Raw genomic sequence first — 49,350 nt, 5'->3', positions numbered from 1 at the left:
CACAACCGGCAGTACATAAACCATAGGGGTTTCAGAGGTTTGCAATGTTCGCAGTTTTTTGGTAGTTTTGGTCACGGTGGATTGGGACGCGGGTTTAAATCCCCTACGGTTCATACCGCCAACCGTTAGTGGCAAGCATACGCAACGACACAACATAAACAGAAAATCAATGGAAATAAAATATAGACTTGGTTCAAATTCTGATAAGGACAAACTTCAAAAATTAGGTTTGATTTCCTACGGACAATTTAAAAAGGTCTTGACAGAAGAAAATTGGAATAAATTTAATTCATTTTTAACAGGACAAAACACTTATATTGATTTACTTAAAATATCTAATTGTTTTGTTTGTGAGACAAAAGAAGAAATTATTGGTATGGCTTATTTAATACCAAAAGGGCATCCAACTGACATTTTCCAAACAGAATGGAGCTATATTAGAATGGTTGGTGTAAATCCAAATTTTGGTGGAAATGGAATTGGCAAAAAACTAACACAGATGTGTATTGATTATGCAAAGGACACAAAAGAGGAAATCATAGCATTGCATACTTCAGAATTTATGGATATAGCGAGTCACATTTATGAAAGTAGAGGTTTCAAACAAATCAAAGAACTTGAGCCAAGATTTGGAAAAAAATATTGGCTTTACCTTCTTGACTTAAGACGATAAGTTATTTTCAAAAACGGATATGATAATATGAGTATGAAATCATAAATGAGCACCATAAATGATTTAAAAGAAATGCCAGTCACTAACAACAGCTCATACGCAATGCGGGTTTCAGAGGTTTTGCAAGTTCAGTTCTCGCAGGCAAGTTTTGTCTCGGTTGATAGGGACGTAGCCACGCAATCCCGCACTGCGCATAGCTGCGACCGTTAGGTGCAAGTTGACCAGACGACCCGTCAGTGCGACACGAAGTGATAAAACTAATAGGATAATAAAAATGAAAGACTTCAATCATTACGTTGACAAATACAAAGAACAACTTGACAAAGGCGATATTCAAGAAGCCTACGTTGGACTTGTTAAATATGTAACAAGACTTGGTACAACTTTGTCAAATAACCTTTCAGAAAGCTACTCATTTGGCAGCCTTTTTCAAGGATATATGGACTATACTTATTTTTATTACTCCAACGACTTTTTGAAAAAGAGAAAACTGAAAATGGGACTTGTGTTGAACCATAGAAAGATGCAGTTTGAAATTTGGCTGTTAGGACAGACAATTCCAATCCAAGAAAAATATTGGGAATACTTTAAATCGACAAAGTGGAATAAAGACAGAACGACCAGACCTCAATATTCAATTCTTGAAACTGTTCTAATAGAAAAACCAAACTTTAACGACTTGGAAAAACTATCAAAACAAATTCAAGACAAATTAGTGCTTGTGACAGATGAAATTATACAAGACATAAAAACAAGTAAATTGAACTAATGAGACAAACAAGACCTGCACCTAACAGCGGTTTTGCGTTATGGGGTCTGACGCACTTCGTAGAAACATTTGTACAAGATTCAACTTTTGTGCTTCGTATGGATATTTGTGCTAAAAATCCCCCACAACGCAAAGCCGCAAACCGTTACCTGCTATGTTGGACGACATCGCAACAGGATAATTTGAAGTTAAGGTCGGGGTTGTCCCTCGGAGACACTTATGGGAAGTCTTTTTATAACTTAAAGGGTCTGTTTTCATAGCAATTTTTTTTCCTGAGACAGAGCAATATTACAGTTTAGGATATTTATTTTTCTTTATAAATGCAGACAAGAAATAGAATCTTAAATGCTTGCTTTACAGCAAGGTGAAACTAGTTCATAGGCAATTAAAATACATAGGAAGGAAGTTGATTATGGCAAACACTTACTATTTGAGCGACAAAGCAGACAGAAGGATTCGTTATATAGCATGGGCGGTGGCACTTATTTGGGCATGTTGGTGGATATTCTTCAGTTTGGCATCTGGTATTCAAAAAGGATTGAGTTTGGTAGGAGTTTTATGTTACCCCAAATACACATGGGGCTTTCTGGTTACCGCAATTATAGCATGGCGATGGTGGACTATCGGAGGAATTGCCTTAGTATTGGAGGGATTGTTCCTATTCATTTGGTATCCTATACAGTACAGCCATTTTTCGTTCTCCATGATAATCTCTGTGCTATCTATTTTTGCTTTGCCTCCATTGGTAGCAGGATTTTTATTCCTTTCAAACAGGTGGAGATCTGGAAAAGAGGGAACTCTATAAAAGTTTATATTGGACACGAGGTATGTAAAGTCATCAGGGGAATGTCCATTCGGTGATAAGTTCGGAACTGAATTTCGTCTCGACAGTTTTTCAACGGACTACTCTTTCGTTTGATAAAATAAAAGAATAACAAACAATAATTAGAACGGATAGCGACAAAAACAAAAAAACACAGCAGGTAACACGTGGCAAAATCTATTGGGGCTGATGCGTAGATAAGCAAGTTTTTAGTGCTTTAGTAAAAGTTTACCATGGGATAGATGTTCGGCTCTTAACTCCCCAACAGCTCTTGCCACGGAAACGTTATGGGCAAGTTTGACAAACCAAGACATGGTCTGCGAAAGCCAAAGGACTGACCACCCAGAGTGACAGAAAAGAAAAATAGTGGAGACCAGAAAACCACTTCAAAAACGGGGTGAAACTACCAAACCAAATAAGTAGGAAAATTAAAAAAGGGGAAAATTATGAAAATGAACTTCGTCAAATGGGTTCGAGACGGGATTGCACATCCTCGGGTAGCCATCTACCTGAAGATCGTGGCGGTGCTGATGCTCCTGAGTGCCCTGTCCCATTTAGGGAGCATTATGGGCATCATCGGCGGCTCCTGGGTGGCTAAACCCTGGCTCTTCCGAGTAGCCGACTTGCTGTTGCTGCCCATCAGTCTAGTCATGGCCTGGGGACTTTGGAGGTCCATGTTCTGGGCGGTGGTTGCCTGGCTGGCAGCGGTGGTACTCTTTCAGGCCGTTCCGTTCCTGCTCTTCGGTGAGTACTTCGCTTCCGATCCAAGCGAACAGACGATGCACTACGGCCAAGTGGGATTCCACGTCATTATGTTGGGTATCCTCATCGTGCTTCTGCCTCGCAAGAAGGGAAGTTGACCTCGGAAGCCGTGAGGAGCTGACAGGGAAGATGAACAGGAACGTGTTGGCGATGGTCCAATATGAACTATTTTTTTTAGCCATAATTATTCCTAGTTTAGCTGTTGGTGTTAGAAGATTACACGATGTTGGAAAAAGCGGTTGTATGAAGTTTATTGCCGTAATTCCATTAATTTGAGCAATTTGGCTATTAGTTCTTTTCTGTACAAAAGGAGTTGCAAATCAAAATGAATATGGGTGAATCTGAAAAAATAACTTCTAACTTGGAGAAAACCAGCCCATAACACGTGGTTGAAAATATTGGGGTTGATGCGCGGATAAGAAGGTTTTTAGTACTTTAGTAAAAGTTCACCGTGGGACGGATGTTCGGTTTTAACTCCCCAACATTTCCAACCACGGAAACGTTACCTGCCATGCTAAAACAAAGAACTACGACAATGGAAACAATAAAAATTAACACAGATTATTTACCAACTTCGAGAGTAATTAACGAGAAAGAAGAAAAAAACGCCAAGGTATTTGATGTTGAAATTAAGCTGCCCGACAGCATAGTGAAAGCATATTATATTTTACCAACAAATAAGATTACCAATGGTAATATTCTATACACTCACTGGCTTTCTACTAAACCAGATGCTAATAGGATCCAATTTCTGAAAGAGGCAAATGAGTTGGGAAAGCAAGGTTTTTCAAGTCTTTTAGTGGATACGCTTTTCGCTAACTGGCCTAAAGCAAAGAAAAAGTGGACTGGAACTGACGCTCAATTTGATAGAGAACTTGTTGTTGAACAGATACAACAATTAAGATATTGTTTAAAATGGCTCATGTCTCAACAAAATTAGGAAAATAAAAATGTTATACTTGTCGGACACGATTTTGGAGCTATGTTCAATACGCTATTATTGAGCCACGAGCAAGACATTACTGCATTTGCCTTTATAGCAGGAATTGGTGATTTTAGCGATTGGTCTACCATGCGAAAAAAATGACAGAAAACGAAAAAACGGACTACTTCAAGCGAATGAGAAAAGTCTCGCCATTAGAGCATATTGCACATGGAATTGATGTTAATTTTCTGTTCCAGTTTGGTAAGAAAGACAAATCATTCGCCCCAAATGAGAAATCTGAAGAGCTGATTTCAAAGGTCAACTCAAAATTACTTCAAGTGAAGTATTACAATGAAGGTCATGCAATACATTTAAATGATGAAGCTACATCTGACAGGATTAATTGGATTAAATCAATTATATAGTAAAAAAGATGGATATTACATGGTTTCCCAACTCATGGATAAGGATACGAAAAGATAATCTTGTCATTTATTTTGACTCTGCATATCTGACAATATACTTCAAAGGTATGCGGACAAGACAGGGTTTTCAAAATGGCCTAATCCGAACGACGGTTTTACAATTTTCTTGAAGCAAAATAATGAACCTAAATGTTAAAAACATGAAAAACAAAAATATAATTAATATGAGTTACATAATCTTTGCTCTTTTTTTTCTCCTATCATGCAATTTGGATTCGTCCGACGATGGAAAACCAATAGTCACCGATGTAAAGTACGTTTTGCCCTATCCTGTCGGGAAAATTTATACCTGTACACAAGGCTTTAACAGTTCACCATCGCACTTTGGTACGTTTTACTATTCAGTTGATTTCGGGATGTCAATTGGAACGCTTATTACTGCAACTCGAAGTGGCCGTGTCGTTTATGTGGTTGAAAGTAATTCGGATAGTGATCAAACACCAGGACATGAGAATGTTGTGATAGTTTTGCACGAGGATACAACTTATGCACGATACGTTCACCTGACGTACAATGGAGCGCTAGTCCATGTAAATCAAACTGTGACACCTGGCGACACCATTGGATTGAGCGGTAGCTCGGGAACAAATGGTGGTCCTCATTTGCACTTTGATGTCACAAGAACCTTTACCGGTAAGAGCGATCAGACAATTCCGTTTTACCTCAAGAATACGAGCCCGCATCCTAATGGACTACAAAGAGGTGTTGCATATGAAGCAATGCCGTATTGATTTCGATACAAAAAGTTTTATAGGTCGTTAAAGTCAGTTAAACAGCTAATTAACAAAGCGAATAATTATTAAACTCAATAGGAAACAATGAAAACAATAAAACAAATTCTATTTATTCTTTTGCTGTTTTTATCTTTTACTGATATCAACGGACAGACAAATCAAGGAAAATTGATCCATACAATTATCCCAGCTCCATCATTATCAAATAATCTACTCTATATACCTACAGAACAATATATAGCTGTTTATCTACCACCATCTTACGATACAACCGAGAAATCCTATCCGGTTGTTTACTATTTACCCGGTTTTGGTGATTATGTAAATTATTATACTCAATTCGGTGTTTTACAGGGATTTTTTCTGAAAAATTCCATGGATGATTTAATAAACAGCCAACAAATAAGTGAAATGATAGTTGTTATAGTAAATGGACAGCATTTTAGTGGTGGTAGTTTTTATGTTAATTCTTCTGTTACAGGAAATTGGGAAGATTTCGTTGTTAAAGATGTGGTAGGATATATTGATAAGAATTACAGGACTATTAAGGAAGCAAAATCAAGAGCTATCGCAGGGCATTCAATGGGAGGCTTCGGAGCATTAAATATTGCCATGCATTCTCCAAATGTATTTAGTTCAGTTTATGCTTTAGCACCAGGATTATTTGATAAGAATGGTCTTAAAAAATCCAGTTTATTTAGCGATGAGGAAAGAATTAACAAATACCTGACTTTAAGAAATCTATTCAAAAAATTGCCCACCGATAAAGCAAGAGCAAAATTTATTAACTATGCATCAAACCACATGATGACAACCAACGACTTTTACACTGTCTTCGATTTAGCATATGGAATGGCATTTGCCCCAAATCCAAAAGTCAAGGTGCCGTATATTGATTATCCTTATACTTACAAGGACAATAAACTGGTTGCAAATGACTTATTGCTTAAAAAATATAAAAATGGTTTTGGCGGATGGGAAGAAAAAGTTAAAACATACAAAACCAACTTGCAAAACCTTCATGGAATAGTTATAGATGTTGGAAATCAGGATGATTATGTTTGGATCAGGGAAGGGTGTGATTATGTCCATAAATTATTAAATGAAAATGGCATTAAAAATGAGTTAATTATCTATGACGGTCAACATCAGGATAAAGTTAAGGAAAGGATTGAAAAACATATGTTGCCGTATATTTCCAAAATGTTTGATAATCCATAATTCAAGGATTAGTGATTAGCACTATCTAAAGTTGAAATTAAAATTGAAAATGTTATTTTGTATTAAACACATAAGACTGAACTTCGTTAATAAGCAACACAAGTAGGTATTGTATTATTCAAAAATAAGACAGCAGATAAAATTTTCAAAGCACAGGCAGGTAACAAAGTGTATATGCCATAAGGGTTTTAGTGGGTATTCAAGCGTTGTAGCCCGCTCAAACTTTCGTGTTGGGGGACAGGATACTGCCCCGCAATCCCTTACGGCACATACACTCGACCGTTAGCACACATTTAATGACGAAGCATGAAAGCTTCTTGGAACAACTTGATAGCGAAATCTAAACATATTGACCAGCCAAAATTGACTGACATTGAAATCCATTTTTCGTTTGCAGGACAAATTCATCAACAAATAAGAAATCTGCCAGACGGAACGAGAGTTAAAGTAGAAATAAAATAAACATGCTGACTATGAAATTAAGAGTAGAACTTTCTCAGCGTGCGGATAGATATGAGAAAAAATATATAGCAACGCTAATTCATGGGAATATTGTACTTGACGATAAAACAGAATTACCTGGGTGCAAAGAAAAATTTATACAATTTATTGCAGGGTATTCACCGATTTATATAGAAGAATCGCAAGGTAAAGTGAATACTCGCCTTCGCTACCCTGTTTTTCGAGGTAAATGTGATAATAATTATTTATACTGTAAACTTAACTGGTTTCAAAGACAAAAACTCAGTATAATAACACGACAATCTTGGTTTCATCAATATCCAATAGCAACATGGGCATTAATAATTAATACAATATTTCTAATTGCTAATTTAGTTTTTGCATATTTAAATTTTAGAAGTAGTTCTCGAAATATTGAATCAAATTATCTTAAAACTATTAACAAATAAATAGAATTTCAGAATATTCAAATGAATTTATATGAGAAACAAATAGAAAAAATGAATGAACAAATCTATAAATTTCAAAATGATTCTTTATCAAGATAAGAAATAAATAAACGTGTGCTAACACGTGGCAAAATCTATTGGGGCTGATGCGTAGATAAGCAAGTTCTTAGTACTTTAGTAAAAGTTTATCGTGGGACAACGATGCTGCTTCGAACTCCCCAACGTATTTTAGCAGCAAACGTTAGGCAACATTATTCTGGACAGTAAATCATCATGCTGATGAGTAAAATAATTAGAATTAAAATAACCTGAAAGGAGGAATGCTATGAATAAAGATAAAAAAATGATATTAGGATATATTACAGGAGGATTACTAGTTATTGGATTAATGCCTTCAATTATTTATATTATTACTTCGCTATTGGATAAAGTATATAGAGTAGAAATTTTCCAGAATTCAGTAATAAAAGGGATTATTATAATATTGCTATTAATAATAGGAATAATATATGGAATTTGGTCAATAATGATTCAAAACATTATTGGGAAAGGAGGGCCTGTAGAAATAGGAAATATAGAAATAAGTCCTAAAACAGAGAATCTCGTTGTATCTGGACCATATAAAAACACAAGAAATCCTATGCTATTTGGAACGTTTTTAATATATCTTGCTTTTGCACTATTTATTAATTCAATAACTTCTGTAATATTAGTTTGTGCAATTTTTGTTTTTATGTTGTCTGTTGTTGTGAAATTGGAAGAAAAGAGATTATTAAAGGATTTTGGAAATCAATATGAAGAATATCGAAAAAAGGTATCAAAGTTCATTCCTTGGTTTCAACGAAAAATCAGATAGGAAAAATTCGCTATTCAATTTATATTTCAATAATAGATTGAACGAACATATGATAATATGGAAGTGAAAGCTCGAAAAATAACGTTGCCTAACAACGGGTCATAAAACATGCCGGTTTCAGTGGGTTTGCAAGCGTTTCGTCCCGCATTAAGTTTTGTATCGTGGGATAGGGACGCATCTCCGCGATCCGGCACGTTTCATACCCGCGACCGTTAGCAGTCATTGTATAAACACTCGGAAGCATAACTAAATTGACAAAATTTAATACTAAGAAATTATGAAAAAAATTCAATCAATTAATGTTATGGAGAAATTTTCATTGTTTGACAAACAATGGACTCCTCATATCATTGGCGAACTCAATGGACAGTATGTAAAACTTTGCAAACTCAAAGATGATTTCGTATGGCATAGTCACGAAAATGAGGATGAACTCTTTATGATATTCAAAGGGACACTATTAATGGATTTTAGAGACGGAAGAACGGTTGAAGTTAAAGAAGGTGAAATTTTGATTGTTCCTAAAGGCATTGAACATAGGCCACGCACTAATGGGGAAATAGTATTTAATCTGCTTTTTGAACCCAAGGCAATATTACATACTGGAAATGTTGAAAGTGATATGACAGTTAAAGAATTAGGTTGGGTTTAAGATTAACAAAAATTAGACTTTTTTACATTAACTCTGTTATTATAAAATATAAATAATTTGTACAGATGAACTTACGGCTACAACTTGATACGACAAATGTTAATTGGGACTTGGTGGTTGACATACTTCAAAAAGTTGGTATGGCGTATCATACGCCCGAAATTCATAAACGAGCATTTAATAATAGTCATACTGTTGTATTTATGTTCGATGAAGAAAACCTAGTAGGTTTTGGGAGAGCTTTATCAGATGGAGAATATCAAGCTGCCATATATGATGTTGCCGTACTACCTAACTACCAAGGAAAAGGGATAGGTAAAATGATAATTCAAACCATTGTTGAAAATATCCCTAATTGCAATTTTATTTTATATGCTTCTCCAGGAAAGGAAATGTTTTATGAAAAAGAAAATTTCAAGCGAATGAAGACAGGAATGGCTTTGTTTATTAATGGTGAAAGAATGCAAAGGAATGGATTTACAGAATAGAAAAAACAACGAACCGCTAACAGCGTATTTATTGGCTTCGCCGAACTCGCAAAAAAACGCTCGGTTGTATTTGGGCTGATAAGGTTTTGGTAAGTTCAACGCTTTTAAGTAGCTTTATATCGAGGGACAAGAAAACAGTTTCAACCGACCGAAGGGAGCTCAGCGCAGCTAGCCTCCCAAACACAACAAATACGCAAAACGTTAGCAGTCATTGTAAAAAAACGATATCCACCAACTATAATTAAACGAAAAAAATGAAAACAAAATTAAAAACACTGGGTGTTATTTTACTTGCAACAGTAGGAGTGGGGATACTTGTTCTTATTTTTAAAGGTAGTGGATCATATGCGCAAAAGCATTTAAATGAATTGGTTGGAAATGCGATTATGCTATTAATGCCAATTTCTATATTCTTTTATGTTCTTATTTTCAATAAAAAATATAATCATTTATCAGGAAATATTATAGGATTTTATCCACATAAGTTTATAAAAAATATTGTTTTGGGAATAACATTGGCATTAGTTATTTTGCTAATAGCATTTATAGTTGCTTCAATACTATTTGGGGTTCAGTTTGAATTTACTGCCATAAAGCCCGATTTGGGCAAATCCCTTTTGGGGCTTATAATGACTAATATAATAATTGGTGTTTGGGAAGAATCTTATTTTAGAGGGTTGGTTTTAAATACGCTATTGAAAAACAATTTCGGATTTCATATCTCACTATTTATTTCATCATTACTGTTTTCGATTTTACATTGGGGTAGTTTCAATATGGCCGAGACGTCATATTTTTCGTACATTGGCATTGTGTTTTTGGGTTATATTTTTGCTATTCTATATATCTATTTCAATTCTATATGGATTGTAGTTTCCTTTCACTTCTTTTGGGATGTTATAGCTCAATTTATCTCAGACCCAAAAGATAATAAAATAGGTCTAGTGGGAATAAAAGATTACGCCATGAATTCTAAAAATATAGATAATGCTGAGGTTTTGGTTTTAGGCATATTTTTAGTATTACTTATGTATTTTATATTAAAAAAAGAATCTAAAAATATTCAATCATATATAACAAACGTAATCAGGTAGAACGTTGAAACATTTAATTAATTTTTTGAAGAGCAACGAACTGCTAACAGCGTATTTATTGGCTTTGCCGAACTCGCAAAAAAACGCTCGGTTGTATTTGGGCGGACAACGCATTTGGAGTTCTTAACGCTTTTTGGTAGCTTTACTACTGTGGGATAAGAAAGCAGTTTCAACCGAGCGTTTTGTGCAAGCTCGCCGAAGGCAACCGAACGTAGTGAGCTCAGCTAAACTCCCAAACACAACAAATACGCGAAACGTTAACACCAATGCTCAAATTACAAAAATCATGATATTTTGCAAATGAGATTTGACATAGATAGACAAACAATTAATGATTTGGAGTTATTTGAAAAAAAAGGTGAAAAATCTGTTTTCTCACTTTTTAATTACACTAAATCGATTGGAGGTAGAGAGTGCCTGAAGAGGATGTTTTCTAATCCATTTACCGAGATTGATTTGATAGAGCAACGAATTGAGATTATTTAAGGCTTTCAAAATATTAATTGTGATTTTGAAATTGATAAGGAAAGCCTCGATTTTATTGAATATTATTTGTCTCAACAGAATAAAACAAATCATTATTCAATAATTGATTCCTATATAAAACAATAAACTATAGAATAAGGCCAAGGAATGAATATTATATTATTCAAAGAGGAATTAGGTTTTTAGTATTTTTGCTCAATGAAATTTACGATTACTCAATAGATTCAGAACAAACAAATACTTCAGAATTTTTAAATAATTGTAAGCAGATAATCCGTGAAAAAATAGGAAGTACATCATTAAAGACGGTATTAGGATTAAAAAATCGATTGAAACTCTATCCACACGAATATGGAGAACTAGATTATCTCTTTAGAAAATCAGAATTACTTAATATTAGAGATTTGCTGGAGATAATATATGAAATTGATGTTTATAAATCAATTTCATTTGCAGCGAATAAGAATGGATTAACTCTACCAACATTTACTAATAAACCTAACTGTTTTTATGCTCAGGAAATATTTCATCCATTTCTTGAAAATCCTATTGTTAATGATTTTGAATTTGTTGTCGATAGAAATATCTGTTTCATAACTGGGCCGAATATGGCTGGTAAATCTACTTTTTTAAAGGCGGTAAGCATCTCAATATATTTGTCGCATTTAGGATTTCCAGTTCCTGCTAAAAGCATGGAAACATCTATGTTTAATGGATTATTAACAACTATAAACCTTTCCGATAATATAAATAAAGGTTATAGCCATTTTTATAATGAGGTTTTGCGAGTTAAATATGTTGCCGAACGGATTAATCAGGTTAGTAATATTTTTGTTGTCTTTGATGAGCTATTTAGAGGAACAAATGTTAAAGATGCTTATGAGGCTTCATTGGCAGTAATTACTGCATTTTCCAAATTAAATAAAGGAGTATTTGCAATATCAACGCATATTATTGAGGTTTCGGATAAATTGAGTGATAATTCATCAGTATTTTTTAAATATTTTGAAGCGAATTTAGTAAACGAAGAACCACAGTATAATTATAAAATTAAGGATGGCGTTACAGACGAGCGGATTGGAATGCACATATTAAAAAAGGAGAAAGTCATTGAAACAATTGAAGGTGCTATATAATAATTGTGCACAAGAACTTATAACTATCATTTAAAACAACCAAAATGCACCCGAAAACCCACAACATACTATTTGACACCGAGTGCCCTCCCGATAAAAAGCGTCAGGGCAGGTTTTGAGAGCTCACCGAAGGTAACCGACCGAAGGGAGCTCGACGAAGTCAACCTTCCAAACGAAACCAATTTGCAAACGTTGGCAACCATAAAAATTTCGCCGAAATGTTTCCCTGTAAGGATACAATGAATATCTTTGTCAAAAACTAAAATATGAATTTCAGATTTGATGTTGAACTATTGGACGGAATTACTGAGTTTTTGGATTCATTGGATGAAAAAACTCGTGAGAAAATCTTTTACAACATTTGGAAATCTCGTATGGTAAATGATTCTGAATTATTTAAGAAATTGTCAGATGACATTTGGGAGTTTAGAACTTTATACAAAGGGAATCATATAAGACTTCTTTCGTTTTGGGATAAGAATTCAAAGATTCCAAAAATTGTAGTTTGTACGCATGGGTTTGTAAAGAAAGATTGGAAAGTACCCAAACAAGAGATTGAAAAGGCAAGGAGTATAATGAAAATTTATTATAGCGCTAAATAGGAGGGATTATGAAAAAACATACACTAGAAGAATTAACAGACAAGTATATTGGTAAAGTTGGTACTGCCAATAGAGAGAGATTTGATTTTGAATTACGTGCTGATGTGATTGGCGAGATAATTAAGAAAGCTAGAATTGAGCAAAACCTGACTCAAGAGCAGCTAGGACGTATTCTTGGAGTTCAAAAGGCTCAGATATCGAAAATTGAGAATAATTCTAAGGATGTAAGATTTTCGACTATTTTGAGAGTATTTGATGCGCTCAAAGCACATGTGAATTTAACTGTTGAATTACAGAGCCATCAACTAATAAAAATAACATAAAACTTGCGGTTGCCAATAGCTTGGCTACACCGAACTCGCACAAAACGCTCGGTTGTATTTGGGATGATGACGCATTTGGGTTCAACGCTTTTTGCTAGCATTACTAACGTGGGATAAGAAAGCAGTTTCAACCGAGCGTCCTCCCGATAAAAAGCATCGGGACAAGTTTTGCGAGTTCACCGAAGGTAAACTCCCAAGCGCAACCAACTAGAAACCTTTTTAAACAACTAAAATGCACCCCAAAATCCAAAACATCCTATTTGACCTTGATGGTACGCTAACCGATCCGAAGGAGGGAATTGTTAATTCAATACTGTATGCGCTTGATAAACTCGGTATTCAAGAAAATAATATCAACGAGCTGGATACATTTATTGGACCACCGCTTCGAGGTTCATTTTTAGTAAGATATAATCTCTCCGATAATCTTGCGGATAAAGCGGTGACTTTTTATCGGGAGTATTTTTCCGATAATGGACTCTACGAAAACCAAATATACCCTGGGGTAGTGGAACTATTGGAGTTTCTTGTCTCTCATAAATATCAATTGTTTTTGGCAACATCAAAGCCAACTATATATGCCGATAAAATCCTTCGACACTTTAATCTTCACAAATATTTCACAGGAATTGTTGGCAGTAATCTCGACAATACCCGAACCGATAAATCAGAAGTAATTGCGCATGTAGTTTCTACTTGTAATTTACAACCAACAAATTCCATAATGGTTGGTGATAGAAAGCATGATATAATTGGTGCTAAAAATAACTCTATGAGGTCTATAGCTGTAACGTATGGGTATGGTTCGCTTGAGGAAATTTCAATACAGAAACCTGATTTTATTGTGAGTAGTTGCAATGAATTGAAATTGTTATTTTCGAATTAACTGCCTATACGATATTGTTAAACTGACAATTATTAAATTGTAAACCAATTCTAAATCCAAAAAAATGAAAGAGGAAATAAATTGGACTCGCATAATTTACATAATGGGCGTTATTGCTCTGATAATTGGCGTTCTAGATCCATTAGAGGGATCAATTATTATTGCAGCAGGCAGTTCACTTATTGCATTATCAACATACATAACCCATGATCGACACTGGAAAATATTTTTGCTAACAACAGTAATGATTGTAATTGGTGTGTTTTTTATGTTCTATTTTTCATCATTCGGAGGATTTGGAGGCAATTCAACATTATCGTGGTGGTGGAGCACACTTATGCTTCCTTACCCCATTGGATGGCTAACGGTAATATCATTGTTGATTGTAAGGGATTTTAAAAAAAGAAAAAGCGAGTAGGTAATCAATTTTTTACGACATCAAGTAAATAACGCTAGTTGCCAAGTATGGTTAAGATTACTAGTTGAATAATAATATAGAGGCAAAATAGTTTTTACTCTATTCTTCTGAGACTGTAAGTAATGTTAGTTCTATAATTAAGAGTCGTTTTATTGCATGTTAATCAATATATCTAAAATTTAATTGATGCAGGAAAATGTAAATAGACAATACGAAATTATAAGAAGTCAACCGAGTTCGTAAGCCAAACGAAGCCAATCCTGAAAAAAAGTTACTATAAAATCAATTATTAACTTCGTAAAGTTAAATTTCACTCTTGTTCCATTGCTGATTTCGCCGAACTAGTTCCGCTGAGCTCACTACGTTCGGTTCGTAAACTCGGTTTTAACTTCTATCACCAAACTTCTATCACCAAACTGAATTATCACGTTTCTTAAGTCAAACTCACGTTAATTGTTCTCGGGTCTTAGCTTACGTACGGCCTCTCCAGTCACCCACATTTCTGATTCTCGAAGCTCTTTTAGCTCCTCGTCAAGTTTTCCACGATAATCGGACTTGCTGTTCGAGTCAATTGAACGTTGAGCCTCATTTCCGCATTCTACCTCATTGTACAGTTCTTCAAAAACAGGCTTTGTAGCATCGCGGAATTTTTTCCACCAATCGAGTGCCCCGCGTTGCGCGGTGGTTGAACAGTTAGCATACATCCAATCCATTCCGTTCTCGGCAACAAGTGGCATTAAACTTTGCGTTAATTCTTCAACGGTTTCGTTAAATGCCTCGGAAGGCGAATGCCCTTTGCTACGCAAAACATCGTATTGTGCTGCAAAAATACCCTGGATAGCCCCCATAAGTGTGCCTCGTTCGCCCGTAAGATCAGAGTAAACCTCCCGCTTGAAATCAGTCTCGAAAAGATACCCTGAACCAACACCAATTCCCAATGAAACCACTCTATCCCACGCTTTCCCTGTTGCATTCTGAAAAATAGCATAGCTGGAATTTAACCCACGTCCTTGCAAGAACATCCTTCGTAAGCTGGTTCCCGACCCTTTTGGTGCAACAAGTATTACATCAACGTCAGGTGGTGGAATAATCCCTGTTCGTTCCTTAAAGGTTATACCAAAACCATGAGAAAAGTAAAGGGCTTTACCGGCAGTAAGATTTTTTTTAATGGTAGGCCAAAGTTCAATCTGACCTGCATCGGATAGCAAAAATTGTATGATTGTTCCACGCTTACAAGCCTCTTCAATATCAAAAAGTGTTTCCCCTGGAACCCAACCATCATTAACAGCTTTATCCCATGATTTGGAGTTATTTCGTTGCCCAATGATTACATTAAAACCATTATCGCGTAGATTTAATGACTGCCCCGGACCTTGAACACCATATCCTATGATTGCAATTGTTTCTTTTTTTAGTGTTTCCAATGCCTTTGACAAAGGAAACTCGTCACGAGTTACAACATTCTCTACTGTAGATCCAAATTTAATTTTTGCCATTGTGTTATTAATTAGTGTAAATGAATGATTTGAGTATAACCTTTAAACAGTTTTTAGCCTAGGACTTGGCTAAAAGAGCATCCCTCTGAATTAGGAATTCTGACAGTTTTTCAATAGGTGATCGAGTTATAGCAACCCTGCCTGAACGAATGAACTGTAAAACACCGTATTCGGTTAAGCCATTAAATAATTCTTGAGTTTCATTCTTGTGTCCTGTTTTTTCAATAACCGTATATTCGGGGGTAATTTCCAGAATTCGAGCATTATGTTGTCGAATCATTTTTTCCAATTGATCGGTTTCCATTAAAGCTTTTGTTGGAACCTTATACAAGGCGATTTCTTGAAATATCATCTCCTCATTAGTGTAGTAAAATGCTTTAAGTATATCAACCTGTTTTTCAATCTGCTTAGTGATGTTGACAACTTTTTCCTTTTCATCGTTTACAACAATTGTAAGTTTAAATATGCCTTTGATTGCAGATTCCGAAGCGGTTATGCTTTCGATATTTACTTTTCTGCGGGTAAATACAATAGTTATTCGGTTTAGTAAACCGATATGATTTTCACTATATGCTGATATAATATACTCTTGCTTCATTTTCTTTAAATTAATTACTTGATTTAATATCATTTATGCATAGTAAAATATCTGAAACCGATGCACCTGCTGGAATCATTGGGAAGATATTATCTTCTTTTTCAACCATCACCTCTATTAGGTAAGGTCCTTTTGATTCAAGCATTGTTTGTAAGGCCTTATTAAGATCTTTGCGTTTGGTTATCAATTGCCCGGGTATTCCGTATGCCGCAGCAACTTTAACAAAATCGGGGCTGAGGATTTCGGTAAATGAGTATCTTTTCTCAAAGAAGAGTTCTTGCCATTGCCTTACCATTCCTAAAAAACGGTTATTTAGTACAACAATTTTAACTGGCACTTTTTCTTGTGCAATGGTTCCGAACTCTTGAATTGTCATTTGTAACCCTCCATCTCCAACAAAAAGTACCACTTCACGATCTGGAATGCCTAATTTAGCACCCATCGCAGCGGGTAACCCAAACCCCATAGTCCCTAAACCTCCCGATGTGATATGACTACGTGAAGTGGTAAATTTTGAATACCGGGCTGCAGCCATTTGATTTTGACCTACATCACTTACAATAACGGCCGAACTATTAGTTAGCTCTGAAACCTTATTTACAACCTCGGCCATTCCAATCCCCAATGTTTCAGGGTTAAGATCGGAACTTATCACTTTCTTCATTTCAATTTCATGGGCATCTTTAAATTCATTAACCCATGATAGATGTTTCTTTTTTTCAGCTAACAGATGTAATAGTTTTAGAATCCTTTTTGCATCCCCAAGCAGTGCAATATCCGATTTTACATTCTTGTTAATTTCAGCAGGATCAATTTCTATATGAATTACTTTAGCCTGTTTTGCGTATGTTTTAAGATTCCCAGTAACACGATCGTCAAATCGCATACCAACGGCAATTAGCACATCGCATTCATTGGTTTTGATATTGGGTCCATAATTTCCATGCATGCCTAGCATCCCCATATTCAATGGATGATTTGTTTTTAGCGCCGAGAGCCCAAGTAGAGTACCCGCCGCAGGTATTCCAGTTTTTTCAATAAATTGTTTCAGTTCCTTTTCGGCTCCCGATAGATGAACTCCCTGACCATAAATCAGGTATGGTTTTTTGGCGCTATTTATTAGATCTGCCGCTTGATTTAGTTTTTCTTTATTAACGGGAAATTCTGGTATATAACTTCTTATTTTATGGCATTTGGCGTATTTGTATTTAAACTTACCAGTTTGAGCATTTTTAGTAATATCAATAAGCACAGGCCCTGGTCGTCCAGTTGCAGCAATATAAAAAGCTTTGGCAATTGTAGATGGAATTTCATCGGGTGAGGTAATTTGGTAATTCCACTTGGTAATGGGCATTGAAATGCCAACAATATCAGATTCTTGGAAAGCATCTGAACCCAAAAGGGGAGAGGCAACCTGACCAGTAATACAAACCAAGGGTGTTGAATCAATCATTGCATCGGCTATACCAGTTATTAAATTTGTAGCCCCTGGCCCAGATGTAACTAAACAAACTCCAGTTTTTCCCGTTGCGCGGGCATATCCTTGTGCAGCATGAACAGCACCCTGTTCGTGCCTAGTTAATATATGGCGAAGGGCATTTCGGTAATCGTACAATGCATCATAAACAGGCATAATCTGTCCACCTGGATAACCAAAAATAATTTCAGTTCCTTCCTCAATAAGCGATCGGATTACTGCTTCGCTTCCCGATATTTCAACGTTTTGTTGTTTCGATCTTTTAGTTTCTTTTTCTTTAGCAGTCATAGTTATTGAGATAATTTACTTTTTATCATTCTTCAACCATTCACTAATCAAGTTCTCTTATAGCACCCTTATCAGCTGATGAAACATGCTTTGCATAAATTTTAAGAGAATTTGGAATTGTTCTTACCCTAGATTGAGGGGAATAAGCTGCTTTACCCCGTTTGATTTCAATATCTTTTCGAAATTTCAGTTCATTTTCGCTTACTAAAAGATCAATTGACCTATTGGTAATATCAATTACAATTTTATCATTATCTTTAATCAGAGCAATTTCGCCCCCAGCAGCGGCTTCTGGCGATATATGTCCAATGGAAAGACCCGAAGTTCCACCCGAAAAACGCCCATCGGTTATTAGGGCACAAGTTTTATCGAGTCTTAAACTTTTTAAGTAAGATGTTGGATAAAGCATTTCCTGCATACCTGGACCGCCTTTTGGTCCCTCGTAACGAATAACCACAACATCTCCAGGATTTATTGCTCCTCTTAAGATACCATTTACAGCATCATCCTGCGATTCAAATACCCTTGCAATTCCTTCGAAATGGAAAAGCGATGAATCAACTCCTGCCGTTTTTACAATACAACCATTGGTGGCAATATTTCCATACAGAACAGCCAATCCGCCATCTTTCTGATAAGCATTTTCAGCATTTCGAATGCAACCCGATTTTCGATTAACATCAAGTTCTGCATAGTGATTATTTTGCGATCCCATAACTAAATTAAACCTATTGGAGGGAGAACTACTGTATATTTCAATTGCCTCTGGATTAACTTTTAAACTCACAATATCATAATCTTCTATTGCTTGATTAAGTGTTAATCCGTCTACTCTATATACAGAAGTATCAATTAATTCTGCTCTATCCAATTCTCCTAAAATGGAAATTATTCCACCTGCTCTATTTACATCTTCGATATGGTAATGTGAGCTGGGGGAAACTTTACAAAGACAAGGTGTTTTCCTAGATAAATTATCAATATCCTTTATAGAGAAATCAACCCCAGCTTCATGTGCAATTGCAAGTAAGTGTAAAACAGTATTGGTTGATCCACCCATTGCAATATCCAGCGTCATAGCATTGAAAAAGGCTTTCATGGAGGCAATCTGACGAGGCAATACTCGCTCATTTCCATTATTATAATATTCATAAGCCATTTCAATAATTCTATTCGCTGCTTTTTCGAAGAGTTTTAGCCTATTTGAGTGGGTTGCCACAATGGTGCCATTTCCGGGTAACGATAACCCCAGTGCCTCGGTTAGGCAGTTCATACTGTTAGCGGTGAACATACCGGAACATGAACCACAGGTAGGGCATGCAGATTGCTCAACTTTGGCAAGTTGGGATTTGCTAACATTTGTATCGGCACCCATAACCATTGCATCTACTAAATCGAACTTTCTATCCCCTAAAACGCCTGCCTCCATAGGTCCGCCGGAAACAAAAATTGTAGGAATATTTAACCTCATAGCAGCCATAAGCATACCAGGAGTTATCTTATCGCAGTTACTAATACAAACTAAGGCATCCGCCTTATGAGCACAAACCATATATTCAACGCTATCGGCAATCAAATCGCGCGAGGGCAATGAGTATAACATCCCATCGTGTCCCATGGCAATTCCATCGTCAATGGCAATGGTGTTAAATTCAGCAGCAAAGCATCCTTGTTCTTCAATAATCTTTTTTACTTGTTGACCAACTGAATGAAGGTGAGTATGACCAGGTACAAACTGGGTAAACGAATTGGCAATAGCTATAATCGGTTTGCCAAATTGCTCTTCTTTCATTCCATTTGCACGCCACAAACTGCGAGCACCAACCATTTTCCTACTTTTAATAAACGTCTCGCTTCGGAGTGGAATTTTCATTTAGCTATATTTTGTAGTTAAATCTTTTTACTGATATTGAAAAATGAATGAAACTTCTAATTCAAAATGCGTTGTTAAGGATAAAAAGTGTTGTTATTCATAAAAAATTTATATTTGTCAATCATCCTTTTGCGAAGCGAATGTATTTTTATACAATCTACTTGCAAAATCATAAATTTTGGTTTTTACGTTTTGTAAAATTATGTTTACAACACTGTTTTATTTGCCAAAACACTGACATACAAATAAATGTAATAATTATTTTTTTTAATATATTACAATGTCCAACGGAAATATCGACCCTCTATTTTACTTGATTAAATCGCTAACTAAGGCGGAAAAGAGATCTTTTAAAATTTTTGCTTCTCGTAATGGAAATCCTGATGATTTAAAGTTTATTAAGCTATTTGATCTAATTGATAAACATAAGGAGTATGATGAAGAGAAAATCTTAGAGAGGGAACCGCTTATAAAACCTGTACAGCTATCGAATCTTAAAGCTCACCTTTATAAACAAATACTTCAAAGTCTTAGAATTTCGAATCCCGAGAACAGTATCTACCTTACAATTAGGGAGATGGTTGATTATACTCAACTTCTTTACAACCGATGCTTGTACGATCAAAGTTTAAAGATGCTTGAGAAGGCTAAAGCCCTTGCCATAAAGTATGATAAAAATTACCTTCTGTTTGAAATTCTTGATTTAGAAAAAAAGTTGGTTACCCGTTTTCTGAAAACTAATATTGATGAACGTGTTACTGCTCTGATTGGTGAAACTGAAACGATTAAAGAAAAACTATCGAATATAACCGATTTTTCAAACCTCACTTTAAAACTTTATTCATTTTATATTAAAATTGGTTTTATCCGAAATCAGAAAGAGTTTGAAATTGCAAACAATTTTCTGTACAGCACATTACCCGTTTTTAAGGAGGAACTCTTATCGTTTAGCGAAAAAATGCACTTATATAACTCCTTTACTGGTTACTTCTTCTTTATCCAAGATTTTCAGCGGGGCTATGAGTACGCTCAAAAATTGGTAAACCACTTCGACATTAATTCGCAGTACATTGTTCCTAAAATAGAGATGTATATTAGAGCAATTAATAATCTGTTAATGGCTCAATCGAAACTTTCAAAGTACGATGAGTTTTTGGTTACTGTTGATAAGTTTGATACAATAGAAAAACTTTCCGATTTTATTATTACCCCCAATATTGAACTGCTTCTTTTTAAATACAGATCAACTCATAAAATCAACCGATATTTCCTTTTGGGAGAACTTACCGAGGGCTCTAAAACTATCCCCGAAATTGCTGATAATTTAAAACAGTTTTCGGATAGATTAGATAAGCATTACACGCTGATTTTTTACTACAAGTTTGCTTGTATGTATTTCGGTGATGAGCAGTACACAAAAACGAAATTTTGGTTGAATCAGATTATTAACGATAAGGAAACCGATTTACGATCCGATATTCACTGTTTTGCTCGAATCTTAAATTTGATTAGCAATTACGAGTTGAATGATTTGGACCTAATCGATTACCATATTCGATCGACATACCGTTTCCTTGCTAAAAAGGATGACCTACATCTTTTCCAGAAAATTGTTCTTAAATTCCTCAAGCGACTTGGCAAAATCACTCAAAATCAGCTAACCGATGCCTTGAAAGATCTTCTTGAACAGCTACAGCCCCTTGAGCAAACAGTATATGAAAAACGAGCCTTTATGTATTTTGATATTCTATCGTGGTTGGAAAGCAAGATTCAAAGGCGCACTTTACAGGAAGTTATCCAAGAAAAAACACAAAAGAGGATAAAACACTTTTACTAAACTTATTTTATAAATCAATTTCAATCATTCTCTTTTAGCAAATCAGGCCTTAACCTACGGGTACGTTCAAAGGCTTGCTCCATCTGCCATTTCTCAATCTCCTTAAAATTCCCCGAAAGCAAAATATCGGGAACCCTCCACCCATTAAACTCAGCCGGGCGGGTATAAACAGGGGGTGCAAGCAAATTATCCTGAAATGAATCCGTAAGAGCCGATGTTTCATCGGAAAGTACGCCCGGAACAAGCCTTACAACGCTATCAACAATAATGGCTGCGGCAAGTTCCCCGCCAGAAAGCACATAATCCCCAATAGATATCTCCCTTGTAACCAAATGCTCTCTAACTCTATGATCCACACCCTTATAGTGCCCGCATAGAATCAGAATATTCTTTTTTGTGCTTAGCTGATTGGCTATCTTCTGGTTAAATGGCTCACCATCGGGTGATGTATAAATAATCTCATCGTAAACCCTTTCACCCTTCAACTTCTCTATCGCTTTAAAAATAGGCTCCACCATCATCACCATCCCAGCATCGGGACCAAAAGCGTAATCATCAATAGTTCGGTGCTTATTGGTAGTAAAATCTCTTAAATGGTTTAACACAATCTCAACTAACCCTTTTGTTTGTGCTCGTTTTATAATTGAGTGTCCCAAAGGGCTTTCAAGAAGCTCGGGTAGAACGGTAATAATATCAATCCTCATCATATCCAAATTGAAAGGCAAAGTTAAAAATAAACAAACATATACACCTTAAGATGCCAATAATCGCATTTTGCGATTATCTGATTTTACCCTTTTATTTCCCCCTTATTCCTACAGTAAAAACTGATGTAATAGTAGTTTTTCCATTAAAATGTTTGAGTCTTAACACATAATGCTTATTTTCGTGTGCTATATAATTTAGCATCGAACCTATTAAAGCATTGCTTTACAATTAGTTAATTTATTTATTGAATCTCATGAATAGTAATGATCTGAATGATCCTAACATGGATCAGAAGTTCGGCAACGCCGAAAGTACAGTAGTTTCCTCCGAAAACAGCACTGAACTACAGGAGCAACTTGCTTCTAAAGAGAATGACGGTTTAGATTCTGAACCTACTGGTAAAACTGTAATTGAACCTGCAGAGCAGGAAAATAAGACATCTCACGAATCACACGATGATGATGAGGAACTTGATGAAGGTCTTAGCCCAATTGTAATTGATGAGGAAATTGTACCTCTTGATGATGATTCGGAAGAATTATCTGACGATGATCATGATGGTACTCCCGTTCAGATTGGAGATTATAACGCAATGTCGAAGGTCGAACTGGTTGAAGCGCTAAAAGTACTTTTAACCGAAAAGCCAATTCAAATAATAAGAGCCGATGTAGAAATTATTAAAATTAACTTCTACAAAAAGCACAAAGCAGAAATTGAGAAAAAACGAAAAGAATTTGTGGATAATGGCGGTGATTTAGAACAATTTACTATACCAGAGGATTTGCAAGAACCACAAATTAAGGAGCTTCTAAAAGAGTATCGTGATTTACGTTCAAAGTACAATAAAGACTTCGAGGGTAAGAAATTACAAAATCTCGAAGAGAAACAAAAAATAATTGAAACAATTAAGGAGCTGGTTAACAAGTCCGATTCTGTAAACCAAACATTTCAGGAATTTAGGGAGTTACAGCAACGCTGGAGAGAAATTGGTCCTGTACCTCAATCAAATCTGAACGATTTGTGGGAAACATACCACCATCATGTTCAGAATTTTTATGATTTTGTAAAAATTAATAAGGATTTACGCGATTTAGATCTAAAGCGAAATCACGAAGAAAAGATATTACTATGCGAAAAAGCTGAAGAGTTAATTTTAGAACCTTCAGTTATAACGGCCTTCAAAAAACTCCAAAAATACCATAACCAGTGGAGAGAAATTGGCCCTGTACCTAAAGAGCATAGAACCGAATTATGGGAGCGATTAAAAGAGGCCACCGCAAAAATCAATAAGAAACATCAGGATTATTTTGAAGGATTACGCGATGAGCAAAAAAGAAACCTTGATGCTAAGGTAGCACTTTGCGAAAAGGCGGAGGAACTTTCAACCCTTGCAATTACATCGAATAAGGAGTGGAATAAACGCTCAAAGGAGATGATTGATATACAAAGGGTTTGGAAAACAATTGGCTTTGCTCCTAAAAAGGATAATAATAAGATTTACGAGCGTTTCCGCTTGGCTTGCGATGCGTTTTTCAATAGCAAACGCGATTTCTATACCGATGCCCGAGAAGAACAGCAGAATAATCTTCAACTAAAAACAGAACTTTGCCTACAGGCTGAATCACTTAAGGATAGCAATGAGTGGAAAAAGGTTACTGAAGATTTAATTAGCCTCCAGAAACGTTGGAAGGAAATAGGCCCTATACCTAGGAAATTTAGCGATGAGTTATGGAAACGTTTCCGAGCTGCATGTGATTTCTTTTTCAACCAAAAATCTCAACACTTTGCACAGGTTGACAATAAGTATGAGGATAATCTAAAAGCAAAAGAGCAGCTGATTGAGGAAATATCCGCCTATCAAATAGTTGAGGATGTTGAAGAAAACTTAAAGGTTCTTAAAGATTTTCAGAGACGTTGGGCAGAAATTGGGTATGTTCCAATTCAGAATAAGGAATTGATTCAGAAAGGCTACCGTGATGCTATTAATAAACATTTCGAAAGCCTTAAAATTGATGAATCAAAGCGTAACTTGCTTAAGTTTAAAACAAGGATTGATAATGTACATGGTAATCCTCGTCAGGAAAACAAGGTTCGTCAGGAACGCGATAAACTCTTTAATAGGCTTAGACAAATTGAGGGTGATATTGTGCTTTGGGAAAACAATATCGGTTTCTTTACCAAATCAAAGAATGCTGAGCAGATGATAAAGGATGTTGAGAATAAGATTCAGAAAGGTAAAGAGGAGATAAAAATGCTTGAGGAGAAAATTAAAATGATCGATAAACTCGACTTAGATTAACAACTCCCAATAAATAACTAATTAATGCCACATAACACCAAATATGTTTTTGTAACTGGAGGTGTAACCTCTTCCTTAGGGAAGGGTATCATCTCCGCTTCCCTTGCCAAACTTCTTCAGAGTAGGGGATATTCGGTTACAATCCAAAAACTCGATCCGTATATCAACGTTGATCCTGGTACATTAAACCCTTATGAACATGGTGAATGCTATGTTACTGAGGATGGTGCCGAAACAGATCTCGATTTAGGACATTACGAGAGATTTATAAATCTTCCTACAACACAGGCGAATAATGTAACAACAGGTAGGGTTTACCAATCGGTTATTAATAAGGAGCGCAAGGGTGAGTACTTGGGTAAAACGGTACAAGTTATTCCACACATCACCGATGAGATAAAAGGAAGGATAAAACTTCTTGGTACAAAGCATAAGTATGATGTGGTGATAACCGAAATTGGTGGAACTGTAGGCGACATCGAATCGTTACCATATATTGAGTCTGTGCGTCAGCTAAGATGGGAACTAGGGCCAACAAACTCAGTTTTTATCCATTTAACACTTGTCCCTTACCTTGCAGCATCAGGCGAACTTAAAACAAAACCAACCCAGCATTCTGTTAAAGTTCTTTTAGAGAACGGGATTCAGCCAGATGTTCTGGTTTTAAGGACAGAGAAGACACTCAATGAGGAATTGCGTAGGAAGGTTGCTCTTTTTTGTAATGTTGATCCTGAGTCGGTTGTTGAATCAATAGATGTTAAAACAATCTATGAGGTTCCTTTGCTGATGCTTAAGGAAAAGTTGGATTTAACAGTACTAAAGAAATTAAATCTTCCAGTAGGCAAAGAGCCAGATCTTGCATCGTGGAATGAGTTTATAGCAAAGCTTAAGAATCCAAAAACAACTATTAAGATAGGCTTGGTTGGTAAGTATGTTGAACTACCTGATGCCTACAAATCAATTGTAGAATCTATTATTCATGCAGGTGCTTCCAATGAATGTAAGGTTGATTTAATTACAATTCATTCCGAAACTATTTGCGAATCAACCTTAGAAGAAAAACTTGGTGAACTTAAGGGTATTATTGTTGCACCAGGATTTGGACATCGAGGAGTTGAAGGTAAGATAACCGCTGTAAAATATGCTCGTGAGAAGGGTATACCCTTTTTTGGAATTTGTCTTGGTATGCAATGTGCAGTAATTGAATTTGCAAGGAATGTTCTTGGGCTATCTGATGCCAATTCCACTGAAATGGTTCGTAGCACACAAAATCCTGTTATTGACTTGATGGAAACCCAAAAGGGAATTATTGATAAAGGAGGAACAATGAGGCTTGGAGCTTATCATTGCGTTATTAAAAAAGGATCAAAAGCAGCACAGGCTTACCATAAAACTGAAATTCAAGAACGACATCGTCATAGGTATGAATTTAACAATGCGTACCTTGAACAATTTGAGAAAGCAGGAATGGTGGCTACTGGTACAAATCCCGATACTGGTTTAGTCGAAATTATGGAAATAGCTAAGCATCCATGGTTTATTGGGGTACAGTTTCACCCAGAGTATAAAAGTTCTGTTGTAAACCCTCATCCTCTTTTTGTAAACTTTGTTAAAGCGGCATTAGATTTTAACAAATAGCTATTTGATAAATTATTACATTTGTGCCGCCCTTTTTTAGGGTGGCTTCTTTTTGTTTAGTAATTAACTATTTACACATAATATACAATGGACAGGAATACGATTATTGGAATAGTCTTGATTTTTGGAATACTAATCTTGTTTGGCTATCTCAACACCCCTTCGAGTGAGCAAGTTGCTGCAATACAGCGCAAAAACGATTCAATTGCAAGAGTTAACGCTGAGATGCTGCAACAACAAAAGGCTTTGGAGATAACAAAGGTAAACACAAAAAGTGATTCAACTCAGAGAAAAGTACAGGAAGAGCAGTTGGGTTCTTTTGCTTCATCGCTGAATGGTGAGAAAAGGATGATCACTCTGGAAAATGATTTAATGAAGGTTAAAGTATCAACTCTTGGTGGGAGAATTTATTCAGTTGAACTTAAAAAATTCAAAACCTATACAGGGCAACCTTTAATTCTTTTTACAGGTGATGAGAATTCATTTGGCTTACAGTTTTGGGGAAATAACAACGACATTCAAACTCAAAACCTCTATTTCGCTCCAAATAGAACTGATTCTATTATTACAGTTCAAAATGGTGATCCACAGACATTAGTAATGAGGTTGAGCGCAGGAGCTAATTCACACATTGATTATATCTATACATTAAAATCTGATAGCTATTTAATGGATTTTGATATTCATTTTTCAGGTATGGCTAGCGTGTTCAGTGGTAAGGTAAATTCAATAGATCTTAATTGGTTTTCTAAAATGCCTCAACTTGAGAAAGGCGCTCAAAATGAGAGTACATACACCTCAATTTTTTATAACTACCCGAACGAGGAGTATGAAGAGATTTCTTCAAGTGGCGATGCTAATAAAAAAGAGGTTACAACCAAAATAAAGTGGGTAGCATTCAAGCACCAATTCTTCTCTTCTATTCTTGTAGCAAAAACTGATTTTGCAAATGCAAACTTTGTGTCTGCTGCATCAACGGATGATAAAAGTTTAAGAAATTTCTCGGCTCGCCTATCTCTTCCTATTCAGGATGGAAATAACGAAACCGTTGCGTTAAGTTTTTTCTTTGGACCAAATCACTTTAAAACTTTAAAATCATATAATCTCGGTTTTGAGAAAGTGGTTCCATTAGGTAAATGGATTATTAAATGGATTAATAGATATTTGATAATCCCAGTTTTTGATATTCTTGGAAGTAGGATTGCCAGCTATGGCCTAATTATCTTTTTGCTCACTCTTTTAATCAAACTAGTATTATTCCCACTAACCTATAAATCATATTTGAGTTCAGCAAAAATGCGTGTACTTAAACCACAGGTTGATGAGATAAATACTAAGTATCCAAATAAAGCCGATGCAATTAAGAAGCAACAAACGATTATGGCACTCTACCGAAAGGTTGGGGTAAATCCAATGGGTGGCTGTATTCCAATGCTAATACAATTCCCATTCTTAATTGCAATGTTTCGCTTTTTTCCAGCTTCATTCGAACTTCGCCAGCAGAGTTTCCTATGGGCAGAGGATCTATCATCCTATGACTCTATTCTTAATTTACCCTTTGCAATTCCTCAGTTTGGAGCGCACATCAGTTTATTTACACTTTTAATGGCGGGTGCTTTATTCATTACTTCAAAGATGAGTGCAGATCAGATGGGTGATACAAATGCTCAGCTTCCCGGTATGAAGTTTATGATGATTTACCTTATGCCAGTTATGATGATTGTTTGGTTCAATAACTATGCTTCTGGTTTGAGCTACTACTATTTTCTATCTAACATGTTTACACTAGGTCAAACATTATTGATTAGAAGATTTGTTGATGATGAAGCCATACTTGCCAAACTGCATGAGAATGCTAAAAAACCTGTTAAGAAATCCAGATTTCAGGAAAAACTTGAGCAGATAGCCAAACAGCAAGAAATACAGAAGAGTAAACGAAAATAGAAGATTCAATAGTTATTTTAAGGCGTAATCGGATTGATTACGCTTTTTTTTTGGTATTAATAAAATTTTATGACAAATATGTTATAAAACCATGTTTTTAAGCCTATGCAAAATTTATAGTTTATACAAACCAATTTACTTATTTAGCTGTTAATAATACAAGCAACAACAAAAAGAATTTCTATTAAAACACCTCAATAATTTATGAATAAAACGCTTTTAATCCGTGATGTTACGCTTCGCGATGGTCAGCAATCACTTTTCGCAACCAGAATGACTCAAAAACAGGTTGATAGGGTTTTGCCTTTATTTAAGGAAGCAAAGTTTTATGCAATGGAGGTCTGGGGAGGTGCTGTTCCCGATTCAATAATGCGCTACTTGAATGAAGACCCATGGGAAAGGCTAGAAAAGATTAAAAGTGTAATTGGAGATGTTTCAAAACTTACAGCACTTTCAAGAGGGCGTAATTTATTTGGCTACAACCCGTATCCAGAAGAAGTAATTGAAGGATTTAACCGAAATGCAGTTCAATCGGGTATTTCGATTATGCGAATTTTTGATGCGCTTAATGATACCGAAAATATACGTAGTACTATTAAATATGTTAAGGAGAATGGTGGAATAGCAGATGCTACTGTTTGCTACACTGTTGATCCAAAATTTACAACAAACGATAGGATTAGATCAATTCTAAAAGGTAAGTCCCTTCCTAAAAAGATATTTAGTATCGAATATTTTGTAAATAAAGCCAAAGAACTTGAGGCAATGGGTGCCGATATGATTTCTTTAAAGGATATGGCAGGTTTGGTTACCCCTGAAAGATCTAGTGAAATTATCTCTGCCCTTAAGAGTGCCCTTACTGTTCCCGTTGATTTTCATACACATTGCACCCCCGGTTATGGTTTAGCTGCCACTTTGATGGCAATTATTAAAGGGGTTGACATTGTTGATACAGCAATTTTTAGTTTTGCCGGTGGCCCTGCAGCACCTTCATTTGAAATCATACAGATTTTCTGTAATAAACTGGATATTGATACAGGTGTAAACCTTGATGCTGTTGTTAAAATTAATAATGAGCTCAAAGAGATTCGCAAGGAATTAATAGAATTTGATAGTTATCAGCTTTTTCCATTAGAATTTGATATTACAAAGGACACATTACCTGCAAATATTAACAAACTCTTTGATGATGCAATCTCATCTGCAAAAAACAGTAAGTACGATGAACTTTTAAGTTGCTGTTTAGCTATTGAAAAGTATTTTAACTTTCCAGAACCTGATGAGAACGTTAAATTTGCTGAAGTTCCTGGTGGTATGTATACTAATATGCTTGCCCAGCTTAAACAACTTAAACTTGAACAACTTCTTCCAAGGGTATTAGAAATAATACCAACCGTAAGACTAGCATCAGGTTGTCCCCCATTAGTTACGCCTACAAGTCAAATAGTAGGTGTTCAGGCTGTTAATTGTGTAATAGATGAGAATAAAGGACTTCCTTTCTATTCAAATAAGTCGATTCAATATGTTAACCTTGTAAAAGGAGTATATGGTAAAACGCCTATCCCTGTAGATCCTGAATTTCGTTTGCAAATTGCAGGTTTTAGAGATGAAAGACCTTACGATACTTCAAACTACCAGAAGCAGCCAAACCCTACTTTTAAGGAATTTGGTGATGCGAAGTTAGCTGTGAATGAGAAAGAGGAACTTTTACTCGAACTCTTCCCAAATGTTGCAGAAAAATTTTTAAAGGATAGGATTGTAGCACGTTATATGGATGCTATTAGAAAAGAGCAGGATAAAAAACGAAAAGCCATCGAGGCGGAAAAACGTAAATACGAAATGATGTCTAATGAAGAGAAACGTGAACGACTACTTAATGGTTTGTTTAATGCATGGTAGATAGTGCTGGACGGAAGTCAGACGATCGAAGACGGAAGAGGATGGGAGACATAAGTTGATTCCTAAAGTAAAAAAAGCGATCCAATTATTTGGGTCGCTTTCATTTTATATGAATGACATTGTCTAATCTTCAAGTTCTTCCATTTCTTTTTGCAATGCGGCCATTTTAATTGCTGTAATCGCCGCTTCAACGCCCTTGTTCCCATGTTTTCCTCCTGAACGGGCAATCGCTTGTTCCATATTATTAGTTGTTAAAAGACCAAATACGAATGGTATATTATAGTTCATATTTAGTTCAGTAATTCCATGGGTTACACTTTGACAGATAAAATCAAAGTGGCGTGTTTCGCCTTGAATAACACATCCTAAGCAGATAATTGCATCCAAATCTCCATATTCAGCCATAAACTGAGCACCCAAGGTTAGTTCAAAACTTCCTGGAACATGTTTTACCAGAATATTATCTTCTTTCGCTCCGTGCTCAGTTAATGTTTTGTATGCTCCATCAAGTAGTGCGTAGGTAATATCTGAATTCCAGTCGGATACAACAATTCCGAAAATCATTTTCTTTGCTGATGGGATTTGATCAGGATCGTATGCGGATAGATTTGAATTTTTTGTTGCCATAGTTTAATCAGTTAATTTGGGGTAAAGGTAAAAAAAAACCAACCCATTCGGGTTGGTTATATATGGATATCTTAATTTTAGTTGCCCTGTAAGGTTTTTACTCTTGTAATATCCTTTTCTATATCTCTTGCTTCGGAACTTTTCGGGTATTTGTCTTTAATCTCTTCAAAAGATTTTAGAGCTTTTTTATAGTTCTTCATGGATTCGTATACAATACCTATTTTTTTCAGGAACAGAGGAGTAGTAAAATCATTTTCATTATAACTTGCTGCCTTTTCGTAGTAGTTAACCCCTTCGTTAAGATTATTTAACTCAACGTAGCAATCACCAATAGCACCTAATGCAAGCGGAGAAACAAGAAGATCTCCCGCATCAAATTTCTTTAAATAGGTTATTGCTTCCTGATATTTACCTAAACTGCGATATGAAATACCTGCATAGTAGTATGCAAGATTTGCGGTTTTGGTTGGGCCATACTTGTTAATGATATCAAGTACACCTAGGTAGTTTCCATCACCATTCAAGGCAAGTTTAAATGAGTCTCTTTCAAAATACTGTTCAGCTGCAAAAATTTGCGATTGAGCCTTCTCCTCCATTGGAGCAAGATATAACTTCTTATATCCAAGGTAGCCACCAACAATAACAACAATTGCAAGAACTATAATGGTTAAACTCTTCTGATTGTTCTCGATGTATCGTTCAGTTCTAGTTAAAGCATTCTCAAGTGATTCAACGCTATTCCCTGTTGTGTCTTTTTTATCTTTTGCCATAATGATTAACGGTTTCTTTTTTTACTAAAGCAGACGCAAAAGTAATGGTTTTTAAGTTATATGGAAATTTTTTAGCAATAATTTAAGATTGGTTTCGCAGCTTTTCTTCCGTACATTTGTGCTCAATGAAATTCAGAATATCTTTTGATTATGTTTTTGAAACACCTTACAGCACTTAATTTTAAATCATACAGTCAGGTTGAAATGGAATTTCACCCAAAGTTGAACTGCTTTGTTGGTGATAATGGGCAAGGAAAAACAAATCTACTCGATATAATTTATTACCTATCTATTTGTAAAAGCGCCTTTAACCCAATCGATAGTCAGAATATTAAGCACACTGAGGATTTCTTTATTATTCAAGGGCTTTACGATAGAGATGATAAGGATGAAACTATATTCTGTGCTGTAAAGCAAAGTGAAGGGAAGGTTTTTAAACGAAATGGTAAGGAGTACCCACGCCTTGCTGATCATGTTGGTTTACTGCCTGTTGTAATTATCTCACCAGCCGATTTATCGTTGATTGTTGATGGGAGCGAGGAGCGTAGGAAGTACATAAATAGTGTTATCTCTCAATTCGACAGGCAGTATCTTGATGAATTGATAAGGTACAACAGAGTGCTTGCTCAACGCAATAAGATGCTCAAAGATATTGATGGTAAAAATAATTTTAGCGTGGAGCTGGTTGAGGTATTAGACGAGCAACTTGCGATGAATGGGGAGACAATTTTTAAGAAAAGAAACGACTTTGTTGATAAGTTAATCCCTATTTTCCAAAAGTATTATACCATTATATCGGGCAGAGAGGAGAGGGTAGAATTGGTCTACCAATCGCAGATCAAAGGCGAAGATTTTAAAACTTTACTAGCAAGTAGTTTTTCGAAAGACCGTATGATTCAGTTTACGTCTGTTGGAGTTCATAAAGATGATTTAACTCTAATGCTCAACAATTATTCTATTAAAAAGGAGGGTTCACAAGGACAGCAAAAGACGTATTTGATTGCTCTGAAACTTGCACAGTTTGAGTTTATGAGGAGTATTTCAGGTGTTAGACCAATTCTTCTACTTGATGATATATTTGATAAATTGGACATTAACAGGGTTGAAAATTTTATTAAGTTGGTTTCTGATGATAGTTTTGGGCAGATTTTTATTACTGATACTAATAAAGGGAGATTAAATGAAATTCTTGATCAACTTCATTCAGGCTTTAAACTATTTAAAGTAGATTCTGGTTCCGTAGATGAAATTTCTGGTAATGATTAACCTTTTGAACTATTACAAACAGTGATATTGAAATGAGTAGACATAATATAAAATCGTTGGGGGATGCTATTAATGAGTTTATTCATGAGCATAAACTCGAAGAGAAAATTTATGAGGTAAAGATTATCGATGAGTGGAAAAAGATAATGGGGCATAATGTTTCAATTCTTACTCAAAGTATAACCCTGAAAAATGGAAAATTAACAATAACCCTAAAATCTTCGGTATTAAGGAATGAACTTCAAATGAGCAAGCAACGGGTAATTACCATTATTAATAGCTATCTTGGTCAAAGTGTTGTAAAGGATATAATATTTAAGTGAAATATGTTTATTCATAGATAGGACTGTTCACACAACAACTGAGTTGCAACTATTTTCATTTACTTTTCTTATTGTTGGTTAGTATCTCCCAATTCTCAATTCCCCCTTCAATTACTTCAAAAAGCGGATGTGTTTCGAAGGTTTTTATTAGTTGAAACTCATAATATTTACTTAAGTCTCTATTATGTAGTTTATTCGATAGATGTTTCGCTTCATAATCGAGTTGTCCTTTGGTTACGGTTAGTTTATTGGGTGTAAAACTCCAATTTATCTTTTCTTTATTAAATCTATATTTTCTGTGAGAAGCCTCAATGTATATTTCTTTTAGATATTGGTTTATAGCATCAATGGGAACTTTTGCTTTCTTAAATCTCTCAAGTTGTGGATGGTTCTTATAACCTTTGGTTTTTCCTTCAAGTACATGCTTTGCCAATAGTGCTTCTCGCCAGAGGGCGATTAACCCTTTAGAGTCAAGATACTTCGGGTGTAATGACCAGATTCTCATCTTTTATACTGAAATCAAGCCGTAATTCTCTGAAGGTCTATTTCTTAAGGATTAATTTGTTATTGAGATATTAGCTCAATAAATACAATTTCTAATAAAGGTGGCTTTTCAAGTTATATAAAGGCTATTGTAAACACCTTTAAACGATTCCTTAATTCTTATTAATGAATCTCCCTTCGTGAGAAGAAAAATCCCCACTCTCTTTCGGCATGTTCAAAGCTATCGGAGCCATGAACCGCATTTTGCGATGTAGTAGTCCCGTACATCTTTCTTATAGTACCCTCTTGGGCTTCCGTGGGATCGGTTTTTCCAATCAATTTGCGGAATTCATTAACTGCATCTGGTTTTTCAAGAATAAGTGCCATTACAGGACCAGAACTCATAAAACATGTTAGGCGTTCAAAAAACTCTTTTCCACGATGTTCGCTATAAAACTGTTCAGCCTTTTCAAGCGTTAAAAGTGTGATTTTAATTGCCCTTAGCTTAAATCCAGCCTTAAGAATTTCAAAAAGAATTTCACTGGTATAATCATTCCTAAAAGCATCTGGCTTTATCATTGCAAAAGTTAATGATTTTTCCATAGTAGTTTTTTTTCCAAAATAACAAATATTTTTCTGTATCCGAATACGTTTTTTTTATTATATCTTTGAAACCAAAATAGTTTATATAATGCTTTTAGAATCAGAGGTTGAAAGGATTGAGGAATTTAAGAATCTTCTAGAATCATCAAAAAGTATAGTTATTACAACCCATCATAACCCCGATGGGGATGCAGTAGGTTCTGTATTAGGGTTATATCACATATTAAAATCTATTGGTTATCCTGTAATTGCCATTACACCGAATGGATTCCCTGAGTTTTTGTCATGGATGCCAGGCTCCGATCAGGTGGTCAGATATTCAGAGCAAAAGTATAATGCCGTAAACTATATTCTTAGTGCCGATACCATAATTTGCCTCGATTTTAATGGTTTCAAGCGTACCGAGGATATGGGAGATGTATTGATGCAATCAAAAGCTAAGAAGGTGTTAATCGATCATCACCCACAACCTGAGAGTAAATTCGATTTACAATTCTCCTTCGTTGAAGTTAGTTCTACTGCCGAATTGGTTTATGAGGTGTTATCATCATGTTTTGGTGATAACGTTGTTACACTAGATGCTGCTATATGCTTATTTGTTGGGATAATGACGGATACAGGATCGTTCAGCTACGCTTGCTCTAGAGGAAGAACATTCCAAATTTCAGGAGAATTAATTGCCAAAGGAGTGGATGTTGAGAATGTTCAGGGCTTAGTATATAATAATTTTACTGCCGATAGGATGAGGCTATTAGGGTTTTCTCTAAGCGACAGGATGAAAGTATACCCTGAATATAAATCTGCTTGTATTTCATTGACAAGGGAAGATCTTAAGAATTTTAAGCATAAGATGGGCGATACCGAGGGTTTTGTAAATCTCCCATTATCTATAAAGGGTGTAATTTTTTCGGTTCTCTTCGTTGAACACGATTCATTTATCAAAGTTTCATTACGTTCAAGAGGCACTTTTCCAGTTAATACTGTTTCTCAGAATCATTTTAATGGGGGAGGGCATAAAAATGCTGCTGGGGGTAAGGCATTTATGTCATTAAAAGATGCTGAACTTCTTTTTGAAAATGTTCTGAAAATGTATTCTTCTGAATTAAACAGCTAAGCGATGCGTTATATTGCTACAGTACTTTTAGTGATTTTATCAATTTTCCTTCAAGGTTGTAGGGACGATAATAAAAAATTGTCAAGAAAAGATTTTGCTCAAGCAAAAGATAAACTTGCAAAAATTAATAGTGTACTAGTAGATCAGGATCGCAGTCAAATTGAAAACTATATTAAAAGATATAACCTTGATGGAGTAAGGGAAAGTGGTACTGGCTTATTCTATTTGATATGGGGAGATCCCAAAGGTGATTTAATTAAAACGGGCAACGTTGTTGAGTATTTATATAAAATCACATTGCTCGATGGAACACTTTGCTACCAATCCGAAAAGGATACTCCTAAAAGATTTAAAGTTGGGCATGGTAGAGTTGAATCAGGTCTTGAACAAGCTGTTCTTCTGATGAAACCTGGTCAAAAGGGAAAGTTTATACTACCTCCACATCTTGCATATGGCTTACTAGGCGATGAAAAAATGATACCTTCTCGCTCAATAATTGTATATGATATAGAAATGTTGAAAGTCTATCGTTAGTTTAAAATAAGTTTTAGCTAACTTTACATGGAAATTTTCAAACTATTTTTGATGAGGAATTGCAGAATATTACTTATAGGTTTCCTTTTTCTCCTGTTACTTGGCTGCTCGAAAAAATCTTCGAGATTTCCGGGCTACTCAATGACAGAAACAGGAATACATTATAAGTTAATTAGTTTAGGCGATGGCTCTGCAAAACCTGAGATATTAAACTACATCACTGTAAATATCTCTTATAGGACAATCAAGGATTCTCTTTTCTTTCAAGGTTTAAGAAAATTTCAGCTCACTGTCCCTAGGTATAAAGGATCAATAGAAGAGTGTTTTTTGATGCTTGTTTTAGGCGATAGCGCATCATTTTATTTTCCTGCTGATTCCTTTTTTGTTAAAACTCTTGAGACATCTCGCCCAAGATTTATTAATAAGGGTGATTTAATGCGAGCAGATATTAAAATGATGGAAATTCAAACCGAAAAACAATATCAACTCGAAAAGGAAGCATTTCTAAATTGGATAAATGATTTTGGGGATTATGAGAGGGTAATTCTAAAACAATATATGGATGGTGAAAAGCTTAGCATTGCGCCAACCTCTTCTGGTTTATATTATATCCCTATAATAAAAAAGGAGGGGAAGAGTGTTGCAGTTGGTGATACTATAACCGTTAACTTTGAGGGAAGATTCTTTAACAGTAAAATATTTGATTCAACAAAGAAACGAAATGAACCCTTTCAATTTGTTTATGGACAAAAATGGCAAGTTATTGAAGGTTTAGAAGAGGCCATAGGGATGATGAAAGAGGGTGAAAAATCGTTATTTATTATACCATCAAAATTAGCTTTTGGCGAAAAAGGCAGCTCTACAGGAATAATTCCCCCATTTACATCCGTGATTTTTGAAGTTGAGCTAATTGAAGTTAAAAAAGGTAAAGGATAATTTGCGTGATGAGATTCTGGCTAACTTTAAACCCTTGTTTATACAGTTTAATCTTTATTATGGGATTAGTATCCTGTGAGAAATCAATTGAAGAGGAGCGAACATATTCAGAGAACGCCAGTATTGAAAGTTATATTAAAGGCAAGAGTTGGGTGTATTCTAAAGTTGGTGGAATTTATCATATAATAAAGAAAACAACGTTTGGTTATCAGGTAAATAGTGGAGATACTGTAACTTTTTGGTATAAAGGGTATACTTTAGATGGAAAGGTATTTGATACAAATATAAAGGCAGAAGCAAAAAAAGCAAAACTTGATACTATTATACGTTCTTTTGAACCACTATTGGTTATAACAGGTAAAAAAAGTTTAATAGATGGCTTAGATGATGGTTTATTGTTGCTCCGCGAGCATGAAGTGGCTACAATTTTATTTCCATCATCGCTTGGTTTTAAAGGAGATATTGTGGGTCCAATTTCACAATGGTCACCATTGGCGTATGATATTGAAATTATTAAAGTTAATGGGAAAGATATACAAAAGGAAAAATCATATATGGAAGGTTTAAACCTTGTTGGAAATGGTTATACACAGGATTCAACAGGATTGTTTTATAAATTCATAACTTTGGGCATGAATCTTACGCCCACAATAAATGATACAATTTATGGTTGGTATAAGGGAACATTACCTGATGGAACAGTTATAAGAGATTTAGGCAATGAAAATCAACAGATTGTTCTTTCAAACAGTGATATTCCAGAGGGAGTTAAATATGGTTTTATGCTTGCAAAAATTGGCTCATTGGCAGATTTAGTGATACCCTCTTTTTTGGGATTTGGAAATAAAGGACTAGGAATTGTAGGTCCGTATCAAACCATTTTTTATCAGATTCGTTTAGATAGTATTAAATTAAATAATTGAAATAAAGCGTTATGAGAAGGAAAAATTTTCTTTTGTTTTTGATTTCTTTTCTACTTTTTGCAGTTGCATGTGATAGAATTGTTGATGATCCTATTAGCGACGAAATGGCTCGGTTGCAGGCATGGTTGCAGGTTAATAAAATAACAACAACACCAACAGCTAGTGGTTTGTACTACACCAATATTAAAGATGGGGTTGGAAGCACACCAAAGGATAGTAACTACGTAGTAATGTCTTATGAGGTGAGAGATCTTGATGGTAACCTATATGAAACTACTAATAAAGATGTTGCAAAGCTCTATGATATCTTCACAGCAACAAAACACTATGTGCCAAGTTATACCCAATATTTAAGTAAAGTTTCCGTCCTTAAAGGATTGGCAGAAGGTTTAAGTATGATGAAGGAGGGTGGTAAGGCTCAGCTGATAATGCCTTCTAAATTAGCATATGGTGCTGGTGCATCAGGTGTTTCTTCTTATAAAACATTAATTTATGATGTGGAACTTAAAAAAGTTGTATTAGATCCTAAGGCTTACGAAAAAGATTCGATATCAAGTTATCTTTCTCACCATTTAGGATTCACTTCATTTAATGATAGTTTGTACTATAAAAAAACAAAAGAAGGAACACGGCAATGTGTTGTTGCTAAAGATTCTGTTGTTGAAGTATATTATGTTGGAAGGTTTCTTGATGGATTTGTCTTTGATACTAATATTGATACCGTTGCTTTGAAGAACAATATATATTCCTCTAGTAAAACATATGATGCCTTAACTTTTACTGTTGGTTCCGATAGTTACACAGCAGGTTTCAACTTAGCTGTACAGAAAATGATTGAAGGAGAAGAGGCGACCTTTATTATACCTTCATTTAACATGTATGGTAATACAGGTCAAACTGGTGGCACAGCAGCTATACCACCATATGCCACATTGATTTTTGACATAAAACTTGTAAAGGTTAGTTTCAAAGGGAAACAATAGATTAAGCCATTAAGCAAAATACACAGTTTTTCTTATTTATATCTGGGGGTGTTGCACTATTCCACTCCCAGATTTTTTTTGTTGCAATAAACTCTGATGTAGTTGTTAACTCAACCCCAATTGATAATTTTGTTTCAGGACCACACACCTTTAGAATATCCTGAAAAAGATGAATGTTTCGGTATGGTGCTTCTATAAAAATTTGGGTTTGATTTTCTTGTCGTGAACGTACTTCCAGTTGTTTGAGTCGATTTCTACGCTCATCAGACTTTATGGGCAGATATCCAACGAAAGCAAAGTTCTGCCCATTTAAGCCGCTAGCCATCAAAGTTAAAAGGATGGAACTTGGACCAGTAAGTGGGACTACTTTAATTCCTTTCCGATTTGCTATTGCAACAACCTGAGAACCAGGATCGGCAATGGCTGGTAAACCTGCTTCGGAAAGAAGACCCACATCATTCCCGCTGAGCAAGGGTTTAATTAGTTCTTCAATCTCAACTTGCTTTGTATGCTCATTTAATACTTGAAAGTTAATTTGATCTATTGGAGTATTCACACCAATTTTTGATAGGTATCTTCTCGTAGTTCTGATATCTTCAACAATAAAATTTCTTAAATCCCTTGTTTGGGCTATTACTTGAGGAGGGATAACACTTTCCCAACTATCGGAGCCAATGGTGGTGGGGATTAGGTACAGGATTCCTGTCATAATGCTTAATAAATATTGATGAATTTATGTAGATAAAAACAGGTATATTATCTTTATACAATTATTCGCAAAAATACGCTTAATGATCAATTTATTGAAAGGAATATTTTTAAATCGAAACTCAATTCTAGTTTTTGCTGTAATTATTGGACTTGTAGCAGGAGATAAGGCATCTATACTTAAGGATTATGCTTTTATTGCGTTAGCTGTAGCCATGGCCTTTTCTATGACAGGTATTAGTTTAGAGTACTTAAAAAACCCTGTTAATTTCGCAAAACCAATGCTGATGGGGGTACTACTAAACTATGTAGTGTTTAGTCTGATTATTATCCCCCTAGCATGGTGGATTATGCCAAGCAGAGACCTATTTTACGGGTTTATTGTAATTGCCGCAGCACCACCTGGCGTTGCAATTATTCCATTTTCGTATATTCTGAAAGGGAAAATTGAGTATGCAATAATTGGAGTTACGGGTGCTTTTTTAGCCTCAATTATTTTAGCACCATTATTGATTAATTTTTTTGCACCTAATCAATGGGTAAAACCTTTCGATTTATTTAAAATGATGCTCCAACTTGTGGTTGTACCAATGCTAGTTTCTAGGTTACTATTATATAAGCCTTTGTTTAAGTACATTGAACCTATTAGAGGTAAAGTTGTAGATTGGGGTTTTGCTGTTTTAATCTTTGTTGCTGTTGGAATTAATCGACAAGTGTTCTTTACAGAACCAATGATCCTATTACGAATCTCTTTGGTACTATTTGTTGCTATTTTTGGACTCGGTTTAGGTTTTGAAACTATTGCAAAATTTTTTAAAATTGAAAGTTCTCTTCAAAAGACCCAGAGCATGCTAATTTCGATAAAGAGTTCGGGCTTTTCCGTTTTTACTGCATTGGCTTTATTCGGGAAAGAGGCTGCTATTCCATCGGCAGTGATGGCAGTAATGGTGTTATTATATTTAATATTTTTATCTTTAAGAATGAAAAAAAGCGCTGTAAAGTGAAATTTACATTTTTAGGAACAGGTACATCTCAAGGAATTCCGGTAATTGCTTGCCAATGCCCGGTTTGTCAATCTAATGATTATAGGGATAAACGATTACGAACTTCGGCGCTTATAGAGTATAATGGAGTTAATATAGCAATAGATGCTGGGCCTGATTTTAGGCAGCAGATGCTTAATTCAAAGGTTAAATCACTTAATGCAATACTCTTAACTCATGAGCATCGAGATCATATTGCAGGTCTTGATGATGTGAGAGCTTTTAATTGGATCATGCAAAGACCTATGGATATATGGGCAGAGCAAAGAGTTCAAGAATCAATTAGAAAGGAACTTTCATATGTGTTTGCCGATAGTAAATATCCTGGCATTCCAGAAATTGTAATGCATGATTTTAATGGACATCCATTTGAAATATCAAATATTAAGATAATTCCTATAAGAGGCTATCATCATAAGCTTCCCATTTATGGTTTTAGGATAGGTGATTTAACATATATTACAGATGCAAATTTTATTCCAGAGGAGGAAAAAGTTAAAATAGTGGGTACAAAGTACCTTATAGTAAATGCCCTAAGAAGACAAAGGCACATGTCCCATTTCTCACTTCAGGAAGCATTGAAATTCATCTCCGACTTTAGCCCTCGAAGAGGGTTTATAACACATGTTAGCCATCAGATGGGGCTTTACGTTGATATTTCAAACGAACTACCCGATAATGTTTGCTTTGCTTACGATGGGTTATCCTTTGAAGTTGACACTAATCACTAAGATTCCCCGTTTTTCGAAAAAAGAAAAAGCTAATTCCCACCAGTATAATAAATACGAACCCTGCTACAGTTAGGGCATCTTTTAAGCTAAGAATATCAATTGCCCATCCGTAGAATGGTGCTAATAGGGCGAATAGTATTCTGATAATGAAATTGCGTACTGATAGTATTGTTGCCCTCATATTGGAGGGGGTAATTCTATTTATATTATCCTTAAGTATTGGCGTTGCTATGCCCCTTGCTAAGTAAAAAAGTAGTATAAAAATCAGCCCCCAAAGGCCTGTGATCCATCCGCTAGCAATAAATCCCATTGCTAGAATTAGCGTAAACGATGCAACTGTAGTAACCTTTCCAAATTTTAGTTCAATTTTATAAGCGTAAAAAGCAGTAATACCAGCTGAAAGGTTAAGTATAGTCCAGGTAATTCCATATAAGCTAATGGGGAAATTTGCCCTGATAAGCCATGGTTGTACAAACCAGGCCATTGCTAAAGTTGAAGTTCCAACAACCGATGAGTAAATAATGTTCCACCGTAACCGTTGGTTTTTTATAAGAGAATACTTTACAATTTCGATAATATTTTTCCAACCCAACCCAAACTTCACTTGACTCACTCTTGGTTCAATCAAAGTGAATGCTGCAGGAATTCCAATAAATGCAACAAGAGTTTGGGAATAATAAGGGTATCTGAGGCTCAATCCTGCCAGCAATCCACCTAGAATACCCGCAAAAGCTTCAGCAAAATTTCCTGCGGAGGTTATTCTACCTTCATGTTTTAGATAATTTTTTTCTTGATCACTCTCAATAAGTGAGTCGTAAAGAATAGCCGAATCGGCTCCAGAAATCATACTTTGACCAAATCCTAAGATTATTTCAGCAAATATAAACCCTATGAAACCGAATGATAATGAATAGATGAGAAAACCTGCAAAACCTAATATTGATCCAGTAATAAGTGAGTTTTTTCGACCAAGAACATCAGCAAAATATCCCGAAGGAACTTCAAGAGCAACGATTGATATAGAATAGATTGCTTGAAGAATGAAAACTTGGCTCATGTTTAAACCATTATCCTTATAAAAAAGGACAACAATTGGCATGGTCAGCATGAACCAATGCGATACTTTTAGGATGTATAGCCGGATGAGATTGTGCTGGTAGTCGTTTCTCATAGCCAGTAAAAATATTTATTAAAATGATTATTAATGGAATAATCTATCCAAATAGCGTTAGTTTGATGTAATAAACAATGTATTAGTCTTTATATCAACTAATTCATTTTGTTTGAGTCTGTGGAGAATTGGAATAATAGTAAATAGAAGCAAAAATCAAGTTTCTTGTTATTTTTTCGCTATTCCATCCATAAATAATATAGTTGTAAATAATAGTTTATCAAATTATTAATTTGAATTGATGTATCGAATTCACACTATTTAGGAAGTGAAAGTTTATTTTTAATTCTTTTAACATTTTCAGTTTGTTGTCCAATAAATGAAAAAAATATACAATATTATGATAATAAAAAAATAGGTTTTTCATGTTTTTTAAATTGTAATAAAATGAATAGAATAAAAAATAAATGTCTAATTGTATGATATATAAAATTTTATATATGTATCTATTATACATATATTATAATAAAATATTATTAAAGTTTAATTTATAATTTATTCACAACAAATTTTATTTTTTTTATATCTTGAAAAGTTCTATTTTAGTTTCTTGAAAAAGTTAATTTAATGGAAACCAGTATGAAACGAGGCAGATTTATTTCGGTAGCATTTAAATTATATTTTTTAGTTTCTGTTATCCTTTTTATTGTTTTAATAATTACTGGTTGGATAAGTTTCACTAGGATTTCCAAGTTTGGTATTAAGTTCAATGGGGAGCATACCCGAACTGTGGTAGTTTTTGCTTTAAATTCAGTAAATGGTGATTCCCTGCAAGTCTTAATTGATCAAAATAATCCTTCATCTCACTATGCTAATTACCTTAGAGCAGAATTAAAAAGAATTAGGGACTTAGCAAAGATGAAATACCTGTATACATTCTATTTTAAAGGGAGTAAATCTATCTATGCAATTGAAGGTGGAGATCATAATGCAAAGGATTATTCGGCTATGGGTTCAGTAGCAAATTGGAATAGTACCGATTTGATTAATATTAACGGTTGCATCAATAATAAAACAATTACCTCATCAGAGGTTACCTATAACGGGATATATGGCTGGATGGTATCAAGTTATGCACCAATCTTGGATTCAAAAGGTAGGGTAGTAGCAGTTCTAGGTTGTGATTTTGATGCAGGAATTCTTGCGAAAGAAATTAGGAATTACCGAATTATGATCATAAGTAGTGGTATTGTATTGCTTATTATCTCATTATTAGCGATTTATTTGACATTGTCAAAATCTTTGAAGATTATTGGAAATATTACAAATATTTCTGGTGAAGTTGCTGCTGGAAATCTTAAAGTAAAAGTTCTTTCCAATTCAAATGATGAATTTGGAATGATGTCCGATTCCGTTAACAAAATGATCGATCACCTTAAGACCTTTGTGATTAGTATTGATAAAGAATCATCAGTTTTTGTTGATGAAAGTAATGGTGTTCAATTACTATCAAAAAAATTAGCCGATGATTCTACTCAACAGGCTACACTGGCAGAGGAAGTTTCTTCATCAATTAGCGAAATAGCATCTAAGATTGAACAGAATACTGCCAATGCAAAAAAGGCTGAACAAATAAATTTGAATGTAAATAAAACTTTACAGGAGGTTGTAGATAGTTCCAATGAAAGCATAAATAGTATAAGGCTAATTGTCGAAAAAATCAGTGTAATTGAGCAAATATCAAAACAAACAAATATCCTTGCACTAAACGCAGCAATAGAGGCTGCGAGAGCGGGTGAGTACGGGAAAGGCTTTTCCGTTGTGGCTGCTGAAGTGAAAAAACTTGCTGAAAAAAGCCATATTGCTGCAAATGAGATAGGTAATTACTCGCTTCAGAGTGTACAAGTAACATCATTAGTTCAACAAAAGATTCAAAAGTTGGTACCTGAGATTGAGGAAACATTAAATATGGTTAAGCAAATAGTGGTGTTAGGTGTGGAGCAGCAGCATGGAACGCATCAGGTAAGTAATGCAATAAACCAGCTTAATAATATTACCCAACAAAATGCTCAATCGTCAGAGGAACTGGCAGATGCATCCGCCAAATTAGCATACCAGTCGGAGCAGTTAAAAGAAATAATAGCATTGTTTAAGGTATAATATTTAGGGAAGGAGTTCAGGGCTAAGAGAAAACACCTTCTTTTTTTAGGATATCCCCTTTTGGAATTTGGTGCGAATTAAAGTTTAGAGAATTGTTCTGTTGAACCCAAAAGCAAACTAAAATCGCAAGTTTTGAGGATAATAAGCCTGTTTTGAACTATTATTTGCCTAATGTAAATATATTCATGTTTTTCATATAATTTTTTCGGGAGGAATCTGTTTTCTGGAAAACTTTTTTAAACCCATCATCAGTAATTACAAAGCAAGCATTGTCTACCCAATTATGGAACGCCATTGGTGCATCTGGTATATTCTCAGGATCGGTTATAATAGCCACAGATAATCCGTCGATGAAATATTCCACTTTCTGTTGGTTTAAAACTATTTTGTAAGCGTGCCAGTTTTCATCCATGTCCTTTAATTTAATTGCGGAGAATTTTGCCCCGTTAAAGGTATGTGCAAAAAATCCATTGTTGGGATTATTAATATTACCATCATTTTGCTGCATAAACCAGGCGATTTTCATGCCTATTATGGGTATTGCATCTGTATTCCAAAAGCCCCATCCTCTTGATCCTCCTATTAGATTTTCTGCCTTTATTTTGGCGGAAAAAACAAGATTTTGAGAAGATGCAAATGGATTATTTAGAAAGAGGTCGAATATGAAATTTTTCAGTTCAATCGAATCGGTTATTTCTTCAACGGGGTAAGGGTTTACAATTACATTTAGGGGTGGCTCAGACGTATAGGGGCTATTGTATATTTCTGAATTATAGTAATTTTCCTTATCTGCTGCTGGAATGGAGTTAATTAGGTAATTTCCATCTGGGGTGTTAAACTCATGTGTGCCAATCATGTCAATACGTTGAAACCAAAAATCTTTCTGAGGGTTTGAAAGTTTATACTGTATCTTTGTACTGAAAAAAGTACGATCTTTTTTTAAATCCTCAATCAGTATAAGTACATAGTAACAAACAAACTGAATAGCTTTCGCCAGATCGTCTTGGGCATTTTTTGTTGATTTTTTTAGCAATATATTACATGTCAATAAACCCTGCTTAACGGCCAAAGAGGGATTGATCCCTTTTATATTCATTGCTTGCACTGCTGCTATCCACTCCTTCTTTTTTATTTTGCTCTTAGATGCCAATTCTTTTTTTATAGTAGGTAAAGAGGGTATAATATCAGTAATCGTTTTATTAATTAATTGAGCATATCCATTTACTCCAGATAGATGGATGGATTGCATTATTGCATTTGCAAGATTTGCAGTGAATTGAATAAATTCATTTGAGTTTTTCATTTTAATGATTTATTTAATTAGGGATAATCATTTTTTTATTCGTTCTAACATCTCAAAATACAATAGTAAAACTAAGAAAAAGTTCTAAGTATAGCAAAAATACATTAGGAGGAAAATATAATGTAACCGTTTGTAAACAAGCATAATTTGAAACCTATGCTTTGTAAGGTTCTATTACATTCTCATAGGAGTTTCTTACAAAGGATGTAGTTTACCCAAGATAATATATTGACCAGGACGCAGTTTGAACTCAACAGGGCATATTCGCAGTTACAAAAGAGTTATTAGAGAAATTGAATGTGCGTAATTGAAGATGTTGCAATGTATATCTTATGATACTTTATAAGACGGATTCCCATTCAGGCGAGCGTAAATAATAGAGACACTTTTATAGATGTGGATAAGAATATAGCGAATTGATGGGCTTCAACCATATTACCCGGTGATTATCAAGCTATACACAATGCTGATAAATCATTAATTCGAATAGAAAGAATGATAGGTCTAAATTGTAGTGCATAGTTGACAATAAAATATTCTAATATATGAAATATGGCATTTTAAAGTCTATTAACTTGGTATATTGTGTCATATATTCGAATTAATAAGTTAAAATATAATACATAAATTCATTTATTAATTTTAAAAAATAAATGTTAAATAATATATCGATATATATAAAAAGTAGTAATTTTGTATTAAATATAGCAAAGAGTAATTTAGTTGATCGTTTTAAACGTTAAAATACTGGATTCGTATAGTTAGGTTCTTTTTGAAGAGAACAAATTCACAGTAATAAACCTGACGTTTAGTGCTGATAGTACCTTTAGAGACTAGGTGCGGGTAATATATTTGACAGTACAACGACAAATCTAATGACACTAGCCTAAGCAGCATACAGGGAAAATAAACAAACACATTCGATTATTTAAACATTGGTTTTCATATCTTTTTGATTGTATTAAGTAATGGTTTTCAGATATTTATTTTTGACAAATTCTATGTTCAACAGTTTTTTATAAGTATATAAACTATACTATTATTAACCTTTAAAATTTAAAAATCATGAATCTTAAAAATTTAATTGCAGTATTTGTGACATTCTTATCAATTACACAAATTGCTAATGCTCAATCGGGTTGGACTTTAAATGGTTCAACTACAGCTTCATGGCAAAACAAAGTTGTAGTAGGTGATGCTTCAGGACAATCGCCTGTACCTTTTTCTATTCGTACAGGATTAGGATCATCACAAAGTAGTAATCCAATATTAAGGTTGGAACAGTTAACCAGTATTGGCTCTGCTAGTTTTTGGGATATTGAAAATAATTCAGGAGCTTTTACTTTAAAAAAAGATGGTAGTCCGGTATTTGAAATGAAAATCAACAAAGGAGGATACTACGATTTTAATAATTTTACTGCTATTAGATTTCCAATGCAAAACCCAATTTATATGGAAGGAAATGTTGGAATAGGTGCCTCTGCTAGTATACCTGCTAATACTAAATTTGCGGTACAAGGCAATAGCTATTTTAGCGGTAATGTTGGTATCGGAACTTCCACTCCTACCGAAAAATTAGACGTTGTTGGAAATCTCAAGTTATCGGGTTATATTGATGGTGGAAACCAAATGAGAATATTTGCCAATGCTAATATGGTTGGTTCACCACAAATTATTTTCTACCCATTCGATTCAGGGCAGGGAGTAACTATAATTTCCGGACCTACCGACGGATCAGCATCCTTGAAATTTTGTAATCAATCTGGCCCATATACTCAACAGAATATGATTATTAAAAATAATGGCTACGTGGGTATTGGAACGGGAAATCCAACTTCTCTTTTAACAGTAAATGGTAAAATAGAATGCGAAGAGATTGAAGTTAAAAATATTGCTGCAGATTATGTATTTGCTGCGGATTATCGTTTGACTAAACTCGATGATCTTGAGAAATATATTAAGGAAAATAAGCATTTGCCCGGGATAGCACCTGCTTCTGAAACCGAGAATGGTGTTAATTTAGGTGAATTTAATGAAAAGATATTGGAAAAAATAGAAGAACTTACGCTATACATAATTGAACTGAAAAAAGAGAATAATGAATTGAGGGCTAAGTTAAATGAGAAAAAGTAATTTGAAACTCAAAAAAACTAATTCTATGAAAAGAATACTAATTATTGTCCTATTCTCTTTGCAGTTCATTTATTCCTACTCTCAATCTTCATCAACAAATAAAGAGGTAAATAGATTGATTGCAGAAGAAGTTCAAAATGGTTTAATCAGTAGCTGCCCTAGTAATGTTATTATTTCAACCAATATTTCAGGGGGAGTTTATGAATTCTTGGCTAGCAATTCAATTACGGCATCCAATATCATTTCCAATGGAGCTAGAGTTCATTACGGTGCAAATAATTCGGTTAGGCTAGTTTTAGGATTTAAAGCAAATACAGGAGTAAGTTTTCATGCTGATTTGTTTGGCTGTACTTCAGATATTGTAGCCGATATTGAAAAAAAGTCAAATGCTACAGAATTAGCAGAAGAAATGGTTGAACCTAAAGTTAATATTAATATTTATCCCAATCCCAACTCAGGTATCTTTACCATTGCTTCTAATTCCTCGGAGAAAATGGATGTTAAAATCTACAGTGTTATTGGTAATCTAATTTACAGTAAAACCAATGTTGAAAGCAATCAAAGAATTGATATGCCTGATTTGACGAGCGGTATCTATTTCATTGAAATTCGCTTCGGGAATAAGGTACATAAAGAAAAGCTAATTTATCAAAAATAAACTTTACCTATTTGAGTGAAAATTACAATAAAATATTGATAAAGGGGTTTTCTTTCTAATAAAATGCTTTTGGAAAATATTTTCCAAAAGCATTTTTCATTAGAAATAACTTTACAATATTTTGCTTGTGAGATTGTTAGACCAATTACACATTCTTTGATAAAGTTATTATCTTTTACATATTCAGGCAGGATATGTATTGGAAGAAAGGAATAACACGGTTAAACAAATAGATATTTCCTATTTTAGGTGCTAGTTACATTAATTCGCTGTTTGAGTTTAACAAGTAGATGGCTAAAACTTGAGGTTGACGTTCAACAAACCATATATTTATTGGAACTCGCCAAATCAATTCTCATCCTATTATTTTTAATACTAATCAATAGTTATAAAATAATTGATAAATTGATGATAACTAATGTAAAACTCGTATAAATTTGCACGTTATTTTTTTACACATTTTTTATGGAAATAAGCGAGAATCAAAAGTTTTACAAAAAACTTTCTTTAGCGGGTATTATTATTACATTAGGTATTGTGTATGGTGATATTGGGACTTCACCACTATACGTAATGAAAGCAATTATTGGTGAGGGTATAAGAGATTCTTCTTTAGTTATTGGTGCAATTTCCTGTATTA

Annotated in this window: 50 protein-coding genes (1 of these 50 cut by a window edge); 38 read left to right on the top strand and 12 right to left on the bottom strand. The window is 34.8% G+C overall.

The window, feature by feature from the left end:
• Positions 1 to 169: 169 nt before the first annotated feature.
• The 20 genes from HOO91_08555 to HOO91_08460 all read left to right on the top strand — a co-directional run bounded on the left by HOO91_08555 (position 170) and on the right by HOO91_08460 (position 14,244).
• Complete coding sequence (locus HOO91_08555; GenBank protein NOU17595.1) at positions 170 to 673, top strand: GNAT family N-acetyltransferase; 504 nt, start codon at positions 170 to 172, stop codon at positions 671 to 673.
• Positions 674 to 947: 274 nt separating this feature from the next.
• Positions 948 to 1,442 carry a hypothetical protein gene (locus HOO91_08550; GenBank protein NOU17594.1) on the top strand — a complete coding sequence of 165 codons (495 nt, stop codon included), beginning with the start codon at positions 948 to 950 and terminating at the stop codon, positions 1,440 to 1,442.
• A gap of 430 nt (positions 1,443 to 1,872) precedes the next feature.
• Positions 1,873 to 2,247, top strand: coding sequence for a hypothetical protein (locus HOO91_08545; GenBank protein NOU17593.1), 375 nt, complete (start codon positions 1,873 to 1,875; stop codon positions 2,245 to 2,247).
• A 464-nt stretch (positions 2,248 to 2,711) separates the two neighbouring features.
• Entirely contained in the window at positions 2,712 to 3,125 is a 414-nt protein-coding gene (locus HOO91_08540) for a hypothetical protein (GenBank protein ID NOU17592.1), read from the top strand.
• A 31-nt stretch (positions 3,126 to 3,156) separates the two neighbouring features.
• Positions 3,157 to 3,303 carry a DUF805 domain-containing protein gene (locus HOO91_08535; GenBank protein NOU17591.1) on the top strand — a complete coding sequence of 49 codons (147 nt, stop codon included), beginning with the start codon at positions 3,157 to 3,159 and terminating at the stop codon, positions 3,301 to 3,303.
• Between the two features lie 259 nt (positions 3,304 to 3,562).
• Positions 3,563 to 3,967, top strand: a complete 405-nt coding sequence (locus HOO91_08530) for a hypothetical protein (protein ID NOU17590.1) — start codon at positions 3,563 to 3,565, stop codon at positions 3,965 to 3,967.
• Positions 3,968 to 4,110: 143 nt separating this feature from the next.
• The gene (locus HOO91_08525) at positions 4,111 to 4,377 is read left to right on the top strand and encodes a hypothetical protein (GenBank protein ID NOU17589.1); all 267 of its coding nucleotides are present in this window, start codon (positions 4,111 to 4,113) and stop codon (positions 4,375 to 4,377) included.
• Between the two features lie 224 nt (positions 4,378 to 4,601).
• Positions 4,602 to 5,168, top strand: coding sequence for a M23 family metallopeptidase (locus HOO91_08520; GenBank protein NOU17588.1), 567 nt, complete (start codon positions 4,602 to 4,604; stop codon positions 5,166 to 5,168).
• 87 nt (positions 5,169 to 5,255) lie between these two features.
• Complete coding sequence (locus HOO91_08515; GenBank protein NOU17587.1) at positions 5,256 to 6,392, top strand: hypothetical protein; 1,137 nt, start codon at positions 5,256 to 5,258, stop codon at positions 6,390 to 6,392.
• A 473-nt stretch (positions 6,393 to 6,865) separates the two neighbouring features.
• Entirely contained in the window at positions 6,866 to 7,303 is a 438-nt protein-coding gene (locus tag HOO91_08510; protein ID NOU17586.1) for a hypothetical protein, read from the top strand.
• A gap of 325 nt (positions 7,304 to 7,628) precedes the next feature.
• The gene (locus HOO91_08505; protein ID NOU17585.1) at positions 7,629 to 8,159 is read left to right on the top strand and encodes an isoprenylcysteine carboxylmethyltransferase family protein; all 531 of its coding nucleotides are present in this window, start codon (positions 7,629 to 7,631) and stop codon (positions 8,157 to 8,159) included.
• 277 nt (positions 8,160 to 8,436) lie between these two features.
• The gene (locus HOO91_08500) at positions 8,437 to 8,811 is read left to right on the top strand and encodes a cupin domain-containing protein (protein ID NOU17584.1); all 375 of its coding nucleotides are present in this window, start codon (positions 8,437 to 8,439) and stop codon (positions 8,809 to 8,811) included.
• Positions 8,812 to 8,876: 65 nt separating this feature from the next.
• Positions 8,877 to 9,299, top strand: coding sequence for a GNAT family N-acetyltransferase (locus HOO91_08495; GenBank protein ID NOU17583.1), 423 nt, complete (start codon positions 8,877 to 8,879; stop codon positions 9,297 to 9,299).
• 254 nt (positions 9,300 to 9,553) lie between these two features.
• On the top strand, positions 9,554 to 10,393 hold the full coding sequence (locus tag HOO91_08490; protein NOU17582.1) for a CPBP family intramembrane metalloprotease: 840 nt from the start codon (positions 9,554 to 9,556) through the stop codon (positions 10,391 to 10,393).
• 300 nt (positions 10,394 to 10,693) lie between these two features.
• A complete protein-coding gene (locus HOO91_08485; protein NOU17581.1) occupies positions 10,694 to 10,879 on the top strand; it encodes a hypothetical protein in 186 nt (61 codons plus the stop codon).
• Between the two features lie 191 nt (positions 10,880 to 11,070).
• A complete protein-coding gene (locus HOO91_08480) occupies positions 11,071 to 12,015 on the top strand; it encodes a hypothetical protein (protein ID NOU17580.1) in 945 nt (314 codons plus the stop codon).
• 266 nt (positions 12,016 to 12,281) lie between these two features.
• Positions 12,282 to 12,617 carry a type II toxin-antitoxin system RelE/ParE family toxin gene (locus HOO91_08475; GenBank protein NOU17579.1) on the top strand — a complete coding sequence of 112 codons (336 nt, stop codon included), beginning with the start codon at positions 12,282 to 12,284 and terminating at the stop codon, positions 12,615 to 12,617.
• An 8-nt stretch (positions 12,618 to 12,625) separates the two neighbouring features.
• On the top strand, positions 12,626 to 12,940 hold the full coding sequence (locus HOO91_08470; GenBank protein NOU17578.1) for a helix-turn-helix transcriptional regulator: 315 nt from the start codon (positions 12,626 to 12,628) through the stop codon (positions 12,938 to 12,940).
• Between the two features lie 232 nt (positions 12,941 to 13,172).
• Positions 13,173 to 13,826, top strand: coding sequence for an HAD family hydrolase (locus HOO91_08465; protein ID NOU17577.1), 654 nt, complete (start codon positions 13,173 to 13,175; stop codon positions 13,824 to 13,826).
• Positions 13,827 to 13,890: 64 nt separating this feature from the next.
• Positions 13,891 to 14,244 carry a hypothetical protein gene (locus HOO91_08460; GenBank protein ID NOU17576.1) on the top strand — a complete coding sequence of 118 codons (354 nt, stop codon included), beginning with the start codon at positions 13,891 to 13,893 and terminating at the stop codon, positions 14,242 to 14,244.
• Positions 14,245 to 14,693: 449 nt separating this feature from the next.
• On the opposite strand, the gene ilvC is transcribed toward HOO91_08460, so the two are convergent.
• From ilvC to ilvD, 4 genes are read right to left on the bottom strand one after another with little or no spacing between them, the layout of a single operon-like run.
• Positions 14,694 to 15,740, bottom strand: coding sequence for a ketol-acid reductoisomerase (gene ilvC, locus HOO91_08455; protein NOU17575.1), 1,047 nt, complete (start codon positions 15,738 to 15,740; stop codon positions 14,694 to 14,696).
• Positions 15,741 to 15,798: 58 nt separating this feature from the next.
• Positions 15,799 to 16,338 (bottom strand): acetolactate synthase small subunit, encoded by a 540-nt coding sequence (ilvN, locus tag HOO91_08450; protein ID NOU17574.1) that lies wholly within the window; start codon positions 16,336 to 16,338, stop codon positions 15,799 to 15,801.
• A 10-nt stretch (positions 16,339 to 16,348) separates the two neighbouring features.
• Complete coding sequence (gene ilvB / locus HOO91_08445) at positions 16,349 to 18,103, bottom strand: biosynthetic-type acetolactate synthase large subunit (GenBank protein NOU17573.1); 1,755 nt, start codon at positions 18,101 to 18,103, stop codon at positions 16,349 to 16,351.
• A 43-nt stretch (positions 18,104 to 18,146) separates the two neighbouring features.
• Entirely contained in the window at positions 18,147 to 19,976 is a 1,830-nt protein-coding gene (gene ilvD / locus HOO91_08440) for a dihydroxy-acid dehydratase (GenBank protein NOU17572.1), read from the bottom strand.
• 280 nt (positions 19,977 to 20,256) lie between these two features.
• Here ilvD and HOO91_08435 point away from each other — a divergent pair, with 280 nt between their 5' ends.
• The gene (locus tag HOO91_08435) at positions 20,257 to 21,813 is read left to right on the top strand and encodes a hypothetical protein (protein NOU17571.1); all 1,557 of its coding nucleotides are present in this window, start codon (positions 20,257 to 20,259) and stop codon (positions 21,811 to 21,813) included.
• A gap of 20 nt (positions 21,814 to 21,833) precedes the next feature.
• On the opposite strand, the gene trmD is transcribed toward HOO91_08435, so the two are convergent.
• Positions 21,834 to 22,517, bottom strand: a complete 684-nt coding sequence (gene trmD, locus HOO91_08430; protein NOU17570.1) for a tRNA (guanosine(37)-N1)-methyltransferase TrmD — start codon at positions 22,515 to 22,517, stop codon at positions 21,834 to 21,836.
• Between the two features lie 257 nt (positions 22,518 to 22,774).
• Between trmD and HOO91_08425 the strand changes: the two genes are divergently transcribed.
• The 4 genes from HOO91_08425 (at position 22,775) to HOO91_08410 (ending at position 30,301) form a co-directional block, all read left to right on the top strand.
• A complete protein-coding gene (locus HOO91_08425) occupies positions 22,775 to 24,820 on the top strand; it encodes a DUF349 domain-containing protein (GenBank protein ID NOU17569.1) in 2,046 nt (681 codons plus the stop codon).
• Between the two features lie 24 nt (positions 24,821 to 24,844).
• Positions 24,845 to 26,458, top strand: coding sequence for a CTP synthase (locus HOO91_08420; protein NOU17568.1), 1,614 nt, complete (start codon positions 24,845 to 24,847; stop codon positions 26,456 to 26,458).
• Positions 26,459 to 26,545: 87 nt separating this feature from the next.
• Entirely contained in the window at positions 26,546 to 28,402 is a 1,857-nt protein-coding gene (yidC, locus tag HOO91_08415; GenBank protein ID NOU17567.1) for a membrane protein insertase YidC, read from the top strand.
• A 204-nt stretch (positions 28,403 to 28,606) separates the two neighbouring features.
• The gene (locus tag HOO91_08410) at positions 28,607 to 30,301 is read left to right on the top strand and encodes a carboxylase (protein NOU17566.1); all 1,695 of its coding nucleotides are present in this window, start codon (positions 28,607 to 28,609) and stop codon (positions 30,299 to 30,301) included.
• Positions 30,302 to 30,424: 123 nt separating this feature from the next.
• Here HOO91_08410 and HOO91_08405 read toward each other — a convergent pair whose 3' ends face one another.
• Both HOO91_08405 and HOO91_08400 read right to left on the bottom strand, forming a co-directional pair.
• A complete protein-coding gene (locus HOO91_08405) occupies positions 30,425 to 30,928 on the bottom strand; it encodes a 6,7-dimethyl-8-ribityllumazine synthase (GenBank protein ID NOU17565.1) in 504 nt (167 codons plus the stop codon).
• A 77-nt stretch (positions 30,929 to 31,005) separates the two neighbouring features.
• On the bottom strand, positions 31,006 to 31,698 hold the full coding sequence (locus HOO91_08400; protein NOU17564.1) for a tetratricopeptide repeat protein: 693 nt from the start codon (positions 31,696 to 31,698) through the stop codon (positions 31,006 to 31,008).
• 150 nt (positions 31,699 to 31,848) lie between these two features.
• On the opposite strand from HOO91_08400, the gene recF reads away from it, so the two are divergent.
• On the top strand, positions 31,849 to 32,964 hold the full coding sequence (gene recF / locus HOO91_08395; protein NOU17563.1) for a DNA replication and repair protein RecF: 1,116 nt from the start codon (positions 31,849 to 31,851) through the stop codon (positions 32,962 to 32,964).
• Positions 32,965 to 32,996: 32 nt separating this feature from the next.
• Positions 32,997 to 33,287, top strand: a complete 291-nt coding sequence (locus tag HOO91_08390) for a DUF721 domain-containing protein (protein NOU17562.1) — start codon at positions 32,997 to 32,999, stop codon at positions 33,285 to 33,287.
• A 55-nt stretch (positions 33,288 to 33,342) separates the two neighbouring features.
• Here HOO91_08390 and HOO91_08385 read toward each other — a convergent pair whose 3' ends face one another.
• Both HOO91_08385 and ndk read right to left on the bottom strand, forming a co-directional pair.
• Positions 33,343 to 33,792: a hypothetical protein gene (locus HOO91_08385; protein NOU17561.1), complete on the bottom strand. Its 450-nt coding sequence runs from the start codon at positions 33,790 to 33,792 to the stop codon at positions 33,343 to 33,345.
• A gap of 161 nt (positions 33,793 to 33,953) precedes the next feature.
• Positions 33,954 to 34,373 carry a nucleoside-diphosphate kinase gene (ndk, locus tag HOO91_08380; protein ID NOU17560.1) on the bottom strand — a complete coding sequence of 140 codons (420 nt, stop codon included), beginning with the start codon at positions 34,371 to 34,373 and terminating at the stop codon, positions 33,954 to 33,956.
• A gap of 88 nt (positions 34,374 to 34,461) precedes the next feature.
• On the opposite strand from ndk, the gene HOO91_08375 reads away from it, so the two are divergent.
• The 5 genes from HOO91_08375 to HOO91_08355 are packed head-to-tail and all read left to right on the top strand — an operon-like array spanning position 34,462 to position 38,863.
• Positions 34,462 to 35,487, top strand: a complete 1,026-nt coding sequence (locus HOO91_08375) for a bifunctional oligoribonuclease/PAP phosphatase NrnA (protein NOU17559.1) — start codon at positions 34,462 to 34,464, stop codon at positions 35,485 to 35,487.
• 3 nt (positions 35,488 to 35,490) lie between these two features.
• On the top strand, positions 35,491 to 36,021 hold the full coding sequence (locus HOO91_08370; protein ID NOU17558.1) for an FKBP-type peptidyl-prolyl cis-trans isomerase: 531 nt from the start codon (positions 35,491 to 35,493) through the stop codon (positions 36,019 to 36,021).
• Positions 36,022 to 36,072: 51 nt separating this feature from the next.
• Positions 36,073 to 36,957: an FKBP-type peptidyl-prolyl cis-trans isomerase gene (locus HOO91_08365; GenBank protein ID NOU17557.1), complete on the top strand. Its 885-nt coding sequence runs from the start codon at positions 36,073 to 36,075 to the stop codon at positions 36,955 to 36,957.
• 59 nt (positions 36,958 to 37,016) lie between these two features.
• Entirely contained in the window at positions 37,017 to 37,880 is an 864-nt protein-coding gene (locus HOO91_08360) for a hypothetical protein (protein NOU17556.1), read from the top strand.
• Positions 37,881 to 37,891: 11 nt separating this feature from the next.
• Positions 37,892 to 38,863 (top strand): hypothetical protein, encoded by a 972-nt coding sequence (locus tag HOO91_08355; GenBank protein ID NOU17555.1) that lies wholly within the window; start codon positions 37,892 to 37,894, stop codon positions 38,861 to 38,863.
• Between the two features lies 1 nt (position 38,864).
• Here HOO91_08355 and HOO91_08350 read toward each other — a convergent pair whose 3' ends face one another.
• Positions 38,865 to 39,572, bottom strand: a complete 708-nt coding sequence (locus HOO91_08350) for an SAM-dependent methyltransferase (GenBank protein NOU17554.1) — start codon at positions 39,570 to 39,572, stop codon at positions 38,865 to 38,867.
• A gap of 82 nt (positions 39,573 to 39,654) precedes the next feature.
• Between HOO91_08350 and HOO91_08345 the strand changes: the two genes are divergently transcribed.
• Positions 39,655 to 40,575, top strand: a complete 921-nt coding sequence (locus HOO91_08345) for a hypothetical protein (protein NOU17553.1) — start codon at positions 39,655 to 39,657, stop codon at positions 40,573 to 40,575.
• Positions 40,572 to 41,345: an MBL fold metallo-hydrolase gene (locus HOO91_08340; protein NOU17552.1), complete on the top strand. Its 774-nt coding sequence runs from the start codon at positions 40,572 to 40,574 to the stop codon at positions 41,343 to 41,345. The genes HOO91_08345 and HOO91_08340 overlap by 4 nt, the downstream gene beginning before the upstream one ends.
• On the opposite strand, the gene HOO91_08335 is transcribed toward HOO91_08340, so the two are convergent.
• Positions 41,335 to 42,516: an MFS transporter gene (locus HOO91_08335; GenBank protein NOU17551.1), complete on the bottom strand. Its 1,182-nt coding sequence runs from the start codon at positions 42,514 to 42,516 to the stop codon at positions 41,335 to 41,337. The two genes, HOO91_08340 and HOO91_08335, sit on opposite strands and share 11 nt — an antisense overlap.
• Before the next feature lie 579 nt (positions 42,517 to 43,095).
• Here HOO91_08335 and HOO91_08330 point away from each other — a divergent pair.
• Entirely contained in the window at positions 43,096 to 44,616 is a 1,521-nt protein-coding gene (locus tag HOO91_08330; protein NOU17550.1) for a methyl-accepting chemotaxis protein, read from the top strand.
• A gap of 160 nt (positions 44,617 to 44,776) precedes the next feature.
• Here the strand turns inward: HOO91_08330 and HOO91_08325 are convergent, their stop codons facing one another.
• Positions 44,777 to 45,919, bottom strand: a complete 1,143-nt coding sequence (locus HOO91_08325) for a hypothetical protein (GenBank protein ID NOU17549.1) — start codon at positions 45,917 to 45,919, stop codon at positions 44,777 to 44,779.
• Between the two features lie 1,065 nt (positions 45,920 to 46,984).
• Here HOO91_08325 and HOO91_08320 point away from each other — a divergent pair.
• The 3 genes from HOO91_08320 to HOO91_08310 all read left to right on the top strand — a co-directional run.
• Complete coding sequence (locus tag HOO91_08320; protein ID NOU17548.1) at positions 46,985 to 48,052, top strand: hypothetical protein; 1,068 nt, start codon at positions 46,985 to 46,987, stop codon at positions 48,050 to 48,052.
• 25 nt (positions 48,053 to 48,077) lie between these two features.
• Positions 48,078 to 48,710: a T9SS type A sorting domain-containing protein gene (locus HOO91_08315; protein NOU17547.1), complete on the top strand. Its 633-nt coding sequence runs from the start codon at positions 48,078 to 48,080 to the stop codon at positions 48,708 to 48,710.
• Positions 48,711 to 49,175: 465 nt separating this feature from the next.
• Positions 49,176 to 49,350 carry the start of a KUP/HAK/KT family potassium transporter gene (locus HOO91_08310; GenBank protein NOU17546.1) on the top strand. It continues 1,766 nt past the right edge of the window, so the window shows 175 of its 1,941 coding nt (coding positions 1–175); its start codon is at positions 49,176 to 49,178; the stop codon falls past the right edge of the window.

The sequence above is a fragment of the Bacteroidales bacterium genome (assembly GCA_013141385.1).
Taxonomy (GTDB): Bacteria; Bacteroidota; Bacteroidia; order Bacteroidales; family Tenuifilaceae; genus UBA8529.
Note: the sequence above shows the minus strand (reverse complement) of the source record. Positions and strands in the feature narration are given on the sequence as shown.

What these genes read in the sequence shown, in the direction of transcription:
- HOO91_08460 (NOU17576.1), top strand. Translation starts at nt 13,891, where the DNA reads ATGAAAGAGGAAATAAATTGGACTCGCATAATTTACATAATGGGCGTT.
- HOO91_08405 (NOU17565.1), bottom strand. Translation starts at nt 30,928, where the DNA reads ATGGCAACAAAAAATTCAAATCTATCCGCATACGATCCTGATCAAATC.
- HOO91_08330 (NOU17550.1), top strand. Translation starts at nt 43,096, where the DNA reads ATGAAACGAGGCAGATTTATTTCGGTAGCATTTAAATTATATTTTTTA.
- HOO91_08360 (NOU17556.1), top strand. Translation starts at nt 37,017, where the DNA reads ATGGGATTAGTATCCTGTGAGAAATCAATTGAAGAGGAGCGAACATAT.
- HOO91_08520 (NOU17588.1), top strand. Translation starts at nt 4,602, where the DNA reads ATGAGTTACATAATCTTTGCTCTTTTTTTTCTCCTATCATGCAATTTG.
- HOO91_08320 (NOU17548.1), top strand. Translation starts at nt 46,985, where the DNA reads ATGAATCTTAAAAATTTAATTGCAGTATTTGTGACATTCTTATCAATT.
- HOO91_08385 (NOU17561.1), bottom strand. Translation starts at nt 33,792, where the DNA reads ATGAGAATCTGGTCATTACACCCGAAGTATCTTGACTCTAAAGGGTTA.
- ilvN (NOU17574.1), bottom strand. Translation starts at nt 16,338, where the DNA reads ATGAAGCAAGAGTATATTATATCAGCATATAGTGAAAATCATATCGGT.
- HOO91_08325 (NOU17549.1), bottom strand. Translation starts at nt 45,919, where the DNA reads ATGAAAAACTCAAATGAATTTATTCAATTCACTGCAAATCTTGCAAAT.
- HOO91_08410 (NOU17566.1), top strand. Translation starts at nt 28,607, where the DNA reads ATGAATAAAACGCTTTTAATCCGTGATGTTACGCTTCGCGATGGTCAG.
- HOO91_08540 (NOU17592.1), top strand. Translation starts at nt 2,712, where the DNA reads ATGAAAATGAACTTCGTCAAATGGGTTCGAGACGGGATTGCACATCCT.
- HOO91_08510 (NOU17586.1), top strand. Translation starts at nt 6,866, where the DNA reads ATGAAATTAAGAGTAGAACTTTCTCAGCGTGCGGATAGATATGAGAAA.
- HOO91_08470 (NOU17578.1), top strand. Translation starts at nt 12,626, where the DNA reads ATGAAAAAACATACACTAGAAGAATTAACAGACAAGTATATTGGTAAA.
- yidC (NOU17567.1), top strand. Translation starts at nt 26,546, where the DNA reads ATGGACAGGAATACGATTATTGGAATAGTCTTGATTTTTGGAATACTA.
- HOO91_08420 (NOU17568.1), top strand. Translation starts at nt 24,845, where the DNA reads ATGCCACATAACACCAAATATGTTTTTGTAACTGGAGGTGTAACCTCT.
- HOO91_08370 (NOU17558.1), top strand. Translation starts at nt 35,491, where the DNA reads ATGCGTTATATTGCTACAGTACTTTTAGTGATTTTATCAATTTTCCTT.
- HOO91_08400 (NOU17564.1), bottom strand. Translation starts at nt 31,698, where the DNA reads ATGGCAAAAGATAAAAAAGACACAACAGGGAATAGCGTTGAATCACTT.
- HOO91_08490 (NOU17582.1), top strand. Translation starts at nt 9,554, where the DNA reads ATGAAAACAAAATTAAAAACACTGGGTGTTATTTTACTTGCAACAGTA.
- HOO91_08390 (NOU17562.1), top strand. Translation starts at nt 32,997, where the DNA reads ATGAGTAGACATAATATAAAATCGTTGGGGGATGCTATTAATGAGTTT.
- HOO91_08495 (NOU17583.1), top strand. Translation starts at nt 8,877, where the DNA reads ATGAACTTACGGCTACAACTTGATACGACAAATGTTAATTGGGACTTG.
- ilvD (NOU17572.1), bottom strand. Translation starts at nt 19,976, where the DNA reads ATGAAAATTCCACTCCGAAGCGAGACGTTTATTAAAAGTAGGAAAATG.
- HOO91_08515 (NOU17587.1), top strand. Translation starts at nt 5,256, where the DNA reads ATGAAAACAATAAAACAAATTCTATTTATTCTTTTGCTGTTTTTATCT.
- recF (NOU17563.1), top strand. Translation starts at nt 31,849, where the DNA reads ATGTTTTTGAAACACCTTACAGCACTTAATTTTAAATCATACAGTCAG.
- HOO91_08315 (NOU17547.1), top strand. Translation starts at nt 48,078, where the DNA reads ATGAAAAGAATACTAATTATTGTCCTATTCTCTTTGCAGTTCATTTAT.
- HOO91_08435 (NOU17571.1), top strand. Translation starts at nt 20,257, where the DNA reads ATGTCCAACGGAAATATCGACCCTCTATTTTACTTGATTAAATCGCTA.
- HOO91_08355 (NOU17555.1), top strand. Translation starts at nt 37,892, where the DNA reads ATGAGAAGGAAAAATTTTCTTTTGTTTTTGATTTCTTTTCTACTTTTT.
- HOO91_08350 (NOU17554.1), bottom strand. Translation starts at nt 39,572, where the DNA reads ATGACAGGAATCCTGTACCTAATCCCCACCACCATTGGCTCCGATAGT.
- HOO91_08375 (NOU17559.1), top strand. Translation starts at nt 34,462, where the DNA reads ATGCTTTTAGAATCAGAGGTTGAAAGGATTGAGGAATTTAAGAATCTT.
- HOO91_08530 (NOU17590.1), top strand. Translation starts at nt 3,563, where the DNA reads ATGGAAACAATAAAAATTAACACAGATTATTTACCAACTTCGAGAGTA.
- HOO91_08550 (NOU17594.1), top strand. Translation starts at nt 948, where the DNA reads ATGAAAGACTTCAATCATTACGTTGACAAATACAAAGAACAACTTGAC.
- HOO91_08500 (NOU17584.1), top strand. Translation starts at nt 8,437, where the DNA reads ATGAAAAAAATTCAATCAATTAATGTTATGGAGAAATTTTCATTGTTT.
- HOO91_08475 (NOU17579.1), top strand. Translation starts at nt 12,282, where the DNA reads ATGAATTTCAGATTTGATGTTGAACTATTGGACGGAATTACTGAGTTT.
- ndk (NOU17560.1), bottom strand. Translation starts at nt 34,373, where the DNA reads ATGGAAAAATCATTAACTTTTGCAATGATAAAGCCAGATGCTTTTAGG.
- HOO91_08345 (NOU17553.1), top strand. Translation starts at nt 39,655, where the DNA reads ATGATCAATTTATTGAAAGGAATATTTTTAAATCGAAACTCAATTCTA.
- HOO91_08535 (NOU17591.1), top strand. Translation starts at nt 3,157, where the DNA reads ATGAACAGGAACGTGTTGGCGATGGTCCAATATGAACTATTTTTTTTA.
- HOO91_08555 (NOU17595.1), top strand. Translation starts at nt 170, where the DNA reads ATGGAAATAAAATATAGACTTGGTTCAAATTCTGATAAGGACAAACTT.
- HOO91_08425 (NOU17569.1), top strand. Translation starts at nt 22,775, where the DNA reads ATGAATAGTAATGATCTGAATGATCCTAACATGGATCAGAAGTTCGGC.
- HOO91_08525 (NOU17589.1), top strand. Translation starts at nt 4,111, where the DNA reads ATGACAGAAAACGAAAAAACGGACTACTTCAAGCGAATGAGAAAAGTC.
- trmD (NOU17570.1), bottom strand. Translation starts at nt 22,517, where the DNA reads ATGAGGATTGATATTATTACCGTTCTACCCGAGCTTCTTGAAAGCCCT.
- ilvB (NOU17573.1), bottom strand. Translation starts at nt 18,103, where the DNA reads ATGACTGCTAAAGAAAAAGAAACTAAAAGATCGAAACAACAAAACGTT.
- HOO91_08365 (NOU17557.1), top strand. Translation starts at nt 36,073, where the DNA reads ATGAGGAATTGCAGAATATTACTTATAGGTTTCCTTTTTCTCCTGTTA.
- HOO91_08335 (NOU17551.1), bottom strand. Translation starts at nt 42,516, where the DNA reads ATGAGAAACGACTACCAGCACAATCTCATCCGGCTATACATCCTAAAA.
- HOO91_08485 (NOU17581.1), top strand. Translation starts at nt 10,694, where the DNA reads ATGAGATTTGACATAGATAGACAAACAATTAATGATTTGGAGTTATTT.
- HOO91_08465 (NOU17577.1), top strand. Translation starts at nt 13,173, where the DNA reads ATGCACCCCAAAATCCAAAACATCCTATTTGACCTTGATGGTACGCTA.
- ilvC (NOU17575.1), bottom strand. Translation starts at nt 15,740, where the DNA reads ATGGCAAAAATTAAATTTGGATCTACAGTAGAGAATGTTGTAACTCGT.
- HOO91_08505 (NOU17585.1), top strand. Translation starts at nt 7,629, where the DNA reads ATGAATAAAGATAAAAAAATGATATTAGGATATATTACAGGAGGATTA.